The sequence below is a fragment of the Pseudomonas sp. Y24-6 genome, from assembly GCF_020295325.1.
Taxonomy (GTDB): Bacteria; Pseudomonadota; Gammaproteobacteria; order Pseudomonadales; family Pseudomonadaceae; genus Aquipseudomonas; species Aquipseudomonas gregormendelii.
This window is the reverse complement of the sequence record NZ_JACBXG010000003.1, coordinates 1-57,671: the sequence shown is the minus strand read 5'-3', so window position 1 is coordinate 57,671 and position 57,671 is coordinate 1. Positions and strand designations below refer to the sequence as shown.

Here is a 57,671-nt window from a genome sequence, read left to right as displayed (position 1 = left end):
CCAGACTGCCGCGCCACATAGGGTCACTGGCGCCGACGATCAGCAGTTTGGTCGGATGCCGAGGGTACACCGCCTGGACCTGGGGCCAGATGAACGTCAGCAGCGTCAGCACGTCCATACGCCGCATGCCCTGTCCCTGAGGGGACGCCACCGTGACCTCGGTTTCCCCAAGCCGCGTGCGACGAGTCCCCAAGTGGCCGGCGAGCATCCATCCTGTGGGTCGGTCGAACAGCCGGGAGATGTTATCAATGCGGAATTTGTTCCGGCCGATCCGCGGCCAGGCGGTCTCCACGCTGTTCCAGCCCGTCGGCAACTCGAACTCGAGACGCGACACCAGCTCGATGCCGTCCTGCTGATCGAGCCTGGCGGCGGGCACCAGATCGTCGCCGCGCATCAGCGCCCAGGTGGGCGTCATGCGCGTCTCGAGGCTGCCGCCCTTGCGACCATGGCTGATGCGCACGCGATAGGTCAGGCTGGACTTGTCGGCAGCCGGTCGCCAGATGCCGCGCGCGTGCTTGCCCGGCACGAGTTGCCACTGGCCGTCGGCCTTGAAGTCGCTGTAATGGCTGCCATCGCCCAGGTCGAAATCCAGGCTTCGGACGGCCGAACCCTGGGCAAGTGTCAGCCGCACCTCGGCCTGGTCGCTTTGCGGCAACAGGCGCACGTGGTAATCGAGATCGACTTTCTTCGCCGCCCACACCGATGAACTCAGGGCCAGCAGCCCCACCGCCAACGCCAGGCGCAATCCCACAGCCATACACTCTCCTTGTGGCGAGCGGACAATCAACCCGCGCGGAAAATCAGATGGTCTTCCCAATCGTCTTCGGCCACGCTGCCTTCGGCCAGCATGCGCCCTGATTGTGAAATGCGTTCATGGTGCACCGCATCGCGATCACCGCAGACCAGATGGTGCCAGAGTGGCAGGTCCTTGCCCTCACTGACCAGGCGGTAACCGCAGGTCGGTGGCAGCCATTTGAACTCGTCGGCCTTGCCAGGCGTGAGCTGGATGCAGTCTGGCACCGATGCTCGACGGTTCGGGTAATCACTGCACTGGCAGGTCTTCAAATCCAGTAACTTGCAGGCGATTCGCGTGTAATAGACGCTGTTGTCATCTTCATCTTCGAGTTTTTGCAGGCAGCACAGGCCGCAGCCGTCGCACAGCGATTCCCATTCCTCTTGATCGAGTTGATCGAGGGTTTTGCTTATCCAGAACGGTTCGACTTTGGCGGCCATGGTTCGAGCATCGACATCAGGTGGTGAAAAGGCCGCCAGTCTAGTGCCACAGGCCCTGCGGGCCAAGCATTGGCGACTGCCGGTAGAACTCACTTGTCAGTTTTGACGCCGCCACGTAGGGTTTTGCGTCGCCCACTTTCATACCAAGCAAGGAATCTGTCGATGAGTGCCAACCCGCGTGTTGCCGATTACGCTATCCACCCACAGTTCACCGACCGCTGGTCGCCCCGCGCATTCACCGGCGAAGCCATTCCCGAGGAAACGCTGCTGAGCTTCTTCGAAGCCGCACGCTGGGCGCCCTCGGCCTACAATTCGCAGCCGTGGCGGTTCCTGTACGCACGTCGCGACACGCCAAACTGGGAGCGTTACCTCGGCCTGCTGAACGAATTCAACCGCAGCTGGGCGCAACATGCCTCGGCGCTGATCATTGTGATCTCCAAGACCAGCTTCACCGCCCCGGGCGCCAGTGAAGAAACCCCGGCGCTGTGGCACACGTTCGACACCGGTTCGGCCTGGGGGCATCTGGCCCTGCAAGCGAGCATCAGCGGTTGGCACACTCACGGCATGGCCGGGTTTGACCAGGCGCTGACCCGCAAGGAACTGAACATCCCCGAGGGTTATGCCCTGCACGCGGCGGTGGCTGTGGGCAAGTTGGGGGACAAGGCGACCCTGGCGGAATACCTGCAGGCACGCGAGTTGCCAAGCCCGCGTCGGCCGTTGGCCGAGTTGGCGGCTGAGGGTGATTTCACCCTCTAAAAGCAAAAGATCGCAGCCTGCGACAGCTCCTACAGGTGTACAACACATGGCCCTGTAGGAGCTGCCGCAGGCTGCGACCTTTTCGGAGACGACTCAATACCCGCGACTGAAATCCACTTCCCCGCGCAACGCTTCGCCCGCCCGGTACGCCCGCAGATTCTCGACGAACAGTTGCACCATCATCGAAGGTGAGGTCGGTGCCGAGCTGTGGCCGGTCAGCAGCAAGCCCCACGCTGTCCAGAACGGATGCCGCTGCGGCAATGGCTCCTGGCGGCAGACGTCGATGACCGCGCCGGCCAGATGCCCTTCCTTCAAGGCTTCCACCAGATCGGCGTCGACTACCGCGACTCCACGACCCACATTGAGGAACAACCCGGTGGGCTTGAATTGCTTGAACAGCGCAGCATCGTACAGATCGTGGGTGTGAGGCGTGTTCGGCAACAGGTTGATCACGTAATCCATTTCACCCACCAGCCGAGGCAGGTCCGACAGGGTGCCGACCTCGACAAATGGTGCCTGCTCGCGGGCTTCGCTGGCGATGCCGTACGACTCGACGCCAAAGGGCTGCAGAAAACGGGCAACGGTCTGGCCGATGTCGCCAGTGCCGACGATCAACACCTTGCGACCCGCCAGGCTCTGGCCCTGGCGACTGTCCCACTTGCGCTCGACCTGGCTGACCAGGCGCGGCAGCACCTCGCGCTCGTGACCCAGCAGATAGGTAAGTACGTACTCGGCCATGACCTGGCCAAAAATCCCCACCGCCCGGGTCAGACGGTAGTGCCGTGGCAAGCCGTCGGCGAGCAGCGGTGTGATTCCCGCCCAGGTCGACTGCAGCCACTGAGGTTGGTGACCTTGACGCAGCAGGTTCGCCAGCAGATCCGGCTGGCCCAGCCAGACCGGACAGTCGGCAGCCTGGCTAGCCAGTTCGGCGGAGTCACCACTGGTCAGCACTTCCAGCTCAGGCGCGGCCTGGCGCAACAGTTGGGCGTACACAGGATGGTCGTGTTCAGCAATCAGAACGCGCATGGTTCAAACCTTTCGAAAACAGTGCGGACAACCGCCGCTGGAGTCAGCCTCCATCGCGCGGTCATCGCCAGATATCAATTCCAGTGTTTCAGGGAAGCTCGCCGCCTTGGCCGATTACATCGGGTCGTTGCGTCGCAGCAACTCTTCCGGAAGGTGCTCGATGTACTCGTCTTCGGCGGGCGGCATTTGCAGGTGGTAACCCTGTTTGTCGAGGTTTTCCAGCACCACCGTGATGTCCTCGCGCGACAGCTTGCGCTCAGGCGTGAGCACCAGGTCGAACGCGTGGTGCGGCTTGCCGAACGCCGCCATCAGGCTCTCCGGCACGCGCTCCAGGGCATCGCTCTTGAGCACATACAGATACATCTCGTTCTTTTTCAGGCTTCGATAAATGGAGCAAATACGTTTCAAGGCTGTTCTCCGGCGGTGGCCAGGCTGTCGAGCAGCGCCTGGCCCATCAATTCGCGGCGCCAGCCACGCAGCGAATCAGGCAATTGGTAGGGACCATTGGGAAAGCCGCTCTTGAGCAAGGCTTCCAGGGTTTTCTTGCGCAGCATCAGTTCCGGCGCAATGTTCAGGCGTTCGGCTTCGGCCTGGCCGATCGCACGCAGTTGCTTGACCAGCGCGGCGGCTTCCACCGGCAAGGGTTCAGGCACGGCAGGCGGCCATTGATCAGGCGACACACTGCCTGAGCGTTTGATCAGATCAAGCAGAAACTCGCCGTCCTGACGCACGGTACGCGGGTGCATGTCCTCGATCTTGCCCAGCGCGCCCAGGCTGTCCGGCTGAGTGCGCGCCAGCGGCCACAAGGAATGCTCGCGCACGATGCGGTTGCGCGGAAGATCACGGGCGCGGGCTTCGCGCTCGCGCCAGGCGCACAATTCACGCAACACGGCCAGTTGGGCACGGGACAGCTTCCAGGCCAGCTTGGCTTCGCGGTAGACCTCGTACGGATCGACCTCGCGACGCAAGTTGGCGACCAGTTCGGCACCATCTTCCAGAACCCAGTTGTATTTGTCTTCAGACAGCTTCGGACGCAGCCGTACGAAAACTTCCGCCAGATGCAGGGCGTCTTCCGCGGCGTAGCTGATCTGAGTGTCGGAAAGCGGACGTTGCAGCCAGTCCGAACGAGTCTCGCCCTTGGGCAGGTCGATCCCCAGCACTTCCTGCACCAGCCGCGAATAACCCATGGAGAAACCCAGGTTCAGGTACGCGGCCGCCAGTTGAGTGTCGAACAGCGGCGCCGGCAGGCTGCCGGTCAGGCGCAGCAACACCTCGAGGTCTTCGCTGCACGCGTGCACCACCTTGACCACCGCCGGGTTTTCCAGCAATGCGGCCAGCGGCTGCCAGTTGTCGATGGTCAACGGGTCAATCAGGTAAGCGCGTACGCCATCGCCGATCTGCAGCAGGCCTGCAATCGGGTAAAAGGTGTCGACCCGCATGAATTCGGTGTCGAGGGCAACGTAGGGCAGTTGCTGCCATTCGGCGCAAAAGCGACCGAGGCTATCGTTGTCGCGAATCCAGTGAATATCGATGGCCACACGGCTCTCCCTTGAAGAATGGCGCGCAGTATATATCGCCCCCGGCGATTTCCGCGCCTCCACTGAACAAGAGCTTTAGCGAAAAGATGTACATGACGGCAAGAAATGTCTGACGGGCGGAGGTTTACGGGGTGCAGGCCGCTTCGCTTGTCCTACTGTTTGGCCAGCACTCCATCGATCACCGCACCGCGACAGCCGGCAAACATATCCAGGTCCTGGTCGTAGACCTTGCTGTTGACCTCCAGCAGGCCCAGCATCGAGTGAAACAGGTTGTCCTGGCTCAGGGGTTTGTCACGACTTAGCTGCAGGCAGTGGGTGTCCACCGAAAACGACTTTTGATAACTGTCGGAGAACCAGGCCAGCATCGCCACATGCTTTTGCTGGTCCGGTGCGAGCATGTAAGGCGTGCCATGCAGGAACAGGTTGTACTCACCCAGAGATTCGCCGTGATCCGACAGATAGAGCATCGCCGTGTCGACTTTGTCCTGATTGCTGCGCAATACGTCGATCAGCGAAGACAGTACATGGTCGGTGTACACCAAGGTGTTGTCGTAGCCATTGATGATACTTTCGCGACTGCAATTGTTCAGCGCATTACTTTCGCAAACAGGGGTGAAGTGTTCGTATTCCTTGGGGTAACGCTTGAAGTATTCCGGGCCATGGCTGCCCATCTGGTGCAGCACCAGCACGGTGTCCTTGTCCAGGGAGTCGATGAAATGCTGCAGGCCCTGCAGCAGGATTTCATCGCGGCATTCACTGCTGGCGCATAAACCGGGCGTCTGCAGATTGCTGACGTCTTCAAAGGTGACGCGGTCGCAGGTGCCTTTGCATCCCGACTGATTGTCACGCCAGATGACGTCCAGCCCTGCCCGCTTGAGCACATCCAGCAGGCCCTCTTCGCTTTTTGCCTGGCTTGCGTTGTAACCCTTGCGGCCCATGTTGGAAAACATGCACGGCACGGAGACAGCCGTTTCAGTGCCGCAGGAATGCACATCAGTGAATGCGATCAGGCCCGCCTCCTTGTCAAGTTTGGGCGTGGTATCGCGACCGTAGCCAAGAATGCCGAAGTTTTCCGCCCGGGCACTTTCGCCCACCACCAGCACCGTCAGGGATTTGCGGCCGTGGGTTTGCCAGGCAGGATTACGCTGGGCGTCTTCGCCAATCTTCACAAAGGGGCGCTGTGCCGTCGCAACCTGCTCCTTAATAAAGCCAAGCGAGGCAGCAATATAATTACTTGGCACCACCATCAGGCGTAATTCGTGGTGGTTGCGAAACAATGAGGACAGGCCTTGATAGTTAATAAGCGCAATCGCTCCAATGACCGCAGCCGACGCCAAACTCACCAACCCTTTGCTTAATAGCTCGCGGTGCCAACGCCGATAATTGACAGGCAACTTCCACAACAACCAGGAGGGTAAAACCCCAAGCAACAACATATAAGCCAGCAACTTACTTGACAGTAAATCGCGAATTTCCGTTGCGTTGGTCTGGGCAAAGTTGCGCAGCATGCCAATGTCCATCAGCACGCCATATTGACTCATGAAGTACGCTACCCCGGCGCTGCACAGGAAGATCAGCGTCAGTGCAGGTTTCAGGACAGGCCGAAACGCCAGCAATGTCAGCACGATGTTGAAGGCTGCCAGGATCATCACCCCGAACGCGATCCGCATCGCCAGCCCCTGGCCGTCGTTGGCGGTGATCTCGGCCAGGTGCTGCCACAGTACGAAATTAAAACCTGTTAATAAAAAGACACTGGCAGCAAGTGTCACCCACTCGGGGCGAACGGCTTTTAACTTCAACATGATGTCGGCAGTTCCTGAAGAGAGGCGCCCGGGAAAAATGTGAAAAAATCATTTATCCCGGCGACATTAACTCTAGGCAGCCAACCATCAATTTTTTGTGAAAAATTAGCCAACGATTAGTTGGCTAATGGCACATTGATCAAACTTGCAGCCTATTTGAGAATGATTCAGCCTGCCCTTAGGCCTGGTGCAAGTACCAGCGCCAATCCTGTTCGCCGACCTCGCCCATGAATTGCCGATACTCGGCACGCTTGACCGCCAGGTAGACCCCGAGGAATTCAGGACCGAACGCCTCCCGCGCCCAACTCGACGCTTCCAGCGCGCGCAGGGTGGTCAGCCAGTCAGTGGGGAGTAATTCCTTGGCCTGGGCATAGCCATTGCCTTCCACCGGTGCCCCGGGGTCGAGTTTTTCAAGAATGCCGCGATGGATACCGGCCAGGATCGCCGCCGCCGCCAGGTACGGGTTGGCATCAGCGCCACAAATGCGATGCTCGATATGCCGGGAAAACGCCGGGCCGCCGGGCACGCGCAAGCTGACCGTACGATTGTCCACGCCCCAGGTAGCAGCCAGCGGCGCGTAGCTGTTGGTCTGAAAGCGGCGATAGGAATTGGCATTCGGGCAAAACAACAGCAACGAATCCAGCAAGGTGCTGAGCATGCCGCCGACCGCATGCCTGAGCAGCGGCGTGCCGTCCGCCGCTTCGCTGGCAAACAGGTTGTTACCCTCGCAGTCCGCCAGGCTGACGTGCATGTGCATCCCGGTGCCCGCCAGGTCATCGAACGGTTTGGCCATGAAACACGCCGTCATCCCGTGCTTGTGCGCCACCCCCTTGACCAGCCGCTTGTAGCGTACCGCTTCGTCCATGGCCTGCAGCGCATCAGTGCGGTGTTCGAGGGTGATTTCCACCTGCCCGGGCGCGTATTCGGAAATCGCCGTGCGCGCCGGAATGCCCTGGAGTTTACAGGCGCTGTAGAGATCGGCCAGGAACGGTTCAATCTGCTCCAGCTCGCGCAGGCCATAGACCTGAGTACCCCGTGGGCGACCGCCGTCGACGTCCCGCGCCGGCTGTGGGCGTCCGTTACCGTCGCGCTGCTGATCCAGCAGATAAAACTCCAGTTCCGCCGCCATCACCGGGTAATAACCGTCGGCCTGCAAGCCCTCAATTACTTTGGCCAGCAGATGCCGCGGGTCGGCAATGGTCGCCGGCATTCCTTCGGTCGGGTGCATGCTGACCTGCACCGCCGCCGTCGGAATCAAGCGCCATGGCATGCGCGTCAGGCTGCCGCTGACCGGGTAGGCGCGACAATCGATGTCACCCACGTCCCACACCAGCCCGGAGTTTTCCACGTCATCGCCATTGATGGTCAGGCCAAGGATAGTGCTCGGCAGCGGGCGGCCAGTGGCGTACACCGCCAGCAGCTCATCGCGGTGCAACAACTTGCCCCGTGGTACTCCATTGTTGTCGAGGATAAACAGCTCGAACATCTCGATGTCCGGATTCTGTTCCAGAAAGGTCAGGGCTTCCTGCTGTGTGGCGAAGGCGGTCGTGGCACTGCTCATGGGATTTCTCTTGTTTGCGTGTCAGGCAAGCGCGCACGCGCTGCCCGATTGATCCCGAAACGTGCCGGGACCGGTTATTGATGAATCAACGCAGAACGCAGAAATCCGGCGGGCGCGCGTGACGGCAGTGCCACAGCGCCCAGAAGGCCAGTTCGGAAGGAAGTGTGACGGGGCAACCGTCCATAGGACAAACCGTGCAAAACAGATGACAGCAGCGTCACACGGGTGGTTGGGGTATTAAATCGGCATTTGAAGAACCTTGGGTGTGGGTTGGCTAAACAATCAGCACTATTTAGTTTCCAAATACCAAAGACGACTTTCTGATTTGCCGCCCGCCAACTCGCGCCGGCTTAATCGGCACCTGCTCATTCAAGGTCCGATCCATGGAAACCGTCCGCGCCACCGCCCGCCCCGCCCTTCTACTAATGTTTGCCATCGTCCTGGTTGCGCTCAACCTGCGCCCCTCCATGGCCGCCATCGGCCCGTTGCTGTCGGCGATTCGCGGGGACATTGAACTGAGTTTCAGCCTGGCGTCGCTGCTGACCATGCTCCCGGTGATGGCGATGGGTGTGGCCATGTTCTTCGGCATCCGCGTCAGCCAGCGCCTGGGCGAACAACGGACCGTGTTCCTTTCCCTGCTGATCATCGGTGTGGCTACCGCATCACGACTGTTCCTCGACTCCGCAGCCGAACTGATTCTCAGCGCCGTGCTGGCAGGCGTGGGCATTGCCCTGATTCAGGCGTTGATGCCAGCCCTGATCAAGTCGCGTTTCAGGGACAACGTCGCCCTGTGCATGGGCCTCTATGTCACCTCGATCATGGGCGGCGCGGCCATCGCCGCCGCCTTTGCCCCGCTGGTGATGATTCGCACCGGTAGCTGGCGAGTCGGCCTGGCAGTCTGGGCCGCGCTCGCGGTGGTCGCCCTGATTTTCTGGATGGCACAGCCCGCGCAGCAATCGCTGATCCAATCAAAGTCGGCCACCAGGCAGTCTTTTTTCAACAATTCCCGCGCCTGGCTGCTCGCCATCTTCTTCGGCCTGGGCACCGCGTCCTACACTTGCGTGCTGGCCTGGTTGGCGCCGTACTATGTGGAAAAAGGCTGGAGCGAACAGGACGCCGGCTTGCTTCTGGGTTTCCTGACAGCCATGGAAGTGCTGTCCGGCCTGGCCACCCCGGCCATCGCCAACCGCAGCCGTGACCGCCGCCTGGTGCTGGTGGTGTTGCTGGGACTGATCATGGCCGGCTTCTGCGGCCTGATCCTCGGCCCGCAGCACTTGAGCCTGATGTGGCCATGCCTGCTGGGGCTGGGCATTGGCGGGCTGTTTCCAATGAGCCTGATCGTGTCCATGGACCACTTGGACAACCCGCAACGTGCGGGAAGCCTGACCGCGTTCGTGCAGGGCATCGGCTACCTGATCGCCGGTGTCTCGCCACTGCTCGCGGGTATGATTCGCGATCATCTGGGCAGCTTCGAGTGGGCCTGGTGGGGCCTGACTGCCGTCGTGGCGCTGATGATCCTGATGGTCCTGCGCTTCGATCCCCGGCACTACGCTCGACACATTCACTGAAGGACGATTCTCCTGAATCCGTCGATCCGTTAGGATCCTTCGCAGACCGTTGCGCCCACCTGCGCAACAAGGACTGCGAGACGCAATGGATGCTCAACAGCAACGTACTTAGAAAGCTCGACATGCAGGACCTCATGGTGTTCGTTGCCGTGTACCAGCAACACAACGTCACCGCCGTGTCCGAAGCCCTGTGCGTCAGCCAGTCGACGGTGAGTTACTGCCTGAAGAAACTACGCGCGGCTTTTGCCGATGAGTTGTTCCTTTACAGTCGTTCCGGCATGCAGACCACTCACAAAGCCGACCGCATGTACCCGCACGTGTTGAAAGTCCTCGAACACATCAACCTGTGCCACGCCGGCGCAACGACCTTCGACCCCGCCCTGCGGCCAACCACCTTCAACCTGTGCGCCCCGGAATATTTCGAACAACTGATCCTGCCACGTCTGCTCAAGCACTTCGCGTTTGCTGACTGGCCGGTGACCGTCAACGTGCACAAACTCGAATCCGACATCCCGGCCCAGGCCCTGCGCGACGGCAGCCTCGACCTGGTGATCTGCTTCGGCCCGAACTTCCATCGCAGCCACGGCGACATCAAGTCGGCGACGCTGCTGGAAGATCAACTGGTCTGCGTCTTCGACAAACCCGCCGCCCCCGGCGAGCCCCGGTTGAGCCTGGACGAACTCGTCGAACGCCGCCACGTGTTCCCCACCCCGTGGACTTCCAGCAGCAACATGGTCGACGGCTGGCTGGCACAACAGGGGCGCAGCCGCCAGATCGTAGCGCGGGCCAACAGTTATGGCGCGGCATTGAAGATGATCAAGGGGACGGAGTTCGTGGTGATGTTGCCGAAGAGTATTCAACAGGCGCTTGCTGGCGATGGCGGGTTTGGGTGTTGCGAAGCGCCGGTGGGGTTACCAGGTTTTTGCCTGAATATGCAGTGGCATCAGGGAATGGAGAAGGATGGCGCTAATGCCTGGTTACGCGAGCAGATCGATCTGGCATGTGACCGTCAGAGCAAGTAGCGCAAGGACCAGGGCTCACACTGTGATGGGTGAGCCTGTTCCAATCCCAAGTGGAGATAACTGGCTGACAGCTCCAACTCAATCAGTGCCCAACCGCCGTCTTCGAATAAGACTCCCGATCAATATCCAGAATCTCCACGCACAACTGCACTTCCACACCGGCTGGCCATTCGCACAAATCCTGCACCACTGCCAACAGGCTCTCCGACAGTTGCTTCTTGATCTGCGGTGATCTCCCGCTGAGCAGCGCCAGTTTCACATGCACAAACCCACGCTCGGCCATGGCGGTGCCGACCTTAAAGGTCTCGACCTTGATCGCGCGGCTTTTGATGTCGAATTCGGCAGCGAACTGGCCAGACCCCACCAAGGTATTGTTCAGCCGGATCAAGGCGACGTCGGCGTTCAGGCCTGGCAGGTTGGCGGTGTATTCCATGTGCAGGTGGGGCATGTCGAATGCTCTCTGAAGTGGCGCAAGGGTCGTACGTATAGCACAGAGTTTGCGGGCTCACGGCGCTGGGGGCATAAGATCGGTCGCGCTCATGAAGGTTTCCAGGCGTTTGCGCAACCAGCGTTCGGCAGGGTCGGTGTCGACGTGGCTGAGCCAGACCATCGACAGGTCGAGGGTCGGAGTCTTGAACGGGAATGGCTCTTTGAACAGTGCACCGGACGCGGCCATGGCTTCGGCCGTGTAGTCCGGCAGGCTGGCGATCAGGTCGGTGCCTGCCAGCAGCGCGGGCAAGGAACTGTATTGCGGCACGGACAGCACGACCTGGCGGGTGCGGCCGATCTCTGCCAGCCATTCATCAGCGTAGCCACTGACGTTGGCGGTGTGGGACACCAGCACGTGGGGACGCGCGCAGTATTCGTCCAGGGTCAGCGGGGTGTCGGACGCATCGGCGCGCAGGATGCTGGGCTGGATGTGCCGCAGCAATTTGCGCTTGGCGTTGGCCGGCAGACCGCGGGTCTGGCTGATGCCGACGGTGATGTCGCCAGACGCCAGCAAGTCGGGAATGCGCCAGTAGTCGACATGCTGCACCACGAACACCACTTTCGGCGCTTCCTGGCGCAGGGCCCGCAACAGCGGCGGCAGCAGGCCGAATTCGACGTCATCCGACAGGCCAATGCGGAAGGTCATGGTGCTGACTGCGGGATCGAAATCGTGGGTCAGGCTCAGGGCGATCGACAGCGAATCCAGGGCCGGCGAAAGATACTTGATCAACTCTTCGGCGCGTGCGGTGGGTTCCATGCGATGGCCGACCCGAATGAACAACGGGTCGTTGAACATCGCACGCAGGCGGTTGAGCGCCGAACTGATGGTCGGTTGGCCGAGAAACAGCTTTTCGGCAACGCGCGTGACGTTGCGTTCGAGCATCAATGTCTCGAACACCACCATCAGGTTGATGTCGGCCTTGCGTAGCTCATTGCGATTCATCCATTGCCCCCTGGTCCCCTGAACTGCGGGCAGTGTAGAAAGACCTGGGGCCTGGCGTCCATCGGCATGAACGCCAGCGGCGTGACGTGCACTCACACGGGCAGCGGATAAAGGGCCTCATCGAACTGCGCCAGGCGCGGGAACGTCAGTGGCTGCTCGTCGCTCAGGTGCTCCAGGCGCTGCTGGTAATCGTGCAGGAAACCCTTGCGGGCCTCGTCGCTGATGTAAGGCACGTGCCAGGCGACAAAGGGTTGCAGCACGTCGAAGCCGACGTAGGCCAGGGTGCCTCGCAGTATAGGACGCAGCATGTCTTGCAGCGGACCGTGAATCGCGCCCTCGCCGAACATGTGCTCGCGCCCGCCGAGGGTGACTGTCACCAGTGCCTGCTTGCCGCTCAAACCGCCCTGGTCGTAAAAACGCTTGCCGCCATAACACACGCCGGACACCAGCACCCGATCGATCCAGCCCTTGAGCATGGCCGGTGCGGAGAACCAGAAAATCGGGAAGTTGAGGATCAGCAGGTCTGCCCACAGCAGTTTGTCGAGTTCCTGCTGGATATCCGGCGCCAGGGACTGGCTCTTGACGCCCAGGCGTTGCTCCAGGGCATACACCAGGTAGTCGGGATTGTCCCGCGAGGAAAAATCATCGGCGCTGGCCACCGGGTTCCAGTTCATCGCGTACAGATCGCTGACCTTGACCTCGTGCCCCTGGGCCTGGAGTGTCGCGACAGCCTGGTCACGCAGGGCTGCGGTGAACGAGTTGGGTTCGGGATGGGCGTGAACGATCAATACTTTCATGGGTATTCCTTGAATGCTGGCACGTTGGGGGGAGTCATACCTGGATCGCCTTCACTTCGATGAATTCGTTGAGTCCTTCCTCCCCCCATTCACGACCATTGCCTGACTGTTTGTAGCCACCGAATGGCGCCTGATAGTTGAACGCCGCGCCGTTCAGAAAGCACTGCCCGGCACGCAGCTGCCGGGCCAACCCCAGGGCCCGCTCCCGGCTGCCGGTCCAGACGCCGCTGGACAGACCGAAAGGCGAGTCGTTGGCCATGTGGATCGCCTGCGCTTCATCGGCGTACGGAATCAGGCACAGCACCGGCCCGAAGATTTCTTCCTGGGCGATGCGCATGCGGTTGTCGACGTCAGCGAACAGCGTCGGACTGACGTAGAACCCGCGCTCGAATTCGCCAGTCTCGCCACCGAGCACCAGCCGTGCGCCTTCCTGCTGGCCGACCTGGATGTAGTCGCGCACGGTGCGCCGCTGGGCCGCAGAACACATCGGCCCAAGGAAGCTCTGCGGGTCCAGCGGATCGCCCATGCGCAAGCTTTGGGCCTCGGCGATAGCGATTTCCACAGCCTCGGCGTAACGGCTCGCCGGCAGCAGCATGCGGGTCAGTGCAGTGCAGGTCTGGCCAGAGTTGATCATCACGTCCTGAACGCCATAGCGCACCGCTGCGGCCAGGTCCGCATCCTCGGCGATCAGCAGCGGCGACTTGCCGCCCAGTTCCAGGCACACGCGCTTGACCGACGGCGCCGCCGCCTGGGCCACACGAACGCCAGCGCCGGTGGAGCCAGTGAACGACACCATGTCCACGTCCGGATGCCTGGCCAGCGCTTCTCCGACTTTCGCACCCGGCCCGCTGACCAGGTTGAACACCCCCGCAGGCAAGCCGATTTCCTCGATCATCTGCGCCAGGAAGAACGCATGCAGCGGTGTTTCCTGGCTCGGCTTGACCACCACGGTGCACCCGGCAGCCAGCGCCGGCGCCAGTTTGCCGATCAACTGATGCAGCGGGTAGTTCCAAGGGTTGATGAACGCGCAAACGCCCACCGCCTCGCGCACCACCCATGAGTTGCCGACCTCGCGGACTTCATCCATCAGGCCGGCCAGTTCGATGTATTGCTCAAGCCCCTCGATGGGCCCGTCCACCTGGACCGCACGGCACCACTGCACCGGCATGCCCAGTTCCGCGGTGATCACTGCGGCCATTTCGTCGGCACGCTCGCGCAATTGCCCGGCCAGCGCGCGGATGTAGCCGGCGCGCACGCTTGAAGGTGTGCGAGACCATGAACCGAAGGCACGCCGAGCCGCAGCTACCGCGCTGTCGACATCCCGTTCATCGCCCAGCGGCACTGAACCGGCGGCGGTCTCGGTCGCCGGGTTGATCACCTGGGCGACGCCCTGCCCTGACGGCGCCTGCCAGCGGCCATCGATAAACAGCGCTGTGTAATCATGCATAGTGTCGGGTCTCCATCAGTTCACTGGCGCAGCGGGCGATGCGCCGGCAGGCGTCACTCAGGTGTTCTGCCCCCACCACCAGGCCCAGGCGTATATGCCCGGCGGCACTGGGGCCGAAGGCTTCACCGGCCAGCACCGAGACGCCATGGCGGTCGAGCAGACGGTCGGCGAATGCCTGGGCGCTGAGCCCGGTTTCGCGTATGTCGACCATCACGAACATCCCGCCATCGGGCGTCAGGGGGCGCACGCCGGGGCAGTCGGCAAGGCTGGCGCAGACTAGATCGCGTCGCTGGCGATAGGCATCGCGCATGGCCTGCAACTCCGGCAGGTTGCTTTGCAGCGCCACCACGGCAGCGTCCTGAATGAATTCGGGGGAGCCATACAACATGCACAGCGCGAGGTTTTCCAGGTGCTCCGCCAACGCCGGCGGCGCCACCGTCCAGCCGACTCGCCAGCCGGTCATGGCGTGGGATTTCGACAGGCTGTTGAGCGTCGCGGTGCGCTCGGCCATGCCCGGCAAACTGGCCGGGCTGACGTGCTCGCCCTCGAACAGCAATTCGCTGTAGACCTCATCGGAAATCAACCACAGGTCATGGTCGATGCACAGCCCGGCCAGTGCCTGCCAGGTGGTGCGCGGCAGGCTGGCGCCAGATGGATTGTGCGGACTGTTCAGCGCCAGCGCGCGAGTCCGCGGGGTGATGCGCGCCGCAACGTCTTCGGGTAATACCCGGAAGCCATTCTCGGGCCGCACCGGCACCGGGATCACCACCGCACCGCAGGCCCCGAACACCGCTTCGTAGGTCACGTACATCGGCTCGGCGATTATCACTTCATCGCCTGGATTGAGCACGCACTGGGCCACGCAAAACAGCGCGCACTGGGCACCGGCAAGCACCGTGACCTGGTCGGCCGACACCGCCTGGCCGCTGCGTTGCTGGTGCCGCCTGGCAATGGCTTCGCGCAGGGTGCGTTTGCCGCGCACGTCGGCGTAGTGAGTGTTGCCATTGAGCAGGCTGTCGATGGCCGCCTGGACAATCGGCACCGGGGTGTCGAAATCCGGATCGCCCACGGACAACAGCAGAATGTCTTCGCCCTGTTCCTGCAGCGCCAGCGCGCGGTAATGGATGTCCCAGGCAGCGGCGCCGTCACCGGCGATTCGTTGGGTCAGATCGGAAAAACGCATGGCCTGCTCCTTTTTAAAAGCCAAAAAAATGAAAATCAATGCGCGCAGGCATGCTTGAGCTCGATCAGCGTGACGCCGTTACGCTTGAAGCCATGGCGCAGATCGGTCTGCAACTCGGCCAGGCTTTGCGGCTGGGTGACGGTGCAGCCGAACGCCCGCCCGAGGGCGGCGAAATCCGGATTGCGCGGCAACACGCCGATGGGTTCGATGTCCAGGCCGAGCATGTCGTCGCGGATCTGCCCCAGGGCATCGTTGTTCCACAGCAACACCACCAGCGGGCTGTCCAGTTCCTCGACCGCCGTCGCCAGTTCCTGCGCGGTGTAGAGGAAACCACCGTCGCCGACCAGCACCAGGCCCGGCCGATTGGGCGCGCCAAACTTGGCGCCGATGCCGGCCGGCAGGCCGTAACCCAAGGTGCCGTAGCCGGTCGGGTGCAACCAGCTGCGCGGGGCGCGGCTGTTGAAGGCGTAGTTGCCGGTGTAGGCCAACTGGGTCATGTCGGTGCTGATGAAGGCGTTGTCCGGCAGCTCGGCGGCAATGCGCTCAAGAATGCCCTGGTGAATCGACTGCAACGGGCCGTGGCTGTTCTTCACCGCATCACGCAGTTTCGCGACGCTGGCGATTGCTGCGTTGGCATCACGGTCGGTGGCGGGCAGACGCTCCAGCAGGCCGGCGAGCGTCTGTTGCGCGTCGCCTTGCAGGGCCACCGCACAGGGATAGAAGTCGTTGAATTTTCGCGGATCGATGTCCACCCGCAGCAGTTCGGCGGTCAACGGCAAGCGCTCGCGCCAGAAATCGGTGTCGGCCATTTCGGTACCGACCGCCAACACCACGTCGGCTTCGGCGATCAGGTTCCAGCCGGGCTCGAGGCACAGGCTCGAACCGGCGTGGAGCGGATCATCCGGTGGCAACAGCCCTTTGCCGGCGACGCTGGTGAACAGCGGCGCGGCCAGTCGGGTGCTGATGGTTTGCAGCTCCTGCGTGGCGTGCAGGGCACCGCCACCGGCAATGATCATCGGTCGCTTGGCGTTTTGCAGCTTGGTCACGGCGTGTTCCATGGCCGTGTTCGAGGCCGGGCCGCGTCCCGGACGCCGCACCACGTCGTTGCTCCAGTCGCGATTCACTGGCGCCGCCAGCACGTCCAGCGGCACCGAAATGTGTACCGGGCGCGGGCGTTCGCTGTCGAACACGGCATAGGCGCGGGCGATCAATTCGGGCAGGTCCTCGGCACTCAACGCCACCGCCGAGAACGCGGTAATCGGCGCAGTCATGGCGCGCTGATCCTGGGTTTCGTGCAGACAGCCCCAGCCCTTCCCGAGGCTGGCCGTGTGGTTGACGCTGGAGATCACCAGCATCGGAATCGAGTCGGCGTACGCCTGGCCGATGCCGGTCGCCGCGTTGGTCACGCCCGGCCCGGTGATGATGAAGCACACGCCCGGTTTGCCGCTGACCCGGGCATAACCGTCGGCCATGAAGCTGGCACCCTGTTCGTGCCGGGTCAGCACATGGCGAATGCCGCTGCCCGGCAGGCCCCGATACAGCTCCAGCGTATGCACGCCGGGAATGCCAAACACGGTGTCGACGCCGTAGTTGGCCAGCAATCGCACCAGGGCCTGGCCACCGGTCAATGTCTTGGTTTGCATGTTCATATCCTCACTCGTGGCCGAGGCGAATCAACGCATCGACCGCAGTCGTGCCGTGGGCGCCGACCAACAATGGGTTCACATCGAGTTCCAGCAGGGCGTCGGCGTTTTCGCAGGCGTAGTCCGCCACGGCGCGGATCGCCGCCACCAGCGCGTCCAGGTCGGCCGCTTCACGGCCGCGAAAACCTTGCAGCAAACCGGCGCTGCGCAGGCTCAGCACCGCGCGGCGAATGGCGCCGTCGGTGGTCGGCAGCAGCAGGCTGCGACTGTCCTTGAGCAGCTCCACCAAAATGCCACCGGCGCCGATAACCAACGCGAGGCCGAAGTCGTTTTCGCGCTTGATGCCGACGATCAGTTCAGCCAGGGGCGGCGTGGCCATGGGTTCCAGCAGCACCTGATCGAAGGGCACTTGCGGAGCGTAATCGGCGATGCTCGCGTGCATTTTTTGCAACGCGGCGCTCAGAGCGGCGGCGTCCTTCAGATTGAGCGCGACTGCACCGGCCTCGGTTTTGTGGGGCAGTTGTGCACTGACGGCTTTGAGCACCAGCGGGTAACCCAACCCATTGGCATCGACTAGTGCATTCGCCGGCGTGCTCAGCACACCCTTGGGCGTCGGCAGGCCAAATGCGCGCAACGCCTGTTTCGAATCCCACTCGTTGAGCAGGCGACCTTCACCCGTCAAAGCTCGAGGGCACAGCGGTACCAGTGCCGACTCGCCGAGCGCCAGCAGTGCCTGGCGATTACGCTGATAACCGGCAATGCGGCCCCAGGCAGCCAGGCCATCTTCGACCCCTTGCAGCGCCGCCACGTCCTGGGCATGCAGGCGCTCGCGGGCGCTGGCCGGCAGCAGCTCGGGGAACGCCGAGGTGACAAAACCGGTCTTGCCGTGACGCACCAGCGCGGCGCAATAAAGCTCAAGCAATAGGTCGCATTCCTTGCGTTCACCGGTCGATTCCGCCGGATAATCGAGCACCAGCATGGCCGCGTCGGCCTCGGTCCGCAGGGCGCTGTCGAGCATGCGGTTCAAGGCTTCGCCGTCACCCCAGATCGCAGTGGTGAAATCCAGCGGATTGACCAGGTTGGCGTAGCTGGGCAGCACCTGCGCGAGTTCTTCACGCTGGGTGTCGTCGAGCTTGGGCAACGTCAGATCATTGCGTTCGGCGTAGTCGGCAATCAGGCCAGCGTCACCACCGGAACAGGCCAGGGCGATCAGGCTGTCGCCTGCGGGGAGTTTTCCGCAAGCGGCGGCCTTGAGGGTTTCGACGAAGCTCACCGGCCCGCTGACCCGGATGACGCCCAAGCGCGCAAACAGGCTGTCGTACAGCGCATCGGAACCCGACAGCGAACTGGTGTGACTGAGGGCCAGTTCGGCACCGATCTGTGACACGCCGGTTTTCAGCGCGATGATCGGAATGCCCTTTTCGAGCGCCTTGTGCGCGGCGCGGGCGAAACCCGGCACGTTCTTCAGCCCTTCAAGGTGCAGGCCGATGGCCGTGACCCGCGGCTCATCGAGTAATACGTCCATCAATTCGGCGACGCCCAGTTGCGCCTGGTTACCCACCGATGCCATGTAGGCCACCGGCAGTGAACGGTCGCTCATGGACAGGTTGTAGGCGAAGTTGCCGCTCTGGGTCAGCACGGCGACGCCCTTCTCCACTGGCTTGCCGCCATGAGCCACCGGCCACAGGGCCGAGCTGTGCAAGTAGTCGAGCAGGCCGTAGCAATTGGGACCGAGCAAGGCCATCTGGCCGGCTGCCTGCAGCAGCTGTTGCTGCAAGGCCTGGCCTTGCGCCCCGGTCTCGGCGAATCCGGAGGCGTAGCAGATCGCGCCACCCGCGTCCTTCGCGGCCAACTGCGCCACGGCGGTGAGGGTCAGCTCACGATTGGTCGCGATGAACACCGCGTCCGGGCCACAGGGCAGCTCGGCAATGCTGTGCACACAGGGCACACCTTCGAGGCTTTCATGTTGCGGGTTCACCAGCCACATCTGCCCCTGGTAGCCGCCTTCGGTACAGCGCTTGAGCGCACGGGCCATGCTGCGACCGCCGACGAATGCCAAATGGCGTGGGGCAAGCAGGCGCTTGAGGTTGTCACGAATAGTCTGCGACATGGGAATTCTCCAGGACGATCAGCGCAACAGCGGCCGCAGCAGTTCACGGGAAATGATGTGCCGCTGGATTTCCGAGGTGCCTTCCCAGATGCGCTCGATCCGCGCGTTACGCCAGATGCGCTCCACCGGTCCTTCATCCATCAGGCCCATGCCGCCGAATATCTGCACCGCCTCATCGGCGGTGCGTCCGAGCACTTCGCTGGCGAACAGTTTGGCCATGCCGGCTTCGCCATCGGTCATGGTGCCCTGGTCCATTTTCCACGCGGTATGCAAGGTCAGCAGTTCCGCCGCGCGGATCTGCGTGGCCATGTCGGCAAGCTTGAACGAGATGCCCTGATACGTGCCGATCGGCTGGCCGAACTGCTTGCGATCCGCCGCCCATTGCAGCGATACGTCGAGTGCGCGCTGGGCCTGGCCGACGCAGTTGGCGGCGACCATCACCCGGCCGGCCGTAAGCCAGGCGTTGGCCACTTCCCAACCCTTGCCGACTTCGCCGAGCACTTTGTTGGCCGGCACCCGGCAGTCGTCAAAGAACATTTCGAAGGTGTGGTAACCACGGTTGCTCACGCACTTGGGGCCACGGCGAATGGTCATGCCCGGGGTGTCGCGATCCACCAGGAACGAGGTCACGGCGTTGCGCTTGCGGCCGTTGTGTTCATAGGTGTCGGTAACCGCAAAGACTATGGCGAAATCGGCGTGCCCGGCGTGGCTGATGAAGTGCTTGCTGCCGTTCAGGATGAAGTCTTCACCGTCGCGCACGGCGCGGGTCTTGATCGCATTGGCGTCGGACCCGGCACCGGGTTCGGTCAGGGCGAAGCAGTCGATTTTCTCGCCCTGGATGCAAGGCAGCAGGTAGTCGCCGATCTGGCTGCCCGTACAGGCCATGAGGATCTTCGAAGGCCGTGCGACGAACACGTGCAGCGCCCACGAAACCTTCGACAGCTCACGCTCTATCAGCGCCTGGGACAAGTAGTCGAGCCCGCCACCACCGACCTCCTCCGGCATGTTGAAAGCATAGAAACCAGCGGCGATGGCTTTGCCGCGAATCTGCGCCGCCAACTCTGGGGAGACTTCGTCTGCGCGGTCGACCGCTTCCTCGTGGGGCAGCAGTTCCTTGGCGACAAAGCTGCGTACCGCTTCCACCAACATTTCTTGTTCTTGGGTCAGTTGGAAATTCATGGTGCTACCTGTTGTTCGTTCACGGGGTATGAGGGTGGTGCAGGCTTATTTGCCGACGAAACGTGCCGGGCGTTTTTCCACGGAAGCCCGCAAGGCTTCTGCGCCGTCTTCACTGCGACCACACAGCAGGCCGGCCGCCAGTTCGGCTTGCAGTTGCTGCGGCAGGTCGCGCTGGGCGCCTTCGCGCATCAGTTTCTTGGTCTGGGCGAAAGCGAAGGTCGGGCCGTTGGCCAGGCGCGTTGCCAGTTCGCCGGCGACGTCGAGCAGTTGTTCATCGGCGCACACTTCGCCTACCAGCCCGGTGGCCAGGGCCCGGTCTGCGCCCCACAGTTCATCGAGGAACAGCAGGCGCTTGGCTTGTTCGGTGCCGATCAACCTGGGCAAGTGCCAGCTGGCACCGGCGTCCGGGGAGTACGCCATGCTGGTGTAGCCAGCCTTGAACCGCGCCGATTGCGCGGCCAGGCGCAGGTCGCAGCACAAGGTCAGGTCCATGCCGGCGCCGACAGCGGTGCCGTTGATGGCGGCGATGGTGGGTTTTTCCAGGCTGTACAGTCGGCTCATCAGGGCGTGGGCGGTTTCGGTCCAGCCATAGGTTTCCAGATCGCCACGGGCCTCGGCTTCAGCCCACTCCGCGAGGTCCGCCCCGGCGCAGAAGCTGCGGCCGCTGCCGGTGAGCACGACAACGCGAACGGCCGGGTCGGCGTTGAATTCATCCAGCAAAGCGTGCAGGTTTTTCAGGGTCGGGATGTCAAGGGCGTTGCGCTGAGCCGTGCGGTTGAGGGTGATCCAGGCAACGCCTGCTTCGACCTGGCTGAGCAGTGAAGGTTGAGTAGTCATTGCGGGGCCTCGGATTATTTTTGATTGGAATGAGGTGATGCGACTGAGGCCATACTAAACGAGTGTTCAGTAAGGCGGCAATTGGTCGCTAGTGCGAACTAATTTCTTTATATCTAGTTGATATATATAGGTTTATTGATGATTTAACGGGCTGGGAGGCTGCGCCTGTTACAACTTTGAACAACTGGGCACATGCCCCTGCCCATTACAGCGGGAATGACTGCGTGCGCAGCCTTGAAACAAAAAACGCGACGGTCACCCGTCGCGTTCTTTGTCCGCCTCAAGCCATCAAACAGACGGCAAGCTCGGCGCCAGCACCCCCTGACGCTTGCGATAAATCAGGAAGTAAGCGCTGTAACACAGCGCGATAAAGCCACCGCCCCAATACAGTGAAGGCCGTTGCGTCTCGTCCAGTGCCAGGAATACAAACAACGAACAGCACAACACAATGCACGTCAACGGAACCAGCGGAAACCAGGGCGCACGGTATTTAAGATCGCTCAGTTTGCCGCCCTCACGCAGGTAGGCCTTGCGGAACTTGTACTGCGCCAGGGCAATGACAATCCAGGTCACCGTGCCCGACATGCCGCTCACCGCCATCAGCACCATGAACAAAGTATCGGCGGCGACAAAACTGGTCATCAGCGACACCAGCGCAAAACACAGGGTGATGCTCAACGCCCGCAACGGCACGCCGCGCTTGCTCAATGGCGAGAGGCTTTTCGGGGCCATGCCGGTCTTGGACATTGCCCACAAGATGCGCGTCGAGGCATACAGCCCGGAGTTGCCCACCGACAAAATCGCCGTCAGGATCACGAAGTTCATCAGGTCGGCAGCGTAGGGAATACCGACCATGTCGAACACCTGCACGAACGGACTCTCCATCAGTCCGGCCTGCTGCCAAGGCACGATGGCCGAGAGCACCACGATCGCCAGCACGTAGAAGATCAATACGCGAAACACCACGTTGCGAACCGCACGGGGAATGCTTTTCTCCGGCTGATCGGTTTCGCCAGCCGCCACGCCCATGATTTCGCAACCCTGGAACGCGTACACCACGGTCATCATCACTGCGAACACGGCTGACAGGCCGTTGGGGAACAGTGAGTCGCCGATCAGGTTGGTCATCATCGGCGCCGGCTCGCCACTGGTCAGCGGGATGGCGCCGAAGATCACCAGCACGCCGACCACGATAAACCCCAGAATCGCAGCAACCTTGATCCCGGAAAACCAGTATTCCGCTTCGCCGAACGCACGGGTCGCCAGGGCGTTAAGGCCGAAGAGTACCGCGACGAACAAGGCTGACCAGTACCAGATCGGCACGCTCGGAAACCAGCGTTCCATCAACATGCCCGCTGCGGTGAATTCGAGCCCCACGGTGGTAGCCCAGCTCATCCAGTAGACCCAGCCGATCATGAAGCCGGTGCCGGGCCCGATGAATTTGGTGGCGTGAGTCTGGAACGAGCCGGACACCGGCATTTGCACGGATAGTTCACCGAGGCAGACCATCACCAGGTACATCAGGAAGCCCGCGACCAGGTAGCACAGGATCGCCCCGACCGGGCCGCCCTGGTTGATGGTCACGCCGGAGCCCATGAACAGCCCGGTGCCGATCACACCTCCCAGGGACAACATGAAAATATGCCGGCTTTTCAGGGCGCGGGTCAGGTGGATACCTTGGCGGTCGATTGATTCGCTCATGTCGGCACCTCAGCAGTCGGCGCGGTGCGCGGCGGCTGACAGGACGTCATGGCGCGAGGAAGGATGAGCTTTACGGCAGTTCATTATTATTATCTCCAATAAGCTTCGAAGACCGCGCTGTGGCGGTTGCGTCGATTATTGGAAAGGCATGTAAGTTCGAGTTGAACCTGAGGATCAAAGATGTAAAAAGTCGTAACAAACTTGTACGTCAGGCCTGCAACAGGTCTGCCAGGGTCTGTCGCGAGCACCGCAGCTGCTCGTGCACCTGTGGCGCCAACCCGCGTAACGCCGCCTCATCGTTGATCATTGCGGCTTGCTCCAATGCGCGCAGGACGTTGGCCAACGCGCGAAATCCCAGGGAGTCGCTGCTGCCAGCCAGGCGGTGGGCCAGGTGCGCGACCTCGGTGCAGTCGTCTGCCGTGATCGCTTCGGCGAGTGCATGGCTATGCTGTTGAATCGAGTCGCGCAATACCTTCAACAATCCCAGGAGTTTCTGTTCACCGAGCAAGGTACGGTGGGTTTCCAGCAGCGGCCAATCCATGACCGCGTCATCGAGTGGCGAAGTGGCTACGGGGGTCCGGTCAGCCAGCGCCTGGCGCAGAGTGTCGAGTTTCAGGGGTTTGGCGAGGATGCCATCCATGCCGGCATCCAGATAACCGCGAACCAGGGCCGGCTGCACACTGGCGGTCAGGGCAAACAGGCGGCTGTGGCGATTCGGTCCCGGCGTGTCGCGCAGCCGTTTACACAGCTCGACACCGCTGATGCCGGGCAGGTGCACGTCGAGCAAGATCAGATCGAAAGACTGCGCGGCACATTGAACCAATGCCTGCTCGGCGTCCTCGGCTAGCCAGACCTGATGCCCGTCGCGCAGCAAAAGGCCCTCGACCACCTCGCGGTTGAGCGCCACGTCCTCGACCACCAGAATGCGCAAAGCCTGCCCTGCAACACTGTCTGCCGCAACGGGTGCCACGCCGCTGGCCGGTTGCAGCGCCAGTTCGAACCAGAAACAACTGCCGCGCCCGACCTCACTGTCCACGCCGATACGCCCGCCCAATTGCTCCACCAGATGCTTGCTGATCGCCAGCCCCAAGCCGGTGCCGCCGAAGCGCTGCGCCACCTCTTCACTGGCCTGGGTGAAGCGCTCAAAAATCTTCTGCTGCATCGCCGGCGCGATGCCGATGCCGTCGTCGGTAACGCTGATGCGCAGCCGTTGTCCAGGAGACCCAGGCAACAGCGCTACCGCCACGTCGACCTGCCCGCCCTCGGTAAATTTGATGGCGTTGGCCAGCAGGTTGCTCAGCACCTGGCGCAGGAATTGTTCGGCGCCGTGATGCCGCTGCGCTACCCGTGGGTCGATGTAGCATTGCAGGATCGTGTCGTTGCCCAGCGCACGGGGTTCGAGCAGTGTCATTACCTCATCAAGCAATTGCCGCAGCGAGAACTCCACTGCCTCCGGATGGCTGGCGCCCTCCTCCAGCCGGGCGAAATACAGCACTTCGTTGAGGATCGACAGCAACCCTTCTCCCGCTTTGTACAGCGCATCCAGCCGCTTGCCGCCGAGTGCGTCCAGCGGCGCATCGCGCAGCAATTCGGCCATGCCAAGGATGCCGTTGAGCGGGGTACGCAACTCATGGCTCATGGTGGCAAGGAAACGCGACTTGGCGAGGTTGGCCGCTTCCGCTTCATCCTTGGCCCGCATCAGGCTGGCGGTGCGCCGCTCGACCATTCGCAGCAGTTCATCACGGTTATCCTGCAACGCCAGCCGATCGCTTTCGCGGCGGTCGATGTCACTGAGAATGGCCCGGCGCATGTCGTCCAGAGCATGGGCCACGGTGTCGATTTCGTCTTCGTCTTCGTCCGCACGGCGACGCTTGTCCAGGCGTAACGGCTCATGGGAATCGCCCGCAGCGATGCGCCGGGCAAACTCGGCCATGACTAGCAGGTGGCGAGTGACCAGGCGATAAAACAACCCCGACAGCACCACCGCCAGGCCGCACAGAAACACACTCATCCACAGCAGGCTGGTCAGCCCGGTGGTGAACAGGCGCTCATGCACCGCCCCCAGGTCGGTGGTGACCTCCAGTTGCCCCAAATGACGCACCGCCCCCGATGGCGGCTGGTAGTCGAGGGCAAAACGTTCTATTCGCAGCGGCCCGACCGGCTCGGCAGTGCCTTGCAGCAGATCGAAATCAGGGCTGATCAGGCGCACGCGCGCCACGTCGGAAAAGTCCACCAGGCCGCGCAACTGCACGTTGAGCTGATCCTGGTTCAGATCCCACAGACTGCGCTCCAGGCTGGCCAGGTAGCCGGCGCGAATCAGCTCCATGCGCGAGTCGATTTCGCGCATCTCGCGTCGATACTCAAAGTACAGCTGCACGCTGCTCGCCAGCACCGTAAAACACAGGCTGAAGAATAGGATAAATAGCAGCAGGCGCCGCAACAGGCCGCCGGGCCGGGCCCGAATCATGGTCGATCCGCCGGTTGCTGGAGCGTGTCGCGGTAGATGACCTCACTCTCGTGAAGCAAGCGGTCGATCTCGCCCGAATCGACCATGTGCTGCAACTGCCCATTGATATCGACCATGCGACTGGCCAGGGGCGAGCGCCGCGACACGGCCACTCGCAGGTAATCCACACCAAAGGAATCGGCCAGGGCCACAATGTCCCGGGTGCCCGGCAGGGTATCGACGCGCATTTGCCCGGTGCGCCGCTCGGAAACCACGAAGTCGATGCGGCCGCGGATCAACTTGCCAAAGTTCTGCTGGCTATCAGACACCCGTTCGATGTTCTGGTGCTGGTCGACAAAGCGGTCGAACGTCTCGCCATAACTTTCTCCGAACAGGAAACCACCACGGTAGTGCGCCAGGTCCTCCAGCCGATCTATTTTTACTGGGTGCCGGCGATTGATGAACACCGCAACTTCCTCGCGCAGTACCGGCACCGTCGAAAAAGCCAGTCCCTGCTCACGCTCTGCAGTGCGATAGGCCAGCACCACATCCACCCGACCTTCAACGGCATCCAGCACGCAGCGATTCCAGTTATCCAGCTCGACGAGCTCGACCTCGTAGCCCAATTGCCCGAACAGTTTTTTCACCACGCCGGGAGCGAGCCCGCGTATCTGTTTGCCGTCGCTCCAGGAGATCGGCGGGTAGACCGGGTAATCGCAATAGCGAATTTTTTGCGCAGCCGTCACCCCGGTGGATGCCAGCATCAACAACAACCAGATCCCGCGCCACATGCCGCTCAGGCCGCGACGCTGGCGGTAAACAGATAGCCCGCACCGTGGATGGTGATGATCAGTTCAGGCTCGGCCGGGTCGTCATGCAACTTGCGCCGCAAGCGTCCCACCAGCACATCGATGGAGCGATCGTTGGGCACCCATTCGCGGTTGCGGATCTGGTCCATCAACTGATCCCGGCTCAAGGTGTGCCCGCTGTTGCGCAGGAACACGCTGAGCAATTGGTACTCGCCATGGGTCAGCAGGGTTTCACTGCCGCTGTGGTCGATCAACCGCCGGCGATCAGTGTCCAGCGCCCAGGCGGCGAATTGCTTGACCGGGCGGGCAACCGCAGCAACAGGATGCGGCGTGTGGGCGTGGCGCACCCGGCGAATCAGGTTCTTCGCCCGGGACACCAGTTCCCGCGGATTAAGCGGCTTGATCACATAGTCATCGGCGCCGCACTCGAGGCCGACGATGCGATCGATTTCATCGTTGCGCCCGGTGATCAGGATGATCCCGACCTCCGAACGCACCCGCAGCTCCCGGGTCAGGGTCAGGCCATCCTTGCCCGGCAGGCGGATATCGAGCATCACCAGGTCGACGCTCTGGCTCGCCAGGAAGGTCTCGGCCAACTCTGCAGTGGCGGCGCAATGCACTTCATAACCTTCCTGGGACAGGTAGGCCTGCAGCAGTTCGCGAATCAACGGATCGTCGTCGACGATCAATACCCGAGGAGTCATCGCTAGGTGTCCCGCGTATGCCCGAAGGCGTGTTTCTTATTAGAGTTTGGTTACCACTGGAGGCAGAGAGTAGCCACTACTGAACGATCGATCAACAGCCCGTCGTCTGCAAAGTAAATCGCTGCCGACCACCGGCCTGCAAACCGTCGACCCAGGCTTCGCAGATCTGCATGCCCTGCTCCGGCGTGAAGGTCCCGGGGTTCAGACCCGATTCCAGCCACAAGCCGTCGAGCAAGGCGCTGAGGCTGATGGCAGCCAGGTCGGAATCGAATTGCTGCCAACCCTCCTCCTCCGCCAGTTCGTTGAGCACCTTGCGCAGGATGGCCCGGTACTCGCCATAGGACTGTTCGTGGGCGAGATTGATCGCTTCTGCCGTCTTGACCGCGCCCCAGAACGCCAGCCAGGCATCAAGCAGTTGCGGGTCGAGCAGTTCGGCAGAAAACGAGCCGCGAAAAAACGCCGACAAACGTTCACGGGCATTGGGCGCGGCCTGTTCCATGGCCGCGCGAAGCAGTGCCATGACGCGGCCGGTCACCGCCAGATAGGCTTCGGCGACCAGCTCGTCCTTGCCGGAATAGTGATGACTGATCAGCCCGACCGATACACCGGCCTCGGCGGAAATCTTGCGGATCGACGCGCCCTGGAAGCCATGGCGCTGCAGGCACACGAGCGTGGCCTCGATGAGATTGGTTTTGCGCAGTTCCGGCGCCATTCTGGAGAATCGGACTTCCTGAGTCATTGCACGACCTTCCTGGAGGCGAGGGTTGAGCCCTGTACGAGCCATTCAAGAGCTGAACGACTGTACAGCAACTGCCCTCGCCGACTCCAGACGTCGCGCTGCTTTACATACCCGGCAGCACGTCAGGCGGAACAATCGCGCCGCCCTTCATGACCACCGGGGTCTTCTCCAGAATCGTAATGTCAGCCAGCGGATCACCCTCGACCGCGATCATGTCGGCAAAGCGACCGACACTGACAGCGCCTACGTCCTGCTGCCAATTGAGCAGGTCTGCGGCGACCACGGTGGCGGACTGAATCGCCTGCATTGGGGTCATTCCGTACTTGACCATGTAGGCGAACTGCCGGGCGTTTTTGCCGTGCGGGTAAATCCCGGCATCGGTGCCATAGGCGATTTTCACACCGGCCTTGACCGCCTTGCGGAAACCTTCACGCTGTACTTCGGTGGTTTCGGTGTTTTTACGCAGGTAACTTTCCGGCCACTTTTCCTCGCGCCCGATCTTGTCGATGAAGTCTCCGTTGTAGATATCCATGACCAGATAGGTGCCGTTGTCCTTGGCCAGCTTGATGCCTTCATCGTCCAGCAGCGAGGCATGCTCCACGGATTTTGCGCCGGCGCGGATAGCCGCCTTGATGCCGTCGGCGCCATGGGCGTGCACGGTCGCATAGCTCTTGTGCACCTTGGCCTCCTGCACTACCGCGCGCATTTCGTCCTCGGTCATTTCCATCTGGCCAGGCTCGGTGCCTTCGGCCAATACGGCGCCCGTGCCGACCATCTTGATGGTGTCGACGCCGTGCTGGAACAGGTACCGGGTCTTGAGTTTTGCGTCATTGGTATCGCGATAGACGCCCACCCGCATATCGTCCGGCACCGTGATGCCCGGTGCCAGGCCCGTCACCTCACCGCCGCCACCCGCTACTGAGAGATAAGCGCCGACTACATTCATCCGCGGCCCCAGCACCTGATTGGCGTTGATCGCATCACGTAGCGAGACGTCGGTAAACGCGCGGTAGGTCCCCACGTCGTGGACCGTGGTGAACCCTGCGCGCAAGGTCTGATAGGCATGCTTGGCGCCCAGCAGCGCGTAGTCCTGGGCAGAATGCAGCAGGGGTTCGGCAACGTTGTTGGTCATGTCCCAGTCGGCGATATGCGTGTGCATGTCGATCAGGCCCGGCAGCACGGTCTTGCCCGACCAGTCGATAACGGTGCTGTCAGCCGGCGGTGCACTCCAGGGCTCAACGGCCACGATACGCTCGCCATCGACCTTGATGCGCTGGTCCGTCAGCACCTTGCCCCGCTCCACGTCCACCAGGCGACCGGCATGGATGTAGACCGTGTCGGCCAGTGCGGACAACGACAGCGACGAGAGGGTTACGGCCAACGCGATACTCGAGAGCTTCATGGGATACCTCTTTTATTGTTATGGGAGGGATGAACGCATATCAAAAAATATTGATCGGGTATTGAGTGATGATCCGCAGTTGTTTAACACTGTCACCGCTAAAGGCATGTTCGGCGTAACGCACCCGAACCGACAAATCTTTCAGCGGGCCCGTTTCAACAACGGTTTTAATATCGACGTCTCGCTCTATCTGCTTATCCGCATGAGCGAAGTAAGCGTACAACCCGTCCGGATCAACTTGCTCATTATCGATATCAAATCCATAGATATACTTGAAGCCCAGCGTGGTATGTAAAACACCCGTAGAACCAAAATCATATTCATAGGCCAGGCCGACTGACTGTTCGCCAGGGCCATTGAAGTCCCCGTACTGCGAAGAGTTGGCCAGATAGATCGAGTCCATGTAAGTCCCATCGGAAGCCATCAGATAATCAAATGGCTGACCTCCATGGATCTTTTGATAAGACAGCGTCAGCGTATGCGGGCCATTGGCATAGGCCGTCGCCAACGACCAGGCGGTGACATTGATATCGCCGGCATTGGCCTGGCCCTGATCCAGTGATCGATAGAGATTGAAGTCAACGCCGAGAGTCTGTTCCGCAGTCAGGACAAAGCTGTAGTTGCCATTGACATAGTACTGGCGCCACAAGTCCTGCGCCTGGGACACATAGAAGCCGACGCCGCCCTGTTCTACTGGCGTGTAGGTGAAGCCTGCATAATCGACATCGCCGCTGTCCACCCCGGCGTAACCTGCCATGAAGCCACCGTCGTGACCTGTACTGGTATAACCTCTGGTGGAATGGAAGTGCCCGATATCGATGCTGACTTTGTCGATATCATCACTCAACAGTTGTAGGCCACGGGTCGTCATCGGCATCAGGCGTAAATCGGGAGTCGCGAATACCGGATTGTATGGGCGCAGATCGCCATACTTGATGACAGTGTTTGACCATTTCATCTTTACCGAAGCGTTGAGTGTGGAAGACTCGGTTCTTTCGCGATCTCCCTCAGCGGGAAACATTCCCGTGCCAACCGTACCGCGACCGCCATCCAGCTTGTAGGCAGTATAGGCACTTGCATCCAGCCCAAGGCCGACTTCACCTTGAGTAAATCCGGACTGGTAATCCATCTGAAAACCCTGCCCCCAACCACGGGCATCGGGATAATGCGAGAGTGAGTTGCGATTAAAATACATATTGCGAGCGGTAATAGTTGCCGAGCCACCCTCGACCAATCCTTCGCCCACATCTTCTGCCTGCACTTTTACATAACTTCCAGATGCCGATAGAACAACCACACCCAATAGTGAACGCAGCTTCATTGTAGGCCTCAGAGCTTGATTATTATTGTTTTCTGCAAATGCCTGTACCTGCCAATGGTAGGCACCCTGTCATTGCCATTAATAGAATTTATATGTTGAGAATTGCTCGCCTTGGGCAATCGAAGTAACGGATTTGTAACATCGGCATTACATCTATTTTCCAGTCGACTTAGTAAACAAAACTGTTGATTTTTTACTGAAGGTAAATTCTTATAGAAAAATAATAACGCCGAAAACCGGCCCTTTCGGCTTCAGGCCGCCTGGAGTAGCCCCACCATGAGCACCTCGTCCCCCGCTTTCTCGCACCTGTTCGAACCCCTGCTGCTACGCGGCAAACGCCTGAAAAACCGCATCATGTCCAGCGGACATGACACTTCGATGCCCACCGACAACCTGGTTAATGATCAACTGATCGCTTACCACCAGGCGCGCGCGGCAGGGGGGGCCGGGCTGATCGTGCTGCAGGTAGCAGGTGTGCACGACAGCGCGCGTTACACCTCGCACGTGTTGATGGCCACGGATGACGCCTGCATTGAGGGCTACCGCAAACTCGCGCAAACCTGCCATGCGCACGGGACGGTGGTGCTGTCGCAGATCTTCCACCCTGGGCGGGAAATCATGGAGTCCAGCGACGGCCTGCTGGCGGTGGCCTATTCAGCTTCGGCGGTGCCCAACGAGCGGTTTCGGGTGATGCCCCGGGCACTGGATCAAGCCATGATCGACGAGATTGTCGCCGGGTACGCGGCAGCGGCGCGGCGCCTGTTTCAAGCCGGGGTCGACGGCGTGGAGGTGGTCGCCAGTCACGGTTATCTGCCCGCGCAGTTCATCAACCCGCGAGTCAACCGCCGTACCGATGGCTACAACGGCGAGCTGGAACAGCGTCTGCGCTTGCTGCGGGAAATCATCGCCGCTGTGCGGGTCAGTACCGATGAAAACTTCATCATCGGCCTGCGCATTTGCGCAGACGAGCGCGACCCGGAAGGACTCACCGAAGACGAATCGCTGCTCGCCGTGCAGGCATTGCAAACCAGCCTGGATTACGTGCACATCGTCGCCGGTACTTCTGCATCCCTGGGCGGTGCCGTGCACATCGTGCCGCCCATGGCGATCGAAGCGGCCTATCTGGCCAGGGAAGCCGGAACCTTCAAGGCCGGTCTGTCCATACCGCTGTTCGTCACCGGGCGCATCAACCAGCCCCAGGAAGCGGAGCTGATCCTGGCCCGGGGTCAGGCCGACGTCTGCGGCATGACCCGCGCGCTGATCTGCGACCCGCAAATGCCCAACAAAACCGACAGCGGCCGTGTAGAAGACGTGCGCGCCTGCATCGCCTGCAACCAGGCGTGCATCGGCCACTTCCACAAAGGCTTGCCGATCTCCTGCATCCAGCACCCGGAGACCGGGCGCGAGTTGATCTTCGGCATCCGGCAACCTACCGGCCAACGCAAGCGCATCATGATTGCCGGCGGAGGGCCGGCCGGCATGAAAGCCGCTGCGGTAGCGGCCCAGCGCGGGCACGAGGTCACCCTCTATGAAGCGACCGCGCAACTCGGCGGCCAGGTGCTGCTGGCGCAGCTGTTACCGCGACGCAGCGAGTTCGGTGGGGCCAGCACCAACCTGCAGCGGGAGATGGAACTGGCGGGTGTACGGGTGGTGCGCAACACCCGGGTCGACCGCGCCCTGGTGGAGCGTGAGCGCCCCGACCTGGTGATCATCGCCACCGGCGCCGAGCCCTATTGGCCAACCTTCGAGCGTGGCGGCGAACTGCAGGTGGTGGACGCCTGGCAAGTGCTGCGTGATGAAGTACAGATAGGTCGTTCGGTGGTCGTGGTGGACTGGCGCTGCGACTGGATCGGCCCCGGCATCGCCGAGCGCCTGGTGCGCGCCGGGCACCAGGTGCACCTGGCAGTCAACGGCACCCATTGCGGGGAAAACCTGCCGCTGTACGTGCGCGACCAACTGGCCGGCGAACTGCATAAACTGGGTATCCCCATCACCCCCTACGCCCGCCTCTACGGCTGCGATGACAACACGGTCTACCTGCAACACACCGCGAGCGGCGAACCGATGTTGCTGGAAAATATCGACACCCTGGTGCTCTGCCAGGGTCATCAACCGGTCGACACCCTGGGCGCAGAACTGCAAGGCCTGGTGGAGTTTCGCCGGATCGGTGACTGCCTGGCGCCGCGTACTGCCGAAGAGGCCATCTACGAAGGTTTGAAAGTCGCCTGGGCGCTTTGAGCCTGTTTATACTCCGGGGTTTTCCCCCAAACCCCGGCCTGGAGTACGCATGAGCAACGGCAGTAAAGAAAGCGCCGCACCAGAGCCCAGTTTTCTCGGCACCCGAATCCGCGGCCTGCGCAAACGCCGGGGCATGACCCTGGCCGACCTGGCGAACATGAGCGAGCTGACTGCGGGCTACATCAGCCAACTCGAACGCAACCTCGCCTACCCTTCCATCCCCGCCCTCTTCAATATCGCTCGCAGCCTGGGGGTGACCATCCAGTGGTTCTTCGCCAGCGAAGCCGCCACCGCCCCGGAAGACCACGGCGTGGTGGTGCGCAAGAACACGCGGATGAGCGTGCATTACGAGGATGGCATCGTCGACCAACTGCTGACCCCGCAGCCGAATCGGCAACTGGAGATGTTGCACTCACGGTTTCCGCCTGGCACTTATAGCCAGCAGAGTTACAGCCATGAGGGGGAAGAAGCCGGGTATCTGCTGTCGGGGCGTTTTGAGTTGTGGGTTGGGCAACGGCATTTTCTGCTGAGCGAGGGAGACAGTTTCAGCTTCTCGAGTCAGGAGCCGCATCGGTATGGCAATCCTGGAGAGGTGGATGCGGTGGTGATTTGGGTGATTACGCCGCCAACGTTTTGATGGGATGTTTGAGATAAAGAGGCCTCGAAGTTTGATCAGCTTTGGGGCTTTTTTTTGAATGGAGGCCGGGGAGTTTTTCCTACATTTTTTCGAACGAATTGGCGCTGACTTTGTGAAGGCCCTGTTCCCCTTTGCTCCGCACGTCTGCTCTGAGATCTGGGAGCAGTTGGGCTACGACACTATTGACTCTGCACCATGGCCCCAAGCTCGAGTGCGCCCGGTCAAGGCGACACGAATCTACATTAACGGCAAGTATGTGGATGATCTTCCGGAGGGGACCGGTGAGGAGTTGGTCGACGTCGATATGGCTCGGAGCAAAGTCATCGAGGCCCTTGAAAGACGTGTAGTAACCAAGGTGATCTATGTACCGAATCAGGTCGTGAATTTTCTCTGCGCTCATTAGGTTTGAGCCGAACTGGAGTTGATATTCAGGCTGAGGTGACGTACGCGGTATCGGATTTACCGCGTCGACAAACTGACAGTTATCACCGGCAGTAACACCTCGATCATCCGCTCCCATTAATCAACATTAAATTGCCGATGGCGGCTCATCCGCTGCTCCAAATCGACTGGAGGTTACGCACTTCACCCGCTAAGTCCAAATGAGACCGCCCTCTAGCTGAAGGCGTTGATAAACCAGGTGATCATCGGGATGGCCACAATGTCGATCAGCACGGCGCCGCACAACGGCACGATGATGAAGGCTTTATACGAGAACACTTTGTAGTGGTCACAGATGGCACCCATGTTGGCCACGGCGTTGGGTGTAGCGCCCAGCCCGTGCCCCATGAAGCCTGCGCAAAGGACGGCAGCGTCGTAGTTACGGCCAAACAGGCGGAACAAAACGAATACGCACAGTAAAATCATGATCACCACTTGTACCACCAGGATCACCAGCAGCGGCAATCCCAGCTTTTCCAGCTCCCAGAACTTAAGGCTCATCATGGCCATGGTCAGAAACATGCCCAAACACACGTCGCCAATGGTGCTGACAGCATGGTCCGGCATCTCGATCGCCTGGCTGCGGTCATTGAGGTTGCGCAAAATAATCGCCACAAACATCGCGCCCACATAGCTGGGCAACACGATGCCCAAGTGTTGCTGCAAGCTGGCGCCCAACCACAAACCCAGCACCATGATCACCACGATGCAGGTCAACAAGCGCAACAGAGTCGGTGCATCCAGCGCGGCAGGCGGGTTGTGGACTACGTCTTCGAACGCCTTGAGGCTGCCCACCGCTTGCGCTTCAACCGTGAGTTTGTTGCGCTCAATCAACCAGCGCGCCAGCGGGCTACCCAACAAACCGCCCGCCACCATCCCAAAGGTCGCGGCCGCCAGCGCCGCAGTAGTCGCGCCGACGGCACCGAGGTTTTCAGCAATCGGGCCAAATGCCGCCGCCGCACCAAAACCGCCTTCCAGGGACACCGCACCGGCCATGATCCCCAGTAACGGATCAATACCCAACAGTTTGGCAACGCTTACGCCGACTACGTTCTGCACCAGCGCCAAGCCCCAGCACGCCCCCAGGTAGATAAACAGTAACTTGCCGCCTTTACGCAGCAAGCCCAGGCTGCCGCCCAGCCCGACGGTGGTAAAGAACGCTACCATCAACGGGGTTTGCAAGCTGGTGTCGAGGGTCAGGTTCAGCCACTGCTGGCTGCGTAGCAGCCAGATCAGCAGGGCAAAACCAAAGCCGCCAATCACCGGTGCGGGAACACACAGTTGGCGCAGCCAGTAACTGCGTTTTTTCAGTTGTGCACCCAAGCCCAGGAGAAGCAACGCGAGAGCAAGGGTACTCAGCGCATCCAGTTCGAATGTCAGCATGGCGAATTTCTCTTTTTCTTATGATTTAACAAGTGGTTTTTCAGGGATTTTCGAAAACTTAATCAATCAGGCTTGCGAGCAGACGCGCGCCAATGCGGGCGGTTCGGTTCTCGATATCAAGGCTGGGGTTGAGTTCGGCGATGTCGGCCATGCGCAATTTGCCGCTGGCTTTGGCATAGCGCGCCAGATGCTCGACGATTTGCATGTCCACGCCATGGGCAGACGGCGCACTGACCCCGGGCGCTTGGCTAGCGGGCAGAACATCGAGGCAGATGGTCATGTAGAGGTAATCGACGTCTTGCAAAAAATCATCGATGAATCTTTCGCAGGCGGTAACGTCCCAGCTGTTCATCTCACGGTCGAGGCGAAAACGCACATTCAGCCGCTGCGCCTGCTCGAACAGTGCCTGAGTATTGTTGAGCTGACTGACACCCAGGCAGCCATAAGTGAAGGGCATTTCAGCGCGCTGGCAATACTCGGAGATCTGGCGAAAAGGGGTGCCTGAACTGCTTTGTTCGGCAAGGCGCAAGTCAAAATGCGCGTCGAAATTAAGTACACCGATACGGGCCTTCGCCGTGCGTTTGCGCAAGTGATCGGCCAGACCGCTAAAACTTGCAAAAGCGATTTCATGGCCACCACCCAGCCCCAGCGGTAAATGGCCCTGATCGAGCAACTCGCTGACTTGGTGGGCGTAGCTCTGCTGTGCGCCTTCGAGGTTGCTGTCGGTACAACCCACATCGCCGGCGTCATACACCGGCGCGTGGCCGTGCCACGCCAGGTTGGCTAAAGCCTTGCGCAGTTCTGTCGGGCCTTGGCGTGCACCGGTGCGGCCCTGGTTGCGTTTGACCCCTTCATCACAGGCCAAACCAACCAGTGCGACACCCGCAGGCTGGTTTTGCGCGAAGGGTTTGACCCATTGGTGCCAGCGCAGCGCGCCTTGCCCTTCGGCGTCGTCAATGCGACCCGTCCACAATGGCATGTCAGGAACAACGGTCATGTTTGAAACTCCAGTCAAATTCAGTCGAGCCGGGCGCTCAGACGCAGCGCCACATCCCGGGTCCAGCGGATCAGGCGTTCAGTGCGCTGTTGAGCCCGGAAGGCAGGGGCCATGAGGCTGATAGCGCCTTGCAGGCGGTCGCGGCTGTCGATCAAAGGCGCACTGACCCCCCAGATGCCGTCGTCGATTTCACTTTGACTCACGGCGTAACCGGCAGCCCGGATCTCGGCAAAACTGCGCTGATAGGTCGCAACGTCGCCGCCGTCGACGCCTTGGGCCAGCAGCGCCGACAGGCTTTGCGCCTCATCCATGTGCGCCAGCAACACCCGCGCCGAAGCGCCCACCAGCAATGGTTGCGCCAACCCTTTTTGGTAGCAGCAGCGCAGCGGTTGCGGGCTGTCGATCAGCTCAATGCAAATGGCCTGACCGTTACTGGGTACCATCAACGCAACGCTTTCCTGGGTTTGCTCGGCCAGGCGCTTGAGTTCGGGCTTGGCCAACGTCACCAACACCGCTTCGCGGTCGAACTTTTTGGCCAGTTGCAAACAGGCAGGCCCCGGCAAGTAGCGCCCGTGACCGTTTTCTTCGGCCAGGCCCCAGCGCAGGAGGGTTTTAAGATGGCGATAGATGCTGCTGAGCGGCTGGGCCAGCTGCTCGGAGAGCTCTTTGGCGGAGATCGCCTCGCCGGACTGCCCCAAGGTTACGAGGATTTGCAGCAAGCGATCGGTTGGCGTGTTGTAGTTCATTGTTGGCCCCATGCTATTGCCTGCATGGTGGCACGATGTTTCTCATTAACTGAAACAGGTTTCCCACTCAGTGGGAACAATCGGCCATATAACGATCAGCGGTCGCTCATTCGCATTTTGGTAGTCACAAAAACGTGGGTGTGCGTCGGAGCTATTCATCGCTCCTACTCCCTGTTCGGTAGTCATACGTTACGCCAATGCATCAAGCGTTGCAGCCAGGACGAAGTGACAGCAAAAGCGTCACGCAATTGTTTGGCCGTGATCGTTCGATCCGCCACGTCGAAAGCCAAAGCTGCACGCAGGGCAAGCCAACAGTGCTTGGGTAAGTTCGCGGGTGCTTGCAGCTCGTGCTCCAGATGCTCATCGCGGGCCTGGATCGAGGGCAAGCGGCGGAACGGGGGTTTGCCTCCCGCCAGCTCGTAGATCACACAAGCCACGCTGTAGACGTCGGCGCTGGCCGACAGTGGCTGGCCTTCCAGTAACTCCGGAGCGACGTAGCCGGGAGTCCAGCCATTGAAGCGCTCGCGACTCAAGTGCGGCAGGCCGGGCATGATGCCCTTCTCCGCTTGGCCGAGACCGAAGTCAAACAGGCGCACGCCTTCTTCGCTGAGCATCACATTGCTCGGCTTCATATCACCATGCAGCACGCCGCGAGCATGGGAGTAAGCCAGTGCATCGAGCAGCGGCAGCACGATGTCGCGCAATGCCTCCCACGGCATGCCTTGGGGGCGCTCGCAGAGCAAGTTATCCAGGGTCAGGCCACGCATGAGCTCCATGGTGACGAAGGCACGCTGGCAGTCAATGTCCACCTCAAAAGTGTGCAAACGCAGCACGTTGTCGTGGCGCAAGCGCCGGGTCAGGGCAAACTCGTTGTAAAGCAACGCGCTGGCGTCCGGCGACTCGGCAAATTCTTCGCTGAGAACTTTCAGCGCGACGTAAGGGTCGGGATCGCCGAACTGTTCGCTCAGCAAGTCCCGCGCACGGTAAACCGCTCCCATGCCACCGGCACCGAGCAAGCGCTCGACGCGGTAACGGCCTGCCAGCACATCGGGTATTTCACCGATGGTAGCCCTGGTTGGCGCTAGCGCAGCTTCAGCCTTAAACGACTTGGCGAACGCAAAGTAGGTCAGGTTGCTGTCCTGCTCTTCGCTCTCCAGCAGGTCGTCGATCGGGCGCATAAGTTCAGTCATTGGCGGATGACCACAGCTGTCAGGTTATCCCGGGCCGAACCACGCAGTGCACCGTCAAACAAACGTTCCAGTGCAACCTGCGGCGCGGTCAGGCTCAAGGCATTGCCAAGTGCATCGCTGCTGAGCCCTTGATACAAACCATCGCTGCAGAGCAAAAACACATCGCCGGGATAGACCTCAAGCTCCAGTACGTCCAGGCTAAATTGCTCAGCCGCCCCGACCGCTCGGGTCAAGGCATATGCAGCAGGATGGGCCTTGGCCTGTTCGACGCTCATTTGTTGTTCGTCGATCAGTTGTTGTTGCAGTGAATGGTCCTTGGACAGTTGATACAAACGCTGGCCACGCCACAGATAGCAGCGGCTATCGCCGGCCCAGATGCAAGCCGCTCGATCGCCTTCCACCAGCAGCGCCACCACAGTGCTGCCCATTATGCTGTCGTGGCACCCGGCGGTGACGGTCAACTCCTGACCCAAACGACGGTTGAGCCAGTGCAGGCACTGGCGAATGCCTTTGAGTCGTTCGTCGAAATCATCCTGCACCGGCAATTCCGCCAGGCTGGCGACGATCAACTGGCTGGCGATATCGCCTCGCTGATGACCGCCCATGCCGTCCGCAACCACCCACAACCCCTGCTTTGGAGCGTCCAGGAAAGCATCCTCGTTGCGCGCCCGAACCTTGCCCGCATCGGTGCGCGCTGCGCTGCGCCAGGGGCTGGCCACTAGCATCAAAGCTGCGCCGGCATGCGAAAGGTGCGCAGCACGCCCATGTCGAACGGGTTTGGCGTGCGCTGGCTGGTCAGCAAGTAGTTGGCGCGTAGCCCCCCTACGTCAGCCTTGAGCACCAGCACGTCACGGCCGGTCAGGTATTCAGTCTGCATCAAATCAAACAGACGGAACAACGACCAAGGGCCGGTGTTCTTCTCGATACCCAGCGGGCGGCCGACCATTTTGTCGAGCACCAGGCTGGTACGCCCGTCTTCAGCGTCGATTGGCCACTTGAACGACACCGGTACTATCGGGCCATGACGGTATTCGATGGTCTTGTCGCCGAACTTGAACTCGGAACGGCTGACAGCCGGGTCGAGGGTGTAAGGCTCCAGTTTGAACTGCACCTGAGGTTCGGCTGGATTGTCGGCGAAGAAGCTCTGGCGGATCACGAGCGCGGCGGCCATCTGATCAAGGTAGACCTTGGAGATCGGCAGACTATGACCATCGACACTGCGCATGCGGTAGTTACCCGGATCACCGCTGACAAACGGACGCAGGTAGCTATCGAAGAAGCGGTCCGCAATCCCCTGGGCCTTGAAGAACTCGCGAAAGTCGCTGATTGCCACGTCACTGGCGCTGTGGGCGCTGAACGGATAGCGCTTGCTGATCGCCTTACCGTAGAAGCTGTACAGCTCACTCTGATAGCGCTGATTCAGATAGCGATAAGAATCGCTGAGTACCAGACGCCAGGTATCTTCAGCCAATACGTTGAACCACACACTCACCGGGCGCGGCAGACGGGCCGACGCATTGCGCAGGTTGCTCAGCGCATCACGCTGGCCACCCATGCGGGTCTTGGCCATTTCGAACGCGGCTTGCTCTGGCGAACTGGCCCGGGCCAGGCTGGCCATCTGCGTTTGCAGGTCATTGAGGGCGGTCAGGGCCGGGATCAGGTCAGCGGTTGGGCCGTTGTTGTCATCCAGCAAGCGGTGCAGCGACTCAAAGCGACTTTGCAGGGACTTCTTCGCGGTGTCCGGCAATTTTTTCACCAAGGCGTCAGCCGCCTTGCCAGCCGCGGTGACCGCTAGTTTTCCGAGCTTACCGCCCTTGTCTGCGAGTTTGCCTGCCGCATCGGCGGCTTCATCTGCCGTGTCAGCGACCACTGGGAAGCGGGTGTTTTCACGTACTTGCACCAGCAGTTGCAGAATCGGCGAATTGGCAGATGTCAGGCCCGCCAATTGCTCGGCGCCGTCACTAAAGTCGTTGATGGCCGGCAGCGCGATCCGGCCCACTGCTTCACCCCAGTAGTTGGCGTAGTCGCGAAAATACAGCTGCTCGAGTTCGACCATCAGGCGACGTAAGTCCATACCACTGATACTCGAGCCTTCACCCAGCACCCAGTTGTCACTCAGGATATCGGTAACCAGCATCGAGCCTTTAACCGAAAAATACTGCTGATAGCCCTGTTGGGTATAGAACCCTGGGATCACGTAATCGGTGCCAACAAACAGCGACCCCTGTGGGCCAAGATGTTGGCTCAAGCGGTACTCCAGCAGGTTACGGGCCTGCTCGCGCAGCATCCGATATACCACGTTAGCCAGGGACTCGCTGCGTAAAACCTGGCGCGCCTGAGCCACCAACTGATCATTAAGTGGATAGATAAACGGCTGTTTCAGCAAGCGTTCGAAGTGGCTGTTCAAGCCGTTTTGCACCGCGGTGTTGCCGGTGTATCGCCGGGACCATTCGGCAGCGACCCAGTCCTTGAGCCACAGCGCGTCGCGGCGATCCTTCATATTCAACATCAGGTACGCACGCAAGCTATTGAGCAGGCGTTCGCGGTCCTTCATGTTGGCGCGAATCTGCCCTTCTAGCAGGGTCGCGACCCGTGACAATAGCTGTCCCTCAAGCTCACGTTCATAGGCCTTCTTAACCACCGGATTAACGTCTTCACCTTGATACAGACCTCCACGCTCGTGGTAACCCACATCGCCTTTTTTTGGGAACACTTGAGTCGCCGCGTAGCGGGTGTCCAGGGTCTTGAGCACCGCCATGGGATCATCACGGGTGGTGAGAGGCGAGCTCCGTTGGCTCCAGGTTTGTGCCAGGTTACGCAGGTTTTCCAGGCGCTCGTAGTTCGCGGAGAAACCGCCCGCCCAGAGCATGCCAAATAGCGCCAGCGCGGCCAGTGCGCCCACGTACAATGCACGCTGGCCCCAATGGATGCGGCTGCGTTCGCGTTTGTCCAGCCCTGCAAGATCGGCCTCGGGAAAAATCACCCGGCTGAGCACATGGTGAATGAAACGCGAACGGCCACTGCGCAGCGTCGGCAGCACGCCGGCGTTCATGCCCAGGTTGGCACCAATGCCGGCTGTGGTTGCGTCCATTTCCTCAGTCAGATGCGGCGCGCTGGTCAGATAAAAGCCGCGCAACTGGCTGACACGCTGGTAGCGGTTGCCGGTGAACGCCATGTCGACAAACAGGCACAGACGCTCGCCGATTTGCCCCAGTTGATGCGGGAAGTCGAGGATGCGGCCACGGCGCTGGGTGTCGCGCTCCTGGTGCATGCGCATGATCACTTGGCTGTTGAGGCGACGCAGCAGCTCTTCGAACTCGGCGCGCAGTACGGCCACGTCGTTGCCGCTCTGCTCTTTGCGGAAGCTGGTGCCGAGCACCTGATCGCTTTCTTCGCGGGTCAGTTGATCGAAGAATTCGTCGAAACCGAGCAGCTTGTCGGCCTTGCTCAGCACCAGATAAATAGGCACGTCGACGTGGAGTTTCTGATGCACGTCCTGCAAGCGCGCACGTACCTGGCGGGCCAGGGTGTCGAGGTCTTGCTCGCTGCCACCCACCAGGGTTTCCAATGGAATGGTCACCAGCACGCCGTTCAATGGGCGGTTGCGGCGACGCTTGCACAGCAGGTCGAGCAAGGTGCTCCAGGCACTGCCATCGACTTCGGCATCCGGCTGGGTCAGGTAACGCCCGGCAGTGTCGATCAGCACACCGTGGTCGGCGAAGTACCAGTCGCAATGACGGGTGCCGAGGGTATCGCGGGTCAGTTTGCGGTCGATCTTATTGATCGGAAATTCAAGGCCCGAGAAGTCCAGCAAGCTGGTCTTGCCACTGCCCTGCGGGCCGATCAGCAAGTACCATGGCAAATCGCTGCGCCAGCGTTCGCTGCGACCCCGATACAGGCTGGAGGTCTTGAGGGTTTTCAAGGCGTCTTTGAAACGCGCCCTCAACGCTCGTTGCTCCTCGTCGATCAACTCTTCGCGGCGGAGACCGTCCTGGCCGTCTTCGGTGTCTTCGATGACTTTTTTACGCACATCGGCGCGCCAGCTGACGAAGACCATGGTCAGGCCCCAGATCAAAAACAGCACGCTGATGGTCAGCAAGCGCGAGGTCGAGCCTTCCCAGAACTTGTAGTCATCCACCGCCAGCAGCGGCCCGACGAACCACACCAGCAGTGCGACAAAGAGCACCACCAGCAAGGTCCAGACCCAGGTCTTGCGCAAAAATGCGCCGACTTTCTTAAAAAACTTTTTCATCACACGTCCCTGTTTACGGCTGCGACTGCGGCTGGACCGCGGCCGGATCCAGCGGCTTGAAAGGTTGTAGCACGGTGTCGCGCTGCTCGCCGAGCACCCAGGCAAAGCCGGAATACATCACCACCAGGCAGACGAAGGTGAACAGCGCCACCATCCACGCCGGCACGATGCGCACCAGGCTGCGGCGCTGATCGTTCAGGCCTTCCCAGTGCGGCGACAGCTCACGCGGCACGTCGCCACGCAGTTGACGGATCTGCCGGTACAAGGCGTCGCGGATGCCTTCGAGCTCGAGCATGCCGCGCGCTTGTACGCGGTACTTGCCTTCGAAACCGAGGGACAAACACAGGTACATCAGCTCCAGCATCGGCAGGTGCTTGACCGGGTTTTTCGACAGGCTATCCAGCAGCTGGAAGAACTTCTCGCCACCGAAGGTTTCATTGTGGAAGCTGCTGAGCAGGCTCATCTGCGACCACTCGCTTTCGTTGCCACACGACGTGGTCACGACGGCTTCGTCGACCACGGTGCAGAGCACGTAACGCGCCGCCATCACCTGGCTGCTTTCGGCGCCGTTGTGCAGTGCGCGCACATCAAACAGCTTGATCCCGGCGGTCAGTCGCGTATTGAGCACGTACATGTCTTCGCGGGCGGCGCTGTGCTTGAGTCGCACCACTTCCGAGAGCAGCTCGGAGGCGGCGGCCACCAGCGAATTGAGGCTGATATTGAACGCTTCGGCCGGACGCAGGCGCGCGGCGTAGATCATCCGTTCTTCGAGCTGTTCAAAACGTGGCGGCGCTGCGAAATCGGTCAGCGGGCTTTGCGCCGGGCCGTGGCCCTGGCGGTCGAGCAAGACGGTTTTATCGTCCTGATGGTGTTCCATGTCCTTGATCATTTCAGTCAATTCCTGATGGCCCAGAATTTCAGATCGAGCTCGGCAAATTCACCGGAAACATGGAACGCGAAGCCGCCGGAGCGCTCCAGGTCGGCCAGGTCTGCGGAACTGAGTTCGAGGATGAAATAGGTTTTGTTGGAATGGAACGCGATCTGCCGGGGGGCCACCGGCAACGGTTTGACCTTGATGCCCGGCAGATGCAGGTTGACCAGTTGGCGGATGCGCTCCACCGGGCCGACCTTGAGGTGCGCCGGCAAACGGTGGCGCAGTTCTTCGGAGTCGCAGTTGGCACTGGCCGCCAGCACGAACGACGCCGTGCCCAGCAGTTTGTGGTCGTGCAACGGCGAGACGATGATCCCGTACTGACGTTCCTGCAGGATCAGTTCGATGGCGTGCTGCTCCAGCACCATCGACAGCACCTGGCGGATCGCTTCCATCAGCTTGCGAAAGCTCGCTCCCTGATCGCTGTGCTGGTAACGGCTGTCCAGTCGCGGGCGTTTGCTGTCACTGGAGAAGGTCGCCAGATCACCGAGCATGCTCAGCAGCGTGCGGTACAACTCTTCCGGGTGGACCTGCTCCAGACCGAGGTAGTGACGCAGCAGCAGCTCGGTGCGGTTGATCAGTTGCAGCATCATGAAGTCACCGACTTCCGCGCCACCAACCTTGCCGTTGGAACGGATGCGGTCAGCGATGGTGTCGCCACGGTGACCGAGCATGCTGATCACTTCTTTGAGGCACGACAGCAGGTAGCTGGAGGAATGCGCCTGAATGTAGGTCGGCACGAAATCCGGATCGAGGCTGATCACGCCGTCGGCCGTGGTGTCGAGCACGTTGCAGATCTTCAGCTTCACGTAAGCCTGATCGCTCTGCTGCTCGCCGAGCAACAGCTTGAAGTCCGGACGAGCGCAGCGCACCTGGCTGGCGGAATCATCACCGGCGTTGGAGTCGGCGACTTCGGCCTCGTACGCGGTGTAGCGCGCCAGCACGTCGGATTGCTCCGGACGACGCGCCTCGATGTGGTTACCGGTGACCAGCGGCAACACCAGGTAGATCGGCGTGTTGCCGGTATTCGGCGGTACATCCAGCGCCAGCGGCTCTGTGTTGCCACCCAGTTCGAACAGACTGCCGTCCGGCAGAATCCCCGAGGCCTGGCTGACCACCAGTTTGCCCATGTTGAGGAACTGCAAATCGATGTCCAGGTTGAGGAAGCCCCAGGTGTAACTGCCCAGCAATTGGGTGCGGGTCTTCATCTGATGATCGTAGTAACGATCGTTGTGCTGGAAGTGCTGCGGGCGCAGCAGCATGCCTTCCTGCCAAATGACTTTATGGGTATTCATGATCAGTCATCTGCCTTGGCGAGCATTTCGTGGCTGCTGCGGATACCGGCCTGATCAAGAGTCAGGTCAGCGTCGGTGACTTCCACCGGGGTGATTTGCACGGTGTTGCGCCACTTGGTTCCCGGCAGGTCGCGGTAGGCGGCGAGCACGCCAACGTAGCGGCTGCCCTCCTCCACGCTGAGTTTCAGCTCAATGGTTTCGCCCGGACGCAGCTCAAGCTCTTCGCTAGCGACCAGGTCTGGGGCCAGGGATTCCTTGGCGCGTTCATACAGGCTAAAGAAGTCGGCGTTTTCGAACGTCACCGGGTGCTTGAGCTCGAACAGGCGCACAACAATCGGCGACGGACGCCCGTTGAGGTCCGGGTTCAGCTGATCACTGGCGGTCAGCGTCAGGTTAAGCTTGGTGACTTTCGAATATGGCGACATCGACGAGCAGCCGGCCAACAGCACCAAGGCCATGAGCGCCGTCAGCGTCTTGAATAAAGCGGTCGAACAGCGAGACATGCGGATCATCCTTGATGGTCGGTGTGTAGGGTGGAAATCAGGCGAATCTGCTCTTCGTAGGCCTGAGCGAAGTCACGAGCCAGCAGGCGTTCGCTCCAGTCATTGTCCTGACGCAGGGCCTGGTGATAACGACCGTAGGCTCTCCAGCGACTGCCGGAGGTGGCGAGCAACGGCTTGTTGTCGCGCTCGAAACGCAGGGTCAATTGCTGCGGCGAAAAGTGCTCCAGCGTGCCGCGAACAGCGGCGCGGCTCGCGGTCAGCAGCGCGACCTGGTGCGCCTGCACATCGCGGAACGCGCGGGAGATCGCCTGCTCGGCCGGCAATTGGCCCGGCTTGTTCGGCTGCAACAAAATGCCCAGTGCTTCACCGGCATCGACCGCGAATTTCAGCGGGTTCTTTTGAGAGCCTTGCACAGTGGTCTGGGCCAGACGCAGTTCGTTTTTCAGTTCGCTGCGGGTGCGCAGGCTCTGCTGTAAACCGCCGACACTTTGCTTGAGCAAGCGCGCCGCATTGAGCGCCAAGGCTTCGCGGGCATCGTGGTCGAGGCTTTTGAGGTCCACGCCCAGCGCAGCACCGAAATGCTCCCAGAAGCCTTCGCTCTGACGCTCTTCCTCTTTTAGCGCTGGAGCCGGGGCTAATTCTGCCGGAGCGTTGATCAGCTCAGGGACCAGCAGGCTTTCCATGTCGATGCGGGCGTAATCGGCGCGCTGACGGGTGTCCTCGATCGTGGTACTCGGGGAGATCAGCTCTTCGATTTCCGAATACACACGTTCTTGCTGTTCGAGAGCTTTCAGCGGGTCGAGATCGAGGAAGGCATCGTCCGGAATGATGCTGCCCGCCGCACGCGGACGGCCAACTTCGCCGTCGAACGTCGCCGGGTCACGCACCAGCCGCGCGCGGATCTCGAAATCGCCCAGCACGTAGGTGTTGCCGTGTTCGATGCGTACCGGTTCGCCTTTGCGCAGGCGTGCACCGCTTTCACCGGACTGAACACCGTTGCTGCTGGTGTCGGTCAGGAAAAACGTGCCTTCGCGGTAGCTGATCATCACGTGGTGATTGGACAGGTGACGCTTGCCGTCCGGGATGATCCAGTCGCAATCCTCGCCACGACCGATCACGCCACCGGCCTGTTTGAAGGTCTTCTGGCATAAATCGGTGGGCACTAACTGCTTGGTGTTGAGCATTTCGAAAACCAGTTCCATGGTGATTCTCCTTGCGATCACTTGCCGCGATTGACCGCCTGCGGATCACCCAATGGGCGATAGGTGTTGTCGTTGTATTTGTAATTGCCGCTACAGCCGCCAAGGCCGAATAGAACGACGACGGTCAGCAGGACGGCTTGCCAGTGACGAACGGGCATCAGAGGGTCTCCAGAGGTAGACAAAGCACAAAGCGCCAGCCCGGCTGGGTGGTGCTATCAGAAGCGGACGAGGTAAAATTGACGGTCATTGGCCTAACCATTGAAATCCCCCAGATTGATATTCAGTCGCCCGAGGCGGTACAGCAGCGTGCGACGCGGCAACCCGAGTTCGCGGGCCGCGAGAGTCTGGTTGCCGTTGTTTTTACGCAAGCAATCGAGCAAAAAACTGCGTTCTACCTGCTCCAGACGTCCACGCAGGTCCAGGCTGCTGTCTTCCAGCATGGCTTCCAGGCGCTCGCGCAACTTCAAATGATTGTCTGGCGGCATGACCGCCCTGAGTTCGCAGAGGCTCACACTGTTGTCATCCGGTATCGGGGCCGAACGCAGGGAGAAATGCTCCGCCAGCAATTCGCCGCCTTCGCACAGCAACACCGCACGCTCGACCAGGCCTTTGAGTTCGCGCACGTTGCCGGGGAAGGCGTAACCGGACAGGTGATCCAGTGTCGCGTCGGACCAGTACACCGCATCGCGTTGCAAGAACTCGCAGGCCTTGTCGGCGAAGTACCGGGCCAGGTTGGGAATGTCGCCCTCGCGCTGACGCAGGGCAGGCAACTCGATCGGGAATTGCGCAAGGCGGTAGTACAAGTCCTCGCGGAACTTGCCTTCGCTGACCAGCAGCGACAAATCACGGTGGGTCGCGGCGATGATGCGCACGTCGATCTTGTGGGTGTCGTTGGAACCCAGCGGGCGGATCTCGCCTTCCTGCAACACGCGCAGCAACTTGGCTTGCAACGACAACGGCATGTCGCCGATTTCATCGAGCAACAAGGTACCGCCGTTGGCCGCATCGAACAGCCCGGCTCGGTCGTGGTCGGCGCCGGTGAAGGCGCCTTTACGGTAGCCGAACAGCTCGCTTTCCAGCAGGTTCTCGGGGAGCGCCGCGCAGTTCTGTACGATAAAGGCTTGAGAACGGCGCGGACCGCAATCGTGAATCGCCCGTGCGACCACTTCCTTGCCGGTGCCAGTTTCGCCGCGCAACAGCACGGTGTACGGGCTGTGCAGAACTTTGCTGATCAGCGAATAGGTCTGGCGCATGGCAGCGCTCTTGCCGATCAAACCGTAGTCGCTGGCGCTCGGCACGCTGACTGGCGCGGGTTTTGAGTCACCCGCGGGACGACGTAAGCGTTGCAGCAAATGCAACTGACCTAGCACGAACGACCCCAACTGCCCGAGGGAATCGGCGAAGCCTTGCAGGTCGATGTGCTGGAGACTGGCGCACAGCAGCAAGCCTTCGACCGCGTTCAGCTGATTCACCAGCGGCACGCACAACAGCGACTGCCAAGGCGTGGCCTGCGGTGGCAGAAAACTGGTTTCGTGCAGGCTGCCGCTCAATTCGCTGAGGCTCACCACGCGGTTCTGGCACAGGGCGAATTGCAGCGGTTGTTCCCCGTTGTAATCGACAGGCAGGCTCGTCGCTTCCCGGGGTTGCAGAATGCCGTTCAGGCACTCGGCGTTCATCCCAAGGCACGTGTGAGTGGCGTCCAGCAGGTACAACTGCGTCAGTTCGCAACCGCTGAGCTGAGCCACCGCGCGCACGAAGTCACCCAGCAGCGCAGCACCGTCCGCCGCCCGCGACAGGCCGGCGAACTGCGCCATCAAGGCTTCGGCATAGACCAGCGGTTGCGGCACTTGAGTGAACATCACACCCACCTCAGACGAACTCGCAGATCACGCTGGCGTCGCCATCGAGCGTGGCGTGTACACGCTTGAGGCTTTCTCCGGAGGCCATCGCGTCGAGCAAGCGGTCGGCCACCAGCGGAAGCACGTGCAGGTCGAGCAAATGATCGATCAGGCGCGCGCCGCTGTCGCTCTGGGTGCAGCGCTCGGCCAGGTGATCGACGAGGTCCTGGGAGTAAGTGAAGTCCAGCTGACGACGATTCAGGCGCTCGCCCAGACGACCGAGTTTGATTTCGATCAGCTCGCGCAACACCGGGCCGCCGACCGGGTAGTAAGGCACCACGCGCATGCGCGCCAATAGCGCCGGTTTGAAATGCTTGCTGAGGATCGGGCGGATGGTTTCTTCGAGCACTTCGGCGATCGGCCGTGCGCCGTTTTCGCAGAGTTCACTGATGCGGTCGCTACCGAGGTTCGAGGTCATCAGGATCAGCGTGTTGCGAAAATCAATCTCCCGACCTTCACCATCGTTGGCCACGCCTTTATCGAAGATTTGGTAGAACAGGTTGAGCACGTCCGGGTCGGCTTTTTCGACTTCATCGAGCAGCACGACGGAGTACGGTTTGTGCCGCACGGCTTCGGTGAGCATGCCGCCCTCGCCGTAACCGACGTAGCCCGGTGGCGCACCGATCAGACGCGAGACGGTGTGCTTCTCCTGGAACTCGGACATGTTGATGGTGGTGATGAAACGATCACCGCCGTAGAGCAAATCAGCCAGGGCCAGCGCGGTTTCGGTTTTGCCGACGCCGCTCGGGCCGACCAGCAGGAACACGCCCACTGGCGCATCCGGTTTGTTGAGGCCCGCAGCGGTGGCGCGCATCGAGCGGTCCAGTGCGTGAACGGCTTGTTCCTGACCACGGATGCGCGTGCGCAGGTCGGTGGCGAAGCTCGCGACCTTGGCGTTGTGCTCGCGGGCCAGTTGCGCCAAGGGCACGCCGGTCCAGGCGCTGATCACTTCGGCGACCAGACGCGGGCAGACTTCGAAGCTCACCAGGCGTTCTTTGACCTGAAGCTCGGTCAGCGCTTTGTGCGTTTCGTTGAGTGCCGCTTCCAGGGTTTCGACGCTGTGCGCTTCGTCCACCGGCAGGGTTTCGATCACGGTGCCTTTAGTGTCTTCTTCAACCGTGACGGTCGGTTCGACGGCGGCGACCTCGCGGGCCTTGGACAGTTGCTGACGCAGCTCCAGCAAACGCTCGGCCAGTTCCTTCTGTTGGGTCCACAGGGTTTCCAGCGCGCCCCTTTCGTCTTCGGCTTCACCCAGACGCGCTTCCAATGCGTCCAGCGCTTCATGATCGATCAGCAAACCGGCTTCCGCATCACGGCGCAGGGCCTGACGCTGACGGCCACCTTCGGCCAGCTCGCCACGCAGGCGTTCAAGGCTTTGCGGAGCGGCGGCGAGGCTGATGCGCACGCGGGCGCACGCGGTGTCGAGTACGTCGACCGCTTTGTCCGGCAGTTGGCGACCGGCGAGGTAACGGGCGGACAGTTCGGCAGCGGATACCACCGCGTCGTCGCGCAGGTAGATGCCGTGACTTTTCTCGTACACCTGAGCCAAGCCGCGAAGGATGGTCACTGCTTCGCTGACGGTCGGTTCGTGCAGTTGCACCGGCTGGAAACGACGGGCCAGCGCCGGGTCTTTCTCGAAGTATTTTTTGTACTCCGCCCAAGTGGTCGCAGCGATAGTGCGAAGTTCGCCACGAGCCAGGGCCGGTTTCAGCAGGTTGGCCGCGTCGGAACCGCCGGCATTGCCGCCCGCGCCGATCAGCGTATGGGCTTCATCGATGAACAGGATGATCGATTTCGGCGAAGCTTTGACTTCGTCGATCACGCCCTTGAGGCGGCGTTCGAATTCACCTTTGACGCTGGCACCGGCCTGCAGCAGGCCCATGTCCAGCAACAGCAGCTCGACGCCTTTGAGCACCTGGGGCACTTCACCGGCGGCGATGCGCGAGGCAAGGCCTTCGACGATCGCAGTTTTACCGACGCCGGCTTCACCGACCACAATCGGGTTGTTCTTGCGGCGACGGGCGAGGATGTCGATCATCTGCCGGATCGCGCCATCGCGGCACAGTACCGGGTCAAGTTTGCCGTCGCGGGCCTGCTGGGTCAGATTGTGGGTAAAGCGCTGCAGCAACGATTCGCCCGCCACGGCGGGTTTGCCATTGGCCGGCGGCTCTTTCTGCGACAGGGCAAATTCTTTCAGGCGATCAATGTTCAGTTTGGCCAGCACCGCCTGATAACGGCTGCCGGCGTAACGCATCGGGTTGCGCAGCAGGGCGAGGATCAGCGCAGCCTGTTCGACCTGGGTCTGGCCCAGTTCGAGATTGGCCACCAGCAACGCATCCTGCAGCCACTGCACCAGTTCCGGGGCAAACACCGGGTTGCGCGACGCGCTGTGCTCGCCCCGCGATTGCAACGCGGCGCTCAGCTCGCCGGCATCCACTTCGGCGTCTTGCAGCGCACGTGCGAGCAGGCCTTGCGGGCGCTCCAGCAGGCCGAGCAGCAAGTCTTCGACGAGGATCTTGCTGCCGCCACGGGCGACGCAGCGTTCGGCAGAACTTTCCAGGTCACGACGGGTTTCGGCGTTCAGCGCCTGGATAAGTTGTTGCAGGTCTACGTTGATCATTGGTCATCGGTCCTTAATGAATTTTGCTGCCCAGGGTGACCACGCCGTCCGCTTTTTCGCGGCCGAGCCAACTGGTCCAACCCAAGCGACAGGCGTTCTGCTCACCGATACGCAGTTCCGGGATTTCTTCGTGGCGCAACACCAGGCGAATGTCGTAATCGAGCGGGTCACGCAGGGTGAAACGCACCAGCGCGCACAACGGCTGGTAGCCGAAACCGATGGGCAGGAACTCGTGAAAGCGTGGCCAGTCGAGTTCGCGGATGTGAATGCGGAATTTGCCGCTGCGGTCGCGCACGTGTTCACCCAGCACCAGGTCTTCGCCGAGCAGGCTGTTGGCGCGCCCCAAACGATTGAGCTGCTCGTCGAGGATTTCCACGCGGCGCTCGATGCACTGCTCAATGGTCAGCTCGGCGTGCTTGAAGTAGTAACGCAGCACGGCTTCGATCAGCGCCGCCGAGTGCGCGCGCAGGCTGAGCAAGCCGAGGTACGGCAGCAGGCGTTTCCAGTTCAGTTCGCCGGCCTTGCGGATCTCTTCACCGCCCAGGCCAATCAACGCAAACAGTTGCGCAGAGAACGGGTCGAGCGCGCCGCTCTCGAAGCTGGCGCGGTAGCGGTATTTGCGCCAGATCGGCAGCATCAGCCGTTGCAGGCGGTGGTGGAACAGGTCGAGGAAGTTGCGGGTCGGGTTGCCATCTTCGCTGTCGCCCAGGGCCTGTTCGCCGTAGAACGCCGGCAGTGGCGAACCGGAACCGACCAGGCCGATCAGGTTGAACCGCAGGCGCGCACGCATCTGCCCGTGCTCGTGGAAAAACTCCACGCGATCAACATCGCTGCCGGGGAACCCCAGGCTCGGGTTGGCCTGGAATTCCAACTGGTCGTACAGATCGTCCTGGCTCAGGTGCGGGTGGACATCGCGCAGCCGGTCAACCACCAGCAGCACGGCCTGAAACAGCGAGTACTCGCGTATTCCTCGGGTCAGACCGCTTAAAGCAGCGGCTGAAGGCCCATACGTGGTGTCCATTGGTACACATCTCCCTGTGTGCTTCTTACCCGCAGCTCGTGGTAGGAATTAAGACTGGCGTAAAGCGCGAAAAACTCGTTAAGAACCGAAGCGAACACGAACAGGTCGCCTTCGCCGATGTAGCCTTCCGGGTCGATGGTCAGCTCGGTGCGCAACCCGCGCACCGGCAAGCCGCGATGCAGGCGGTCGACGTGTTGGTGTTTGATCGACTTGAGCCCGCCGAGCAGGCGTTTGCTGACCTTCGCCGCGTGCTGGTCGTGGTAGCGCGGCAGGTCGTAGGTTTCGAGAATCACCTTCAACGCATTGACGTCGGCCAACGACAGGTAGTTGAGCGACATGTTGCTGATCAGCTTCCAGAGGAAGTCGCGATTCAGCGGCGGCGCATAACTCGGAGTCGCCGGGGTGATGTTGCGGAAACTCAGGAACTCCGGCGTCTCTTCACAGGCCTGGCTGATGTCGCCGAGCTTGAGTTTTTTCGGCAGGTTCTGGTTGGTGCACGTCAGCTCGATCGACAGGGTTTCGTGGGCTTCGGTGTGGCGGATGCCGAAGCTCAGGTAAGTGTCGAGGCCGTCGTGCAACAGCGAGGAGCGCTGGCGAATGCTGTAGTGCGGACGGCTGGTGGGCACGTCGAAACTTGGGTCGTGCTCGAAGGATTCGAACGGCACGTACTCTTGATAAGCGAGGGCACCGGGTTTCCAGCCGGTGACGCTTTCCACCGAAAACACACCGCAGTTTTCCAAGTCGTATTCGGCGGGCAGCAACAGGTATTCATCCTGTTTGCCGTCGAGGCGTATTGGCAACGCATCGTGCTTGAACAGGTTGACGATCGGCGTGCAATACAGCTTCACGTTGTCCAGGGTCGGACGCATGCGCAGGATGCCGCTTTTGCGAATATCGAAGCGCAACTCCAGGCCGCGCGTCTGCTTGAGCGTGTCTTCCGGCAGCGCCTTGAGAATGTCCAGACCGTTGACGTCGACGAACAGGAACTTGTCCTGGAAGGCGAAATACTCTTGCAGGTATCGGTAGCCACGGAAGGTGTTCAGCGGATACGGGATCAACGCTTCTTCTTCGGAAAAACCCACCGGCTGCACGCGATCGCCAGGCATCTTGAACGCCATCGGAGTGCCGTTGACGCCATTGATCGGTTTACCGGTGCCGTCCAGCGGGATCAACTCGATGCCTTCCAGATTGCGCAACAGGCTCAGGTACAGCATCTGGCTGATGTAACGCTCGCCGGCGAAGTGCAGGCGCAAGCGACTCAATTCCAGCTCACCGAGATGACCCTCGGCGCTCATCTCCAGGCGCAGGCTCAACAGCGAACCGTCGCCCTTCACCGAGTAGGTCAGCGCGGCGAGATCCAGCGCCTGGACTTCGGTCGGGTAGCAGGTGCGGAAACGGCAACGCACGTCTTCATTCGGAACACTTTCAATCGGCGTATCACGCTTGACTTTCAGCGCTGGGCCGGAACGCTTGAGCGGGTCGAACTGCAAAATACTGAACGCCGGCAGCGGGCGCATGTAGTTTGGCCATAGCAGCTGCATCAGCGAGTGGCTGAGCTCTGGCAATTCGTCGTCGAGTTTCTGACGCAGGCGACCGGTCAGGAACGCAAACCCTTCCAGCAACCGCTCCACGTCCGGATCCCGCCCGGCCTGGCCGAGGAAAGGCGCCAACGCAGGGTGACGCTCGGCGAAACGGCGGCCTAACTGGCGCAGTGCGGTGAGTTCGCTTTGGTAGTAGTGGTTAAAAGACACGGTCAGCTCCCTGCTTGTCTGGTGGGCGACGGTGTGACTCAGTGGCGGTAAGCGACCCGCCCTGAACATCCCTACCGATCAACCCATAAATTAAAATGTGCGCGAACCCCGGCCCTCGACGTCAGGCACACGCAGCGATCACCGGTAGCAGCAGCCGTCTGGCCAACATCGCTGCCTTATGAACTGACGTTGACCTGACCACGGCCATCGAGGCGCGCAATGAAACTGACCTGACGTTTGCCCCCCTCCACTTCCAGCAGGCCTTCGATGCTGAAGGACAGGCGAAGCTGATCGTGGTCACGCGGCAGGGAGATGACACGCACGTTGCTCAGTCGTGGCTCGTAGGCTTCGATGAAATCTTCGATGGCCAGACGGGCCTTACTCAGGGAGTCGTGCAGGCTCAGACGCATGTCATTGAGATCGGGCAGCCCGTAATCGGAGAGCGTTTGCACGCTGCCCGCACGGGTGCTGAGCATCTTGGCCAGATGGGCAGCCACGGACGCCATGGCGCAAACCTCGCGGCTCCAGCCGACGCGTTTGTCCGCGTCGCCACCCAGGCGTTCGAAAAGGCTGCCGTATCCAGTCATGAGTGAGCTCCGCTTACTCTTTGTCCAGCTTGCCAACCAGCGACAGGGTGAAATCGGCACCCATGTACTTGAAGTGCGGGCGCACGTTCAGGCTGACGCGGTACCAGCCAGGCTCGCCTTCGACATCGCTGACGATGATCTGGGCAGCGCGCAGTGGACGACGGCCACGCACTTCGGCGCTCGGGTTTTCCTGGTCGGCCACGTACTGGCGGATCCACTTGTTAAGTTCCAGTTCGAGATCGGTCCGTTCTTTCCACGAACCGAGTTGCTCGCGCTGCAGCACTTTCAAGTAGTGAGCCAGGCGGTTGACGATCATCATGTACGGCAGCTGGGTGCCGAGCTTGTGGTTCAGCTCTGCAGCCTTGCCTTCTGCGCTGCTGCCGAAGGATTTCGGCATCTGCACCGAGCTCGCGGAGAAGAACGCCGCGTTATCGGAGCCTTTGCGCATGGTCAGGGAGATGAAACCTTCCTCGGCCAGTTCGTATTCACGACGGTCACTCACCAATACTTCCGTAGGAATCTTGGTTTCAATTTCGCCCATGCTTTCGAAGTGGTGCAACGGCAGGTCTTCCACCGCGCCACCGCTTTGCGGGCCGATGATGTTCGGGCACCAGCGGAATTTGGCGAAACTGTCGGTCAGCTTGGTGCCGAACGCGTAGGCGGTGTTGCCCCACAGGTAGTGCTCGTGGTTGTTGGCGACGGTTTCCTTGTACACGAACGATTTGACCGGGTTGTCTTCCGGGTCGTACGGGTTGCGCAGCAGGAAACGCGGCACGGTCAGGCCAACGTAACGGGAGTCTTCCGACTGGCGGAAGCTCTGCCATTTGGCGAACTGCGGGCCTTCGAAGTGATCTTTCAGATCCTTCAGGTCCGGCAGGCCGGTGAAGCTTTCCAGACCGAAGAATTTCGGGCCGGCCGCGGCAATGAACGGCGCGTGGGACATGCAGGCAACGCTGGACACGTACTGCATCAGCTTCACGTCCGGCGAGCTTGGGGACATGAAGTAGTTGGCGATGATTGCGCCCACCGGCTGACCACCGAACTGACCGTATTCAGCGGTGTAGATGTGCTTGTAGAGGCCCGACTGCATCACTTCCGGCGAATCTTCGAAGTCGTCCATCAGGTCGTCCTTGGAGACGTTGAGGATTTCAATCTTGATGTTTTCGCGGAAGTTGGTGCGGTCGACCAGCAACTGCAGACCTCGCCACGACGACTCCAGGGACTGGAAAGCCGGGTGGTGCAGGATTTCGTCCATCTGGCGGCTGAGCTTGGCATCGATCTCGGCGATCATGCGATCAACCATGGCTTTCTTGACCGGCTCACCATTGTTCTGCGGCTTGAGCAGCTCTTCGATGAAGGCCGATACACCACGCTTGGCGATGTCGTAGGCTTCGTCGTCCGGGGTCAGGCGGGTCTCGGCGATGATGCTGTCGAGAATGCTGTATTCGCCGTTCTCGTTGCTCTTTTGCTGTGCTGCGCTAGTGCTCATTGTTGGCTTCCTTGACTGATGGGAACTCAGACGTTCTGGGTGGCGTCCTGGCCGGCGGCGTTCAAGCCCAGCTCACCCAATACGCGACCGCGGGATTCGTCGTCGGCGAGCACGCCTTCGATGGCTTTGCGGAACGCAGGCGCGTTACCCAGCGGGCCTTTGAGGGCCATCAACGCGTCGCGCAGCTCCATCAGTTTTTTCAGCTCCGGCACTTGCTCGACCAGGCTGGCCGGGTTGAAGTCCTTCATCGAGTTGACGCGCAGTTGCACGGCCAGTTCTTCGGTGTCGCTACCTTCCTGAAGACGGTTCGGTACGCTCAGTGCCAGGCTCAACTCTTGCTTGGCCAGTACTTCGTCGAAGGTCATCTTGTCGATGCTGATCGGTTTGCGATCTTCGACTTTGCGTTCGTCCTTGCGGTGGGTGTAGTCACCGATTGCCAGTAGTTTCAACGGCAGTTCGATCTCTTCCTGTGCACCACCGGTGGCAGGTTTGAACGTGACGTTGATGCGTTCCTTTGGGGCTACCGAGCCTTCTTTGGCCATGGCTTTTCTCCTTGAGATTGTGGCCCGGGGGCCTATTCGAGTACCACCTCGAGATCGAGGTGGCACAGCCTGCGATAAATCTCTTCCTTGCGTTCACGGACGGCATGGTTCTGCGGCAACAACTCGCAGCAGCTATGCAGTAAATGCAGCACTTCCAGCGCAAGATCGGGCTCCCAGGCGTTCAGGCCTGAGTCCTGTAAGGTTTGGTCGAGGGTTTCGAGTTGGGTCTTGGCCAGTTCGTATTTCTTGGCCATGAAACACAGCCGCGCGAGGGCGAACTGCCAGAAAAATCGAACCCGCTCGCCCTGGGCGCTTTGCAGGCCCTGCTTGAGGATTTGCACGGCAGCCTTGAGGCCGTCCTTGCGCAAAATCGGCAGGACTTCTTCGAGGGCCAGTTCCCACGCCAGCTGCGTGTCAGCCACTTCGACCTTGCGCGGAGCACTGTCGGTTTGCAGGTGCGGCATGACGTGGGCGCTGATCCATGCGCGCGTGGCTGGATCGGCGAATGGCGCGCCATCGTGGTAACGCAATTCGATGATGCCGGGCAGGCGCCGAATCAAAAGCGCGAAATGGATTTCCACTTCGCGCATGGCCATCTCGGCGTTCAAGGCCTGAAGGCATTCCCACGCCATTCGCTGGCCATCGAACCAGAACGGCGCCTTCGCCAGGCTCGCCTCCAGTTCCACCAGCAGGTCAGCGTAGTTGCCCTGGTCGAAACGGTCCTGATAGGCCTTGAGCTTGTCCGCCGGCAACCCGCGCAGCACGGTGATTTGCTCGGCGTTGCGCTCGGGGACGGTGTCGATGGGCAACCATAGCAACGTGCGATTGAGGCGCAAGGCACGCAGGTCAGTGGCTTTCTGTTTGAGCCACCATGCACACAACGGCCGCGCGTTCTCTTGCTGGGCACGCAGGGCCTTGTGGGCTTCTTTTTCGTTGTCGATCGGTGCGCCGGGGGTGAACAACTGCGTGGCGGCTTGCTTCACCTGAGCCACTGCGGCCCCCACGAGCCCTGCCGGCGGCTCACTGTCGGCGGCACGCTGGACCATACTGTTCAAGCGCCGGGTAATGGGCAGCAGCAGTGGTACGTCGTCGCCTAAGTGCTCGGTGCAGACAGCATCGAGCCCTTCCAAGTGTTCCAGCAAGCGGCGGAACAACGGCAGCTGCTCTTTGATCGAGACGTTTTCACTCAATAAGAGCTCAAGACGTGGCACTAGCCAGCCGATGGCAGCAGCGCGAGTGCGCGGTTTGGCTGGGTGAAGCTGGGCCCAATGCTGTTCGCACAGATGCCGCAAAAGGCCACAGCCGGCCAGCAGGCCCGGAAAGGATTCGCGCTGATACAACGCCCAAGCCAACCAGGCGGCCACCCGCAGATCCTTGGATTGGCTACGGAGCAAGGTCTCAGCGATTTCCTGCACTTTCAGCCAGTCGGTTTGCCCACTTTCATGCATGGATTGAGCTTTGGACAGCTCATTTTCCAGCGCCTCGAACTCACTCGAAAATCGAACATCGTCCCCGGCGAACTGCTGTGGGGAAATGCCAGAGTTCGCGAGTTCAAGATAGTCGGTGGATAGCTTACTTGAATAGGACATCTACCGACGTTCGATCAGCGAGGATCCATTCAGGCACATCATCAGCACTGCTGAAAAAGGCCTTGTAGTGGTCTAATGAAACCGGACACCCATTTAGGCGAGA

General features: G+C 60.9%; 48 protein-coding genes (1 of these 48 running past the window's edge). 6 read left to right on the top strand and 42 right to left on the bottom strand.

Going from position 1 to position 57,671, the window contains the following annotated elements:
• Both HYI44_RS06660 and HYI44_RS06655 read right to left on the bottom strand, forming a co-directional pair.
• On the bottom strand, positions 1–757 hold the 5' portion of the coding sequence (locus HYI44_RS06660) for a hypothetical protein (RefSeq protein WP_225569029.1). It extends 473 nt beyond the left edge of the window; only the first 757 of its 1,230 coding nucleotides appear in the window; its start codon is at positions 755–757; its stop codon lies beyond the left edge, outside the window.
• 26 nt (positions 758–783) lie between these two features.
• Positions 784–1,233 (bottom strand): YcgN family cysteine cluster protein, encoded by a 450-nt coding sequence (locus tag HYI44_RS06655; protein WP_045058736.1) that lies wholly within the window; start codon positions 1,231–1,233, stop codon positions 784–786.
• Between the two features lie 162 nt (positions 1,234–1,395).
• Between HYI44_RS06655 and HYI44_RS06650 the strand changes: the two genes are divergently transcribed.
• On the top strand, positions 1,396–1,989 hold the full coding sequence (locus tag HYI44_RS06650; RefSeq protein ID WP_045058737.1) for a nitroreductase family protein: 594 nt from the start codon (positions 1,396–1,398) through the stop codon (positions 1,987–1,989).
• Positions 1,990–2,082: 93 nt separating this feature from the next.
• Here the strand turns inward: HYI44_RS06650 and HYI44_RS06645 are convergent, their stop codons facing one another.
• The 5 genes from HYI44_RS06645 to HYI44_RS06625 form a co-directional block, all read right to left on the bottom strand.
• Entirely contained in the window at positions 2,083–3,015 is a 933-nt protein-coding gene (locus tag HYI44_RS06645) for a D-2-hydroxyacid dehydrogenase (protein ID WP_225569028.1), read from the bottom strand.
• A 114-nt stretch (positions 3,016–3,129) separates the two neighbouring features.
• Positions 3,130–3,423: a YcgL domain-containing protein gene (locus HYI44_RS06640; RefSeq protein WP_008036150.1), complete on the bottom strand. Its 294-nt coding sequence runs from the start codon at positions 3,421–3,423 to the stop codon at positions 3,130–3,132.
• A complete protein-coding gene (gene rnd, locus HYI44_RS06635) occupies positions 3,420–4,553 on the bottom strand; it encodes a ribonuclease D (protein WP_122837849.1) in 1,134 nt (377 codons plus the stop codon). Before rnd ends, HYI44_RS06640 begins: the two co-directional genes overlap by 4 nt.
• 152 nt (positions 4,554–4,705) lie before the next feature.
• Positions 4,706–6,355 carry a phosphoethanolamine transferase gene (locus HYI44_RS06630; RefSeq protein ID WP_225569027.1) on the bottom strand — a complete coding sequence of 550 codons (1,650 nt, stop codon included), beginning with the start codon at positions 6,353–6,355 and terminating at the stop codon, positions 4,706–4,708.
• 178 nt (positions 6,356–6,533) lie between these two features.
• Entirely contained in the window at positions 6,534–7,916 is a 1,383-nt protein-coding gene (locus HYI44_RS06625) for a glutamine synthetase family protein (RefSeq protein ID WP_225569026.1), read from the bottom strand.
• A gap of 383 nt (positions 7,917–8,299) precedes the next feature.
• Here HYI44_RS06625 and HYI44_RS06620 point away from each other — a divergent pair, with 383 nt between their 5' ends.
• Complete coding sequence (locus tag HYI44_RS06620; protein WP_225569025.1) at positions 8,300–9,484, top strand: cyanate transporter; 1,185 nt, start codon at positions 8,300–8,302, stop codon at positions 9,482–9,484.
• Between the two features lie 89 nt (positions 9,485–9,573).
• Positions 9,574–10,506, top strand: a complete 933-nt coding sequence (locus HYI44_RS06615) for a LysR family transcriptional regulator (RefSeq protein WP_225569024.1) — start codon at positions 9,574–9,576, stop codon at positions 10,504–10,506.
• Positions 10,507–10,588: 82 nt separating this feature from the next.
• Here HYI44_RS06615 and HYI44_RS06610 read toward each other — a convergent pair whose 3' ends face one another.
• From HYI44_RS06610 to HYI44_RS06535, 16 genes are all read right to left on the bottom strand, one after another.
• Entirely contained in the window at positions 10,589–10,954 is a 366-nt protein-coding gene (locus HYI44_RS06610; RefSeq protein ID WP_225569023.1) for a 5-carboxymethyl-2-hydroxymuconate Delta-isomerase, read from the bottom strand.
• A gap of 57 nt (positions 10,955–11,011) precedes the next feature.
• Entirely contained in the window at positions 11,012–11,938 is a 927-nt protein-coding gene (locus HYI44_RS06605; RefSeq protein WP_122837843.1) for a LysR substrate-binding domain-containing protein, read from the bottom strand.
• A 92-nt stretch (positions 11,939–12,030) separates the two neighbouring features.
• Positions 12,031–12,735 carry an NAD(P)H-dependent oxidoreductase gene (locus tag HYI44_RS06600; protein ID WP_122837842.1) on the bottom strand — a complete coding sequence of 235 codons (705 nt, stop codon included), beginning with the start codon at positions 12,733–12,735 and terminating at the stop codon, positions 12,031–12,033.
• A gap of 34 nt (positions 12,736–12,769) precedes the next feature.
• Positions 12,770–14,182: an aldehyde dehydrogenase family protein gene (locus HYI44_RS06595; protein ID WP_225569022.1), complete on the bottom strand. Its 1,413-nt coding sequence runs from the start codon at positions 14,180–14,182 to the stop codon at positions 12,770–12,772.
• Positions 14,175–15,365 (bottom strand): pyridoxal phosphate-dependent aminotransferase, encoded by a 1,191-nt coding sequence (locus HYI44_RS06590; protein WP_225569021.1) that lies wholly within the window; start codon positions 15,363–15,365, stop codon positions 14,175–14,177. Before HYI44_RS06590 ends, HYI44_RS06595 begins: the two co-directional genes overlap by 8 nt.
• 35 nt (positions 15,366–15,400) lie before the next feature.
• Complete coding sequence (locus HYI44_RS06585; protein ID WP_225569020.1) at positions 15,401–17,008, bottom strand: 5-guanidino-2-oxopentanoate decarboxylase; 1,608 nt, start codon at positions 17,006–17,008, stop codon at positions 15,401–15,403.
• A 10-nt stretch (positions 17,009–17,018) separates the two neighbouring features.
• Entirely contained in the window at positions 17,019–19,118 is a 2,100-nt protein-coding gene (locus HYI44_RS06580; RefSeq protein ID WP_225569019.1) for an acetate--CoA ligase family protein, read from the bottom strand.
• A gap of 18 nt (positions 19,119–19,136) precedes the next feature.
• The gene (locus HYI44_RS06575; protein ID WP_122837838.1) at positions 19,137–20,297 is read right to left on the bottom strand and encodes an acyl-CoA dehydrogenase family protein; all 1,161 of its coding nucleotides are present in this window, start codon (positions 20,295–20,297) and stop codon (positions 19,137–19,139) included.
• Positions 20,298–20,342: 45 nt separating this feature from the next.
• Complete coding sequence (locus HYI44_RS06570; protein WP_225569018.1) at positions 20,343–21,134, bottom strand: enoyl-CoA hydratase/isomerase family protein; 792 nt, start codon at positions 21,132–21,134, stop codon at positions 20,343–20,345.
• Positions 21,135–21,422: 288 nt separating this feature from the next.
• Complete coding sequence (locus HYI44_RS06565; protein WP_225569017.1) at positions 21,423–22,835, bottom strand: amino acid permease; 1,413 nt, start codon at positions 22,833–22,835, stop codon at positions 21,423–21,425.
• 208 nt (positions 22,836–23,043) lie between these two features.
• Positions 23,044–25,302, bottom strand: a complete 2,259-nt coding sequence (locus HYI44_RS06560; protein ID WP_225569016.1) for an ATP-binding protein — start codon at positions 25,300–25,302, stop codon at positions 23,044–23,046.
• A complete protein-coding gene (locus HYI44_RS06555) occupies positions 25,299–26,072 on the bottom strand; it encodes a substrate-binding periplasmic protein (protein ID WP_225569015.1) in 774 nt (257 codons plus the stop codon). Before HYI44_RS06555 ends, HYI44_RS06560 begins: the two co-directional genes overlap by 4 nt.
• 5 nt (positions 26,073–26,077) lie before the next feature.
• Positions 26,078–26,794, bottom strand: a complete 717-nt coding sequence (locus HYI44_RS06550) for a response regulator (protein WP_045058755.1) — start codon at positions 26,792–26,794, stop codon at positions 26,078–26,080.
• Positions 26,795–26,885: 91 nt separating this feature from the next.
• Positions 26,886–27,533: a TetR family transcriptional regulator C-terminal domain-containing protein gene (locus tag HYI44_RS06545; RefSeq protein ID WP_122837833.1), complete on the bottom strand. Its 648-nt coding sequence runs from the start codon at positions 27,531–27,533 to the stop codon at positions 26,886–26,888.
• A gap of 103 nt (positions 27,534–27,636) precedes the next feature.
• Complete coding sequence (locus HYI44_RS06540) at positions 27,637–28,935, bottom strand: metal-dependent hydrolase family protein (RefSeq protein WP_225569014.1); 1,299 nt, start codon at positions 28,933–28,935, stop codon at positions 27,637–27,639.
• A 40-nt stretch (positions 28,936–28,975) separates the two neighbouring features.
• Entirely contained in the window at positions 28,976–30,256 is a 1,281-nt protein-coding gene (locus tag HYI44_RS06535; RefSeq protein WP_225569013.1) for an OprD family outer membrane porin, read from the bottom strand.
• Between the two features lie 276 nt (positions 30,257–30,532).
• Here HYI44_RS06535 and HYI44_RS06530 point away from each other — a divergent pair, with 276 nt between their 5' ends.
• The 3 genes from HYI44_RS06530 to HYI44_RS29520 are packed head-to-tail and all read left to right on the top strand — an operon-like array spanning position 30,533 to position 33,534.
• Positions 30,533–32,494 (top strand): FAD-dependent oxidoreductase, encoded by a 1,962-nt coding sequence (locus HYI44_RS06530; protein WP_225569012.1) that lies wholly within the window; start codon positions 30,533–30,535, stop codon positions 32,492–32,494.
• Positions 32,495–32,543: 49 nt separating this feature from the next.
• Positions 32,544–33,131, top strand: a complete 588-nt coding sequence (locus HYI44_RS06525; RefSeq protein ID WP_225569011.1) for a cupin domain-containing protein — start codon at positions 32,544–32,546, stop codon at positions 33,129–33,131.
• Between the two features lie 58 nt (positions 33,132–33,189).
• Entirely contained in the window at positions 33,190–33,534 is a 345-nt protein-coding gene (locus HYI44_RS29520) for a class I tRNA ligase family protein (RefSeq protein ID WP_225569010.1), read from the top strand.
• A 212-nt stretch (positions 33,535–33,746) separates the two neighbouring features.
• On the opposite strand, the gene gltS is transcribed toward HYI44_RS29520, so the two are convergent.
• The 19 genes from gltS to tssA form a co-directional block, all read right to left on the bottom strand.
• On the bottom strand, positions 33,747–34,955 hold the full coding sequence (gene gltS, locus HYI44_RS06515) for a sodium/glutamate symporter (protein ID WP_201148598.1): 1,209 nt from the start codon (positions 34,953–34,955) through the stop codon (positions 33,747–33,749).
• Positions 34,956–35,013: 58 nt separating this feature from the next.
• The gene (gene hutG / locus HYI44_RS06510; RefSeq protein WP_225569009.1) at positions 35,014–35,952 is read right to left on the bottom strand and encodes a formimidoylglutamase; all 939 of its coding nucleotides are present in this window, start codon (positions 35,950–35,952) and stop codon (positions 35,014–35,016) included.
• 20 nt (positions 35,953–35,972) lie between these two features.
• Entirely contained in the window at positions 35,973–36,698 is a 726-nt protein-coding gene (locus HYI44_RS06505) for an IclR family transcriptional regulator (protein WP_225569008.1), read from the bottom strand.
• A 182-nt stretch (positions 36,699–36,880) separates the two neighbouring features.
• Complete coding sequence (locus tag HYI44_RS06500) at positions 36,881–37,888, bottom strand: serine/threonine-protein kinase (protein ID WP_225569007.1); 1,008 nt, start codon at positions 37,886–37,888, stop codon at positions 36,881–36,883.
• Complete coding sequence (locus HYI44_RS06495) at positions 37,885–38,613, bottom strand: PP2C family protein-serine/threonine phosphatase (RefSeq protein WP_225569006.1); 729 nt, start codon at positions 38,611–38,613, stop codon at positions 37,885–37,887. The genes HYI44_RS06500 and HYI44_RS06495 overlap by 4 nt, the downstream gene beginning before the upstream one ends.
• Entirely contained in the window at positions 38,613–42,140 is a 3,528-nt protein-coding gene (gene tssM / locus HYI44_RS06490; protein WP_225569005.1) for a type VI secretion system membrane subunit TssM, read from the bottom strand. The genes HYI44_RS06495 and tssM overlap by 1 nt, the downstream gene beginning before the upstream one ends.
• 13 nt (positions 42,141–42,153) lie before the next feature.
• Positions 42,154–43,029 (bottom strand): type IVB secretion system protein IcmH/DotU, encoded by an 876-nt coding sequence (icmH, locus tag HYI44_RS06485; RefSeq protein WP_225569004.1) that lies wholly within the window; start codon positions 43,027–43,029, stop codon positions 42,154–42,156.
• 5 nt (positions 43,030–43,034) lie between these two features.
• Positions 43,035–44,366: a type VI secretion system baseplate subunit TssK gene (gene tssK, locus HYI44_RS06480; protein ID WP_225569003.1), complete on the bottom strand. Its 1,332-nt coding sequence runs from the start codon at positions 44,364–44,366 to the stop codon at positions 43,035–43,037.
• A gap of 2 nt (positions 44,367–44,368) precedes the next feature.
• On the bottom strand, positions 44,369–44,869 hold the full coding sequence (gene tssJ, locus HYI44_RS06475) for a type VI secretion system lipoprotein TssJ (RefSeq protein ID WP_225569002.1): 501 nt from the start codon (positions 44,867–44,869) through the stop codon (positions 44,369–44,371).
• Positions 44,870–44,874: 5 nt separating this feature from the next.
• Positions 44,875–46,071 carry a type VI secretion system-associated FHA domain protein TagH gene (tagH, locus tag HYI44_RS06470; RefSeq protein ID WP_225569001.1) on the bottom strand — a complete coding sequence of 399 codons (1,197 nt, stop codon included), beginning with the start codon at positions 46,069–46,071 and terminating at the stop codon, positions 44,875–44,877.
• A 17-nt stretch (positions 46,072–46,088) separates the two neighbouring features.
• Positions 46,089–46,229 (bottom strand): type VI secretion protein, encoded by a 141-nt coding sequence (locus HYI44_RS06465; protein ID WP_225569000.1) that lies wholly within the window; start codon positions 46,227–46,229, stop codon positions 46,089–46,091.
• A gap of 93 nt (positions 46,230–46,322) precedes the next feature.
• A complete protein-coding gene (locus tag HYI44_RS06460; RefSeq protein ID WP_225568999.1) occupies positions 46,323–47,930 on the bottom strand; it encodes a sigma-54 interaction domain-containing protein in 1,608 nt (535 codons plus the stop codon).
• A gap of 10 nt (positions 47,931–47,940) precedes the next feature.
• Complete coding sequence (tssH, locus tag HYI44_RS06455; protein ID WP_225568998.1) at positions 47,941–50,589, bottom strand: type VI secretion system ATPase TssH; 2,649 nt, start codon at positions 50,587–50,589, stop codon at positions 47,941–47,943.
• A 13-nt stretch (positions 50,590–50,602) separates the two neighbouring features.
• Positions 50,603–51,610, bottom strand: coding sequence for a type VI secretion system baseplate subunit TssG (gene tssG, locus HYI44_RS06450; protein WP_225568997.1), 1,008 nt, complete (start codon positions 51,608–51,610; stop codon positions 50,603–50,605).
• The gene (gene tssF / locus HYI44_RS06445; protein ID WP_225568996.1) at positions 51,574–53,361 is read right to left on the bottom strand and encodes a type VI secretion system baseplate subunit TssF; all 1,788 of its coding nucleotides are present in this window, start codon (positions 53,359–53,361) and stop codon (positions 51,574–51,576) included. The genes tssG and tssF overlap by 37 nt, the downstream gene beginning before the upstream one ends.
• Before the next feature lie 176 nt (positions 53,362–53,537).
• The gene (tssE, locus tag HYI44_RS06440; protein WP_225568995.1) at positions 53,538–53,948 is read right to left on the bottom strand and encodes a type VI secretion system baseplate subunit TssE; all 411 of its coding nucleotides are present in this window, start codon (positions 53,946–53,948) and stop codon (positions 53,538–53,540) included.
• A gap of 13 nt (positions 53,949–53,961) precedes the next feature.
• Positions 53,962–55,437, bottom strand: a complete 1,476-nt coding sequence (gene tssC, locus HYI44_RS06435; RefSeq protein WP_225568994.1) for a type VI secretion system contractile sheath large subunit — start codon at positions 55,435–55,437, stop codon at positions 53,962–53,964.
• A gap of 26 nt (positions 55,438–55,463) precedes the next feature.
• The gene (tssB, locus tag HYI44_RS06430; protein ID WP_225568993.1) at positions 55,464–55,979 is read right to left on the bottom strand and encodes a type VI secretion system contractile sheath small subunit; all 516 of its coding nucleotides are present in this window, start codon (positions 55,977–55,979) and stop codon (positions 55,464–55,466) included.
• A 32-nt stretch (positions 55,980–56,011) separates the two neighbouring features.
• Positions 56,012–57,568: a type VI secretion system protein TssA gene (tssA, locus tag HYI44_RS06425; protein ID WP_225568992.1), complete on the bottom strand. Its 1,557-nt coding sequence runs from the start codon at positions 57,566–57,568 to the stop codon at positions 56,012–56,014.
• Positions 57,569–57,671: the final 103 nt, after the last annotated feature.

Bases quoted from the DNA above. Each gene is read 5' to 3' on its own strand.
- HYI44_RS06655 (WP_045058736.1), bottom strand. From the start codon at position 1,233: ATGGCCGCCAAAGTCGAACCGTTCTGGATAAGCAAAACCCTCGATCAA.
- HYI44_RS06650 (WP_045058737.1), top strand. From the start codon at position 1,396: ATGAGTGCCAACCCGCGTGTTGCCGATTACGCTATCCACCCACAGTTC.
- HYI44_RS06645 (WP_225569028.1), bottom strand. From the start codon at position 3,015: ATGCGCGTTCTGATTGCTGAACACGACCATCCTGTGTACGCCCAACTG.
- HYI44_RS06630 (WP_225569027.1), bottom strand. From the start codon at position 6,355: ATGTTGAAGTTAAAAGCCGTTCGCCCCGAGTGGGTGACACTTGCTGCC.
- HYI44_RS06625 (WP_225569026.1), bottom strand. From the start codon at position 7,916: ATGAGCAGTGCCACGACCGCCTTCGCCACACAGCAGGAAGCCCTGACC.
- HYI44_RS06620 (WP_225569025.1), top strand. From the start codon at position 8,300: ATGGAAACCGTCCGCGCCACCGCCCGCCCCGCCCTTCTACTAATGTTT.
- HYI44_RS06615 (WP_225569024.1), top strand. From the start codon at position 9,574: ATGCTCAACAGCAACGTACTTAGAAAGCTCGACATGCAGGACCTCATG.
- HYI44_RS06610 (WP_225569023.1), bottom strand. From the start codon at position 10,954: ATGCCCCACCTGCACATGGAATACACCGCCAACCTGCCAGGCCTGAAC.
- HYI44_RS06605 (WP_122837843.1), bottom strand. From the start codon at position 11,938: ATGAATCGCAATGAGCTACGCAAGGCCGACATCAACCTGATGGTGGTG.
- HYI44_RS06600 (WP_122837842.1), bottom strand. From the start codon at position 12,735: ATGAAAGTATTGATCGTTCACGCCCATCCCGAACCCAACTCGTTCACC.
- HYI44_RS06595 (WP_225569022.1), bottom strand. From the start codon at position 14,182: ATGCATGATTACACAGCGCTGTTTATCGATGGCCGCTGGCAGGCGCCG.
- HYI44_RS06590 (WP_225569021.1), bottom strand. From the start codon at position 15,365: ATGCGTTTTTCCGATCTGACCCAACGAATCGCCGGTGACGGCGCCGCT.
- HYI44_RS06585 (WP_225569020.1), bottom strand. From the start codon at position 17,008: ATGCAAACCAAGACATTGACCGGTGGCCAGGCCCTGGTGCGATTGCTG.
- HYI44_RS06580 (WP_225569019.1), bottom strand. From the start codon at position 19,118: ATGTCGCAGACTATTCGTGACAACCTCAAGCGCCTGCTTGCCCCACGC.
- HYI44_RS06575 (WP_122837838.1), bottom strand. From the start codon at position 20,297: ATGAATTTCCAACTGACCCAAGAACAAGAAATGTTGGTGGAAGCGGTA.
- HYI44_RS06570 (WP_225569018.1), bottom strand. From the start codon at position 21,134: ATGACTACTCAACCTTCACTGCTCAGCCAGGTCGAAGCAGGCGTTGCC.
- HYI44_RS06565 (WP_225569017.1), bottom strand. From the start codon at position 22,835: ATGAGCGAATCAATCGACCGCCAAGGTATCCACCTGACCCGCGCCCTG.
- HYI44_RS06560 (WP_225569016.1), bottom strand. From the start codon at position 25,302: ATGATTCGGGCCCGGCCCGGCGGCCTGTTGCGGCGCCTGCTGCTATTT.
- HYI44_RS06555 (WP_225569015.1), bottom strand. From the start codon at position 26,072: ATGTGGCGCGGGATCTGGTTGTTGTTGATGCTGGCATCCACCGGGGTG.
- HYI44_RS06550 (WP_045058755.1), bottom strand. From the start codon at position 26,794: ATGACTCCTCGGGTATTGATCGTCGACGACGATCCGTTGATTCGCGAA.
- HYI44_RS06545 (WP_122837833.1), bottom strand. From the start codon at position 27,533: ATGACTCAGGAAGTCCGATTCTCCAGAATGGCGCCGGAACTGCGCAAA.
- HYI44_RS06540 (WP_225569014.1), bottom strand. From the start codon at position 28,935: ATGAAGCTCTCGAGTATCGCGTTGGCCGTAACCCTCTCGTCGCTGTCG.
- HYI44_RS06535 (WP_225569013.1), bottom strand. From the start codon at position 30,256: ATGAAGCTGCGTTCACTATTGGGTGTGGTTGTTCTATCGGCATCTGGA.
- HYI44_RS06530 (WP_225569012.1), top strand. From the start codon at position 30,533: ATGAGCACCTCGTCCCCCGCTTTCTCGCACCTGTTCGAACCCCTGCTG.
- HYI44_RS06525 (WP_225569011.1), top strand. From the start codon at position 32,544: ATGAGCAACGGCAGTAAAGAAAGCGCCGCACCAGAGCCCAGTTTTCTC.
- HYI44_RS29520 (WP_225569010.1), top strand. From the start codon at position 33,190: ATGGAGGCCGGGGAGTTTTTCCTACATTTTTTCGAACGAATTGGCGCT.
- gltS (WP_201148598.1), bottom strand. From the start codon at position 34,955: ATGCTGACATTCGAACTGGATGCGCTGAGTACCCTTGCTCTCGCGTTG.
- hutG (WP_225569009.1), bottom strand. From the start codon at position 35,952: ATGACCGTTGTTCCTGACATGCCATTGTGGACGGGTCGCATTGACGAC.
- HYI44_RS06505 (WP_225569008.1), bottom strand. From the start codon at position 36,698: ATGAACTACAACACGCCAACCGATCGCTTGCTGCAAATCCTCGTAACC.
- HYI44_RS06500 (WP_225569007.1), bottom strand. From the start codon at position 37,888: ATGACTGAACTTATGCGCCCGATCGACGACCTGCTGGAGAGCGAAGAG.
- HYI44_RS06495 (WP_225569006.1), bottom strand. From the start codon at position 38,613: ATGCTAGTGGCCAGCCCCTGGCGCAGCGCAGCGCGCACCGATGCGGGC.
- tssM (WP_225569005.1), bottom strand. From the start codon at position 42,140: ATGAAAAAGTTTTTTAAGAAAGTCGGCGCATTTTTGCGCAAGACCTGG.
- icmH (WP_225569004.1), bottom strand. From the start codon at position 43,029: ATGATCAAGGACATGGAACACCATCAGGACGATAAAACCGTCTTGCTC.
- tssK (WP_225569003.1), bottom strand. From the start codon at position 44,366: ATGAATACCCATAAAGTCATTTGGCAGGAAGGCATGCTGCTGCGCCCG.
- tssJ (WP_225569002.1), bottom strand. From the start codon at position 44,869: ATGTCTCGCTGTTCGACCGCTTTATTCAAGACGCTGACGGCGCTCATG.
- tagH (WP_225569001.1), bottom strand. From the start codon at position 46,071: ATGGAACTGGTTTTCGAAATGCTCAACACCAAGCAGTTAGTGCCCACC.
- HYI44_RS06465 (WP_225569000.1), bottom strand. From the start codon at position 46,229: ATGCCCGTTCGTCACTGGCAAGCCGTCCTGCTGACCGTCGTCGTTCTA.
- HYI44_RS06460 (WP_225568999.1), bottom strand. From the start codon at position 47,930: ATGTTCACTCAAGTGCCGCAACCGCTGGTCTATGCCGAAGCCTTGATG.
- tssH (WP_225568998.1), bottom strand. From the start codon at position 50,589: ATGATCAACGTAGACCTGCAACAACTTATCCAGGCGCTGAACGCCGAA.
- tssG (WP_225568997.1), bottom strand. From the start codon at position 51,610: ATGGACACCACGTATGGGCCTTCAGCCGCTGCTTTAAGCGGTCTGACC.
- tssE (WP_225568995.1), bottom strand. From the start codon at position 53,948: ATGACTGGATACGGCAGCCTTTTCGAACGCCTGGGTGGCGACGCGGAC.
- tssC (WP_225568994.1), bottom strand. From the start codon at position 55,437: ATGAGCACTAGCGCAGCACAGCAAAAGAGCAACGAGAACGGCGAATAC.
- tssB (WP_225568993.1), bottom strand. From the start codon at position 55,979: ATGGCCAAAGAAGGCTCGGTAGCCCCAAAGGAACGCATCAACGTCACG.
- tssA (WP_225568992.1), bottom strand. From the start codon at position 57,568: ATGTCCTATTCAAGTAAGCTATCCACCGACTATCTTGAACTCGCGAAC.